Below are 57671 nucleotides of genomic sequence, written 5' to 3'. Positions count from 1 at the left end.
CTCACCGCTGCGTGATCCGATCGCCTCGATCTCGTCGAGCGCACCCTCCATGATGTCGCCGAGCGGAAGGTAGTCCTCGCTGGTGCGCTGCTCGGTGACGGCGTAGATCTCGGCCTGGGCGGAGTTGACGATCTCGTCGACGTCTCCGTCGGCGGCGTACCCCATCTGCGTGATCTTCGTGCCCGCCTCGACGAGACGCCGGAGCACGGCCCGCTCGTGGACGATCTCCGCGTAGTACGAGGCGTTGGCGGCCGTCGGCACGGACTGGACCAGGGTGTGCAGATACGGGGCTCCGCCGACCTTGGTGATCTCGCCGCGCTTGACCAGCTCGGCCGCCACGGTGATCGGGTCGGCCGGCTCGCCCTTGGCATAGAGGTCGAGGATCGCCGTGTAGACGGTTTCGTGGGCCGGGCGGTAGAAGTCGTGACCCTTGATGATCTCCACGACGTCAGCGATGGCGTCCTTGGACAGCAGCATGCCGCCGAGCACGGACTGTTCCGCGTCGAGGTCCTGCGGGGGCACGCGCTCGAACCCGGACGAGCCACCGTCCCAGCCGCTCTCTCGCCCCCGGTCATGCTGCTCGTCCCGCCCCTTGCCCTCACCGCGGCGCTGACGGGTAACGGGCAGACGGTCACTGGGACCGACGTCGGCCCAGGGATCGTCCAAAGGCTCGGGAATGCTCACCGGGCCACCTCCTCCCGTCCGCTTCGCGGACCTAACCGTGCCACTCTTTCTTACGGCACGGCACCGACAAACAAGACGCCCGACTCCGGTTCCGGCGCGTCAGGTTCTGCGGACTTTCAAGCCGGAACGGAGTGCGGGCGCCGCCCCACGGTAGGCCGGTCCGCACCGTCAGCCAATCCGGTTATCCACAGGGCATGTGGACGACGGACCAGATGCTGTGGAGAACTCCTCCGATCCTGTGCACGGACCGGGGGACAGCACTGTGGACAAACTCATATCGACGCCACAATGACCGCCCTGACCTGCACTTTCTCCATCCACCGGCTGTGGGGGAGAAAAACTTTTCCTCTCAGCCCAAGATCACTGCAAACCACGCGCGACGGAACCTGGAACTCGACCTAAAGTAAGGACTGCTATCCCATTGCATCTCTTACCTGTGGAAGATTAGATTGACCCCCATGACCCAGGCCTCCACGACCCGGCGATCCAGTCGCCGCCGGCATGACCGCGAGATCATCGCACTCGCTGTTCCGGCCTTCGGCGCGCTCGTTGCCGAGCCGCTCTTCGTCATCGTCGACAGCGCCGTCATCGGTCACCTCGGCACCTCCCAGCTGGCCGGCCTGGGGGTCGCTGCGGCCCTGCTGACGACCGCCGTGAGCGTCTTCGTTTTCCTCGCCTACGCCACCACGGCAGCAGTCGCCCGCCGGGTCGGTGCGGGAGATCTTCCTTCTGCGATCCGCCAGGGCATGGACGGCATCTGGCTCGCCCTGCTGCTCGGCGCCGTCGTCGTTGCCATTACGCTCCCTGCGGCCCCCTGGCTGGTCGAGGCTTTCGGCGCATCGGAAACCGCCGCTCCTTACGCCACCACATATCTGCGGATCTCCAGCCTCGGAATCCCGGCCATGCTCGTCGTGCTCGCCGCGACCGGCGTGCTGCGCGGCCTGCAGGACACCCGTACGCCCCTGTACGTCGCCATCGGCGGGTTCGCCGCCAACGGCGCGCTCAACGTGGCTCTCGTCTACGGAGCCGGCCTCGGGATCGCAGGATCTGCCTGGGGAACCGTGATCGCCCAGGTCGGTATGGCTCTCGCCTATCTGATCGTCGTGGTGCGCGGAGCCCGTCGGCATGGAGCCTCGCTGCGTCCCGACGCCGCGGGGATCAGGGCCGGCGCACAGGCAGGTGTTCCCTTGCTGGTCCGTACGCTCTCTCTGCGCTCGGTTCTGATGATCGCCACCGCTGTCGCCGCCCGGCTGGGCGACACGGACATAGCCGCGCACCAGATCGTCCTCTCGCTCTGGAGCCTCACAGCCTTCGCCCTCGATGCCATCGCCATCGCGGGCCAGGCCATCATCGGCCGCTACCTGGGGGCGAACGATGCCAAGGGTGCACGCGAGGCCTGCCGCCGGATGGTCCAGTGGGGTATCGCGTCGGGAGTGGTCCTGGGGGTACTGATCGTGCTGGCACGCCCCCTGTTCATCCCGCTCTTCACAGGCGACGAATCCGTGCAGGACACCCTGCTGCCGGCTCTGCTGGTCCTGGCGCTGTCCCAGCCGATCGCCGGCGTGGTATTCGTCCTGGACGGAGTGCTGATGGGGGCGGGCGACGGCCGCTATCTGGCCTGGGCCATGCTCCTGACCCTGGCTGTCTTCGCTCCGGTCGCCCTCCTCGTCCCCAGCTTCGGAGGGGGCCTCACGGCTCTCTGGTGGGCGATGACGCTGATGATGACGGTCCGGCTGGTGACACTTTGGCTCCGTACCCGCTCGGGCCGCTGGATCGTCACCGGAGCCACTCGCTGAGCGGCACCGGGCAGAGGGCGACAGCCGTACTCCGCCCGCGGCGGCCGACCGTCGCCGGTTGCCGTTTCACGTGAAACGACGAAGGGCCGCACCCTCAGGGTGCGGCCCTTCACCTAGCTCTGATGAGCTGTGCCCTTAGGCGGCAACGACCTCGATACCGAGCTTCGCGGCAACCTCGGGGTGCAGACGGACGGACACCTGGTATCCGCCGAGCGTCTTGATCGGCGAGCCGAGCTCGACGCGACGCTTGTCGACGTCCGGGCCACCGGCAGACTTGATCGCCGAAGCGATGTCGGCCGGGGTGACGGAGCCGAAGAGACGGCCGGCGTCGCCGGAGCGAACAGCCAGACGGACCTTCACGGCCTCGAGCTTGGCCTTGATCTCATTGGCCTGCTCGATCGTCGAGATCTCGTGGATCTTGCGGGCGCGGCGGATCTGCGCCACGTCCTTCTCGCCGCCCTTGGTCCAGCGGATGGCAAAGCCCCGCGGAACCAGGTAGTTACGGGCGTACCCGTCCTTGACGTCCACGACGTCGCCGGCGGCACCGAGGCCAGTGACCTCGTGGGTGAGGATGATCTTCATGATTCGGTCACCCTTCCCTTATCGCGCGGTGGACGTGTAGGGCAGCAGCGCCATCTCACGGCTGTTCTTGACTGCCGTGGCGACATCACGCTGGTGCTGCGTGCAGTTGCCGGTGACGCGGCGGGCACGGATCTTGCCACGGTCGGAAATGAACTTCCGCAGCATGTTCGTGTCCTTGTAGTCCACGTACTGGGTCTTGTCCTTGCAGAATGCGCAGACCTTTTTCTTAGGCTTGCGCACAGGCGGCTTCGCCATTGTGTTTCTCCTGTGTGATCAAGAAGTGGGGGTACGAGCAGCCCTAGAAGGGAGGCTCGTCCGAGTAGCCGCCGCCGGAACCACCGGAGCCGCCAGAACCACCGGAGCCGCCGGAGCTTCCGCCCCAGCCGCCCCCGCCGCCCTGCTGGCCCCCGGCCGGCTGACCGCCGGCCGGCGCGCTGGTGGCCCACGGGTCGTCGGCGGGAGCACCGCCGCCGCCCTGCTGGCCGCCGCCACCGGAACCGCCGCCCCAGTTGCCGCCGCCCTGCTGGCCACCGCCGTATCCACCCTGGCCGCCGCCCTGACCGCCGCGACCAGTGGTCTTGGTGACCTTGGCCGTGGCGCTCTTGAGACTGGGGCCGACTTCCTCGACGTCCAGCTCGTAGACCGTGCGCTTGACGCCCTCACGGTCCTCGTAGGACCGCTGCTTCAGCCGGCCCTGCACGACGACGCGCATGCCTCGCTGAAGCGACTCCGCGACGTTCTCCGCCGCCTGACGCCAGACCGAGCAGGTGAGGAACAGGCCTTCGCCGTCCTTCCACTCATTGGTCTGCCGGTCGAAGATGCGGGGAGTGGACGCGACACGGAACTTCGCGACCGCCGCACCGGACGGGGTGAAGCGCAGCTCGGGGTCGTCGACGAGATTGCCGACGACCGTGATGACGGTCTCGCCTGCCATGGGTGAACCTCTCGGCGGGGATTGCTTCTGGCTGCTTGCTGCTACTCGAACCCGATGACCACTGAGCTAGAAGCTCAGTGGTTCTCGGGACGGAGGACCTTGGTCCGGAGGACCGACTCGTTCAGGTTCATCTGTCGGTCGAGCTCCTTGACGACTGCAGGCTCGGCCTGCAGGTCGATGACCGAGTAGATGCCCTCGGGCTTCTTCTTGATCTCGTAAGAGAGACGACGACGGCCCCAGGTGTCGACCTTCTCGACCTTTCCGTTGCCCTCACGGACGACGGAGAGGAAGTTCTCGATCAACGGGGAGACTGCTCGCTCCTCGAGATCGGGGTCGAGGATGACCATCATTTCGTAGTGACGCATGTGAAACCCACCTCCTTTGGACTCAGCGGCCACGGTCGTTCCGTGGCAGGAGGGTCGTGATGCGTAAGCAACAGTGTCTCCGAGTAAAACAGCCGCCACTGACAACGCCCCTTCGTCGACTTCCGAGGGGGGCTGCTGTGCTGGCTCAGGGCAGACACTGGTGCAGACCGTACAGAGTACCCGCAGACCGGCTTCCGGTTGAAATCCGGAGCCCAAGAGACGCAATCTGTACACATCGGTTGTGAGCGGCGCTACAGTGCACCGCCTTCCGGCCAGGAGGTTCTCCATGGCACAGACAATGCGACCCCGTCCCCGCCCGTCCGTTTCCCTCTTCGCCACGGACGGCAGACCTCATCCGATCCAGGACGCTCTGGTGGCGGTGACTCTGGTCCTCGGCGCCCTCGCCTTCGTGACGGCGATGTTCCACAACCTGCATCTGATCAGCTCGTGGGCCGGGCTGATCGGAATCCTGACCGGCGCATACGGACAGTTCGTCTCGGTAACCACCCGTGAGCGGTTCCCGTTGATCCTGGGGCTGGGTGCATCCGCGGTCGGGTTCTTCCTCGGCATGGCCCACGGCGGCCTCTTCGGCGGCGTGATCAGCTGAGGGTCCCCCGGGCGCCGTTCCCGGTCGCCCGGGGTCCAGACGGGGCGCTCCTCGGTCACAGTAGGCTTCGGCGCGAGAGCCGGAGCCCCTGACCGATGGGGACACACCTGCCGAGGAGCACCCCGCATGAGCCTGACCCTGAGGACCATCAGCCGAGAGCAGCATCTGGCATACGTCCAGAACCTGCCTTCGGCCAGTCACTGCCAGGTCCCGGCGTGGGCGGATGTGAAAACCGAATGGCGCTCGGAGAACCTGGGATGGTTCGACAAGAACGGCGAGATGGTCGGCGCCGGTCTGGTGCTGTACCGCCAACTGCCCAAGATCAAGCGCTATCTCGCCTACCTTCCCGAGGGCCCGGTCATCAACTGGTATGCCCCGAACCTGGACGACTGGCTCCAGCCGATGCTCGCCCATCTGAAGCAGCAGGGTGCCTTCTCCGTGAAGATGGGCCCGCCCGTCGTCATTCGCCGCTGGGATTCGGCCGCCATCAAGTCCGGCATCCAGGATCCGGATGTGAAGCGCCTGCGCGACGTCGAGGCCACCCACATCGAGCCACGTGCCTTCGAGGTCTCGGACCGTCTGCGCAAGATGGGCTGGCAGCAGGGCGAGGACGGCGGCGCCGGCTTCGGTGATGTCCAGCCCCGCTACGTCTTCCAGGTGCCGCTCGCCAACCGCTCTCTCGAGGATGTTCTCAAGGGCTTCAACCAGCTCTGGCGGCGCAACATCAAGAAGGCCGACAAGGCAGGCGTCGAAGTCGTCCAGGGCGGCTACGAGGACCTTGCCGAGTGGCAGCGGCTGTACGAGATCACGGCGGTGCGTGACCACTTCCGGCCGCGCCCCCTGTCGTACTTCCAGCGCATGTGGACGGTACTCAACTCCGAGGACCCCAACCGCATGCGGCTGTACTTCGCCCGGCACAACGGCGTCAACCTTTCTGCGGCCACGATGCTCGTGGTCGGCGGGCACGTCTGGTACTCCTACGGCGCGTCCGACAACATCGGGCGGGAGGTCCGGCCCTCGAACGCGATGCAGTGGCGCATGCTGCGCGACTCCTACGCGATGGGCGCGACCGTCTACGACCTGCGCGGCATCAGCGATTCGCTGGACGAGACCGACCATCTCTTCGGCCTGATCCAGTTCAAGGTCGGCACCGGCGGCGAGGCCGTCGAGTACGTCGGCGAGTGGGACTTCCCCCTCAACAAGCTGCTGCACAAGGCGCTCGATATGTACATGTCGCGCCGCTGACACTGCCCGAAAGCACTTCACCAAGCTCCGCATACCTCTGATACACCGCAGCCACCAGAAAGGTTCCGGGCCGGCCATGGCGCTCTCCCTCTACGTCGACACCGCGCGCTGGCGGGCGCACCAGAAGTCCGTGCTCGACCAGTTCCCCGGTCTCGTCCCTGTCTGCAAGGGCAATGGATACGGCTTCGGCCACGAGCGGCTCGCCGACGAGGCGATCCGTTTCGGTTCCGACACGCTTGCTGTCGGAACCACGTACGAGGCCGCCCGTATCAAGGACTGGTTCAGCGGCGACCTGCTCGTCCTCACCCCCTTCAGGCGGGGTGAGGAGCCCGTGCCGCTGCCCGACCGTGTCATCCGTTCCGTCTCGTCGGTGGACGGTGTGCACGCCCTGGTGGGCGCGCGGGTCGTCATCGAGTGCATGAGCTCGATGAGGCGCCACGGTGTGAGGGAGGAAGAGCTGGGGCAGCTGCACGCGGCCATCGAGGATGTACGCCTCGAAGGTTTCGCCCTGCACCTGCCGCTGGACCGCACGGACGGCTCGGACGCGGTCGAGGAGGTCATCGGCTGGATGGACCGCCTGCGTGCGGCCCGGCTTCCCCTGCACACCATGTTCGTCAGCCACCTGCGGGCCGAGGAGCTGGCGCGGCTGCAGCAGCAGTTCCCGCAGACCCGCTTCCGCGCACGCATCGGCACGCGTCTCTGGCTCGGCGACCACGAGGCGACGGAGTACCGCGGTGCGGTGCTCGACGTCACGCGCGTCGTCAAGGGGGACCGGTTCGGCTACCGCCAGCAGAAGACCGCCTCGGACGGCTGGCTGGTGGTCGTTGCCGGCGGCACGTCCCACGGCGTCGGCCTGGAGGCTCCCAAAGCCCTGCACGGCGTGATGCCGCGCGCCAAGGGTGTTGCCCGGGCCGGGCTGGCCACGGTCAACCGCAATCTGTCGCCGTTCGTCTGGGCGGGCAAGCAGCGCTGGTTCGCCGAGCCGCCGCACATGCAGGTGTCCATCCTGTTCGTACCGTCGGACGCCCAGGAGCCGAGGGTCGGCGACGAACTGGTGGCCCACCTGCGCCACACCACCACCCAGTTCGACCGCCTCGTGGACCGGTAGGCCCGGCGCCCTCAGTCGGCGGCCGCTCCGCCCGCCGTGCCCCACTCCACCCGCGGTCCTTCGACCGCGGGTGCCGCATGCCGGGCGGGATGATGCACCTGCCCGAACGCGACCGCGTCCGGAGCCCCGTCGAGCACCCCGCCCGACGGGTCGTCCGATCCGTCGCGCCGCACGGTGTCCCGCTCCGGCAGCAGGATGTCCCGCACGACAACAGCGCACAGGTACAGCGTTCCGAGAAGATGCAGGGCGATCGCGACCTGGTAGCCCTCCTGCGGCAGCCCCTGGTGCTTGTCGCCGCTCGCCGTGTACGCGAGATACAGCCAGATCCCCAGGAAGTACATGACCTCGCAGGCCTGCCAGACGAGGAAGTCCCGCCAACGCGGTCTGGCCAGCGCGGCCAGCGGGATCAGCCAGAGGACGTACTGCGGTGAATAGACCTTGTTCGTCAGGATGAAGGCGGCGACCACCAGAAAGGCGAGCTGTGCGAACCGGGGCCTGCGCCCGGCCGTCAGCGCCAGCCCCGCAATACCCGCGCACATCACGAGCATCAGCAGCACCGAAGCCGTGTTCACGGTGTCCACATCGATGGGTCTGCCGGTGCGCTGGGTGATGATCAGCCAGAACGAGCCGTAGTCGATCTGTCGTTCCTGGCTGAACGTGTAGAACTTCTTCCACCCCTCGGGCGCGTACGCCATGACCGGAAGGTTCACCACCAGCCAGGCCGCCGCCGCGCCGAACATCGCTGCCCCGAACTCCCGCCATTTCCCGGCCCGCCAGCACAGCACGAGCAGCGGTCCGAGGAGCAGCACGGGATAGAGCTTTGCGGCCGTCGCCAGGCCGATGAGGATGCCGAAGGCGAGTGCCCGTCCGCGGGACCACATGAGCATGGCGGCGGCCGTCAGTGCGACGGCGAGCAGATCCCAGTTGATCGTCGCGGTGAGCGCGAGAGCCGGGGCGAGGGCGACCAGCAGGCCGTCCCACGGGCGGCGCCGGTGCGTCCGCGCCACACACACTGCGATGATCACGGCGCAGATCATCAGCATGCCCGCGTTGACCATCCAGTACATCTGTTCGCGCGGCTGCATGGGATCGCCGGTGGGCGTCAGCGTCAGCCAGGACGCGACCTGCATGAACAGGCCCGTGAGAACGGGGTACTCGAGGTACTCCATGTCGCCGCTGAGCCGGTCGAAGTACGGCACGCGGCCCTCGGCGAAGCCGCGTCCGAGGTAGAGATGCGGAATATCGGAGTAGCACGCGTGCGTGTACTGCGAGCTGGTTCCGCGGAACCAGGCCCAGTCGTAGCAGGGCATCTTCTGCACCATGCCGAGCGCGAACATTCCGATCGCCACGAGCACGATGACGCGGACCGGCGTGAGCGGGCCGGTGCCGAGCCGTGCCCAGCGTCCCACCGGTCCGCCGATCAGCTCGCTGCCTGCCGCGGCGATCTCGTCCTGTTGCGTGGGCCGTACGACGGGCCGCTCCTGGTGCACGCTCGTGTCTTCTGCGCTTGGCATGCCGCACATCCTGCCGTACGGCGCTGTGGGCAGGGCGTGTGCCGCCCCCGGGACGCGGAGAGGGCCGCCGGCACCTGGCAGGTGCGGCGGCCCTCGTCACGTTTGTCCGACGGTCACTCGTCGGGGTCCCGGCAAGCGGTGGCGCTATCCGCCGCCGCCGAAGAACCCGCCGGCAGCGTTGTTGCCGTTCCCGTTCCCGTTCCCGTTCGTGCCGTCCGTCGTTCCGTCGGTCGTCCCGGTGTCGGTACCGCCATTGGTCGTACCGGTGTTGGTACTGCCGTCGGTCGTGCCGGTGTCGGTACTGCCGTCGGTCGTGCCGGTGTCGGTACCACCGTTGTTGTTGCAGTCCCAGTCGAACGCTCCGCACGAATTGCTCGGCGAGGGGGACGGCAAGGACGGGGTGGGCGACGGGTCCGTCGGCGGTTCGCTGGACGGCGTCTGCGAAGGTGTCGGGCTGGGCGTCGGGGTGGGGCTGGCGGCGCCGCCGCCGTAGACCGTCTCGCCGTACGGCTGCGGTTCCGGGAAGTCCTTGACCTCCATGCCCTTCATCGCCACTGCCATGTAGTCGTGCCAGATCTGCGCGGGGAACGAGGCGCCGTGGATCTTCTCCTCACCTCCCGTGCCGAACATCTTCAGGAACTTGCGGTCCTTGTTCTTCTCGTCGTCGTCCATCCGGAACATGCTCACCGCGGTCGACAACTGCGGGGTGTAGCCGACGAACCAGGCCGACTTGTTGCCGTCCGTGGTACCCGTCTTCCCGGCCACATCCCGGTTGGGGAGCTGGGCAGGTGTTCCCGTCCCCTTCTCGACGACGTTCTTCAGGACGTCGGTGACGTTGTCCGCGACGATGCTGGGGAAGGCCGTCTTGGACACCGTCTCGTGCTGATAGATGACCTCACCCCTCTCCTTCACCTCCGTGACCGAGAAGGGCTCGCGCTGCTGGCCGCTGGTGGCGAAGGTGGCATACGCCCCGGCCATCCGGATGGCGCTCGGTGAGGACGTGCCGATGGAGTACGACGGGACGTTCGCGTTCGCCATGTAGTCGTCATCGCGCAGCCCGGCGGCGATCGCGGCCTCCTTCACCTTGTCCGTGCCGACATCCATGCCGAGCTGGACGTACGGGGAGTTGGCGGACTCCTGCATGGCGGTCCGCAGGTCGATGGGCCCGTAGCTGTGGTCTCCGTCGTTGGTCTGGAGCCACTCCCCGCCCTTGTCGCTCCGCCAGATCTCGCCGTTGTACTTCTTGATCTTCAGCTTGTTGTCGCCGTTGTAGACGCTCTTCGGCGAAACGAGTTTGCGGTCCGACGCGCTCTGGTCCGTACCGAGATCCGGGTTGCGCTTCCCGTACTGCATGGCTGCTGCCAGCACGAACGGCTTGAACGTCGAACCGACCTGCGCACCCGTCGCGTCGGCGTTGTTGGTGTAGTGCTGCGTGGCGTCCTGACCGCCGTAGGTGGCGAGGATCGCACCCGTCTTGGTGTCGACCGACGCACCGCCGAACTCGACGTGGGAGTCCAGTTCAGGACGCTTCTTCACGTTGATCTTGTCGGCGTACACCTTCTTGACGGCGGTCTCGAGCTGCCTGACCTTGTCCTTGTCGAAGGTCGTGTGGATCTCGTATCCACCCTGGGCGAGCTGCCGCTCGGTGATGTGCCGGTCGTTGTGCGCGAGGAAGTATTTCGTTGCGAGGTCCACCAGGTAGCCCGTCTGGCCACTCAGCTTCGCGTCTTTCTTCGGCTCTTCCGGCATGGGGAACGTCGTGTACGTGGCACGCTCCGCCTTGCTCATCTTGCCGTCCTTGACCTCCTCGTCGAGGATCCACTTCCAGCGCAGCTCCGCGCGCGCCCTGTTCTTCGCCGGGGTGGCCTGTTTTGAGTCGATCTCGGGGGCACCCGCCGGGTCGTAGTAGGTCGCCCCCTTGAGCAGGGTCGCCAGGAAGGCACACTCGCTCGGGTCCAGTTCTTCGGCGTCCTTGTTGTAGTACGTGCGCGCGGCCGCCTGGAGGCCCGAGGCGCCTCGGCCGTAGTAGGAGATGTTGAGGTAGCCCTCCATGACCTGCCTCTTGCTCACCGTCTCGCCGACCTTGAGCGTGATGAAGAGTTCCTTGAACTTCCGGCTCATCGTCTGGTCCTGGGAGAGCCTCGAGTTCTTCACGTACTGCTGCGTGATCGTCGATCCGCCCTGGGTTTCACCTCCCCGGGCCATGTTGTACACAGCGCGGGCGATACCCATGGGGTCGATGCCCCTGTCGCTCTCGAACGACTTGTTCTCCGCGGAGATGACGGCGTTGCGCATCGCTTTGGGGATCTGCGCGTAACCGATCTCCTGGCGGTTGACGGAACCGCCGGTGGCGACCATGGGAGTCTTGTCGGCCCAGTAGTAGACGTTGTTCTGCGCCTTGGCGATGGCCTTGACATCCGGCGGTACGACCAGCGCGTACGCGATGCCGGCCACGCCCATCATGAGGCCGAGGAAGCTCAGGCACAGACCGGAGACGAGCCTCCACGACGGCACCCAGCGGCGCGCACCGTACTTTCCGGCCCGCGGGTAGTCGATGAAGCGCTTCTTGCCGGAGCGGGCGTCGGCCCGGCCCCGGCCACGGACTTCGTGACCACCGGTGTCGCCACCTCCGCGCCGTCTGCCCCCGCCACCGCCGCGCTGGGCAGCGCGGCGGGCCTCGGCCCGGCCGCTGTAGGAGGTTTCCTCGCCGTAGGCGTCGGAAGGTGATGCTGAAGTTGCTCTGCGTGACGACTCGGTGCGACGTCCGGCAGGCTGTTGGGCGGCTCGTCTGGCCGCGGCACGCCCGCCGCCTTGCGGTTGCGGCGTTTTGCGACGGTGCTCGCTCATCGAACGACTACTCCTCGGGCAGGCAAGAGCGCCTGGAAGCGGCAGTTGAGATCCGGTCCCCCCGAATTACGGACGAGCCCTGCGGAAGGCTCACCCGCGGTACATCCGGCAGTCCGCGATAACTGACGCATGGCGGCGTCACACGGTTCCCGGTGGTCTGCATGCCGCACAGACTACGCAGGGTCAAAAACCCCCTAGAGCCGAACTTCACCCCAAATAACGCAAGTCGCTCCCTAGGAATTAGCGATGTGACGCCGCTCACGAATCCTCCCCTTGTCGAATATCGCGCGCCGATCTATCGTGCTGATGTATCGAGTCGATACATCAGCACGGCATAAGGTGGGCCCACGGGCTCCGCGGGAGCACTCGGAGAAGGAGGAGGCGAAGGTGAGCAGACGCTCAGGCATCCTCGAATTCGCCGTACTCGGTCTGCTCCGCGAGTCCCCGATGCACGGGTACGAACTGCGCAAACGTCTCAACACATCGTTGGGGATCTTCCGCGCCTTCAGTTACGGCACCCTCTACCCCTGCCTCAAGACGCTGGTTGCCAGCGGCTGGTTGATCGAGGAGCCGGGAAGTACTCCGGATCTTCCGCCCGCCGCCGGCCGTGGAGTCACTCCCACGTCCTCACTCGCCGGGCGCCGCGCCAAGATCGTCTACCGATTGACGGCAGAAGGTAAGGAGCACTTCGAGGAGCTGCTCTCGCACACCGGCCCGGACTCCTGGGAGGACGAGCACTTCGCCGCTCGCTTCGCCTTCTTCGGGCAGACGGAGCGCGAGGTGCGGATGCGCGTACTCGAAGGCCGCCGCAGCAGGCTCGAGGAGCGCCTCGAGAAGATGCGCGCCTCCCTTGCCCGCACCCGCGAACGACTCGACGACTACACACTGGAGCTGCAGCGACACGGCATGGAGTCCGTGGAGCGCGAAGTGCGCTGGCTGAACGAGCTCATCGAGAGCGAGCGGTCGGGACGGGATCAGCGACGATCCTCGCCCGAGAGCTCTGCTCAGCACGACACATCAGGAGAGACGGGCGGCCTGCCCCGGCACCGGGACCACACCCGGCCGGATCCGTCCGACGACACCAAGTGAAGTCCCCGCAGAACCGCAAGGTTTCATCGGGGAACACCGAGAACACACAGGGAGCAATCGGCATGGGTTCGGTTCGCGTAGCCATCGTTGGCGTAGGCAACTGCGCCGCCTCGCTGGTGCAGGGCGTCGAGTACTACAAGGACGCCGATCCGGCCGGCAAGGTGCCCGGTCTGATGCACGTTCAGTTCGGCGAGTACCACGTGAGCGACGTCGAGTTCGTCGCCGCCTTCGACGTCGACGCGAAGAAGGTCGGCCTCGACCTCTCGGACGCCATCGGCGCCAGCGAGAACAACACCATCAAGATCGCCGACGTGCCGAACACCGGCGTGACGGTTCAGCGCGGCCACACCCACGACGGTCTGGGCAAGTACTACCGCGAGACGATCGAGGAGTCCACCGAGGCCCCGGTCGACATCGTCCAGATCCTCAAGGACAAGCAGGTCGACGTCCTCGTCTGCTACCTGCCCGTCGGTTCCGAGGTGGCTGCCAAGTTCTACGCGCAGTGCGCCATCGACGCCAAGGTCGCGTTCGTCAACGCTCTCCCGGTGTTCATCGCCGGCACCAAGGAGTGGGCGGACAAGTTCACCGAGGCCGGTGTCCCGATCGTCGGCGACGACATCAAGTCCCAGGTCGGCGCCACCATCACGCACCGTGTGATGGCGAAGCTCTTCGAGGACCGGGGCGTCGTCCTGGACCGCACGATGCAGCTGAACGTCGGCGGCAACATGGACTTCAAGAACATGCTCGAGCGTGAGCGCCTTGAGTCCAAGAAGATCTCGAAGACGCAGGCCGTCACCTCGCAGATCCGCGACCGCGAGCTCGGTGCGGACAACGTCCACATCGGTCCCTCGGACTACGTGGCCTGGCTGGACGACCGCAAGTGGGCGTACGTGCGCCTCGAGGGCCGTGCCTTCGGTGACGTTCCGCTGAACCTGGAGTACAAGCTCGAGGTCTGGGACTCCCCGAACTCCGCCGGTGTCATCATCGACGCCGTGCGCGCAGCGAAGATCGCCTTGGACCGCGGCATCGGCGGCCCGATCCTCTCGGCTTCCTCGTACTTCATGAAGTCCCCGCCGGTCCAGTTCTTCGACGACGAGGCCCGCGAGAACGTCGAGAAGTTCATCAGCGGCGACATCGAGCGCTGATCCGGCCGATCACGGCTTCAGCTTCACCAGGGTGACGAGCGGAAACGCTCCGTCCCCTCCACGTGTTGGGGGTCCCCGGGCAATCCGCCCGGGGACCCCCGACGTGTGTGACCCTTGCCCACATGCCTGTCGTGCGTGATCTGCGCGTACTCCTGCGCCTTCGGAACTTCCGTCGCCTTCTCGCCGTGCGGCTTCTCTCCCAGTCGGCTGACGGCGTCTACCAGGTCGCGCTCGCCACGTACGTCGTCTTTTCCCCGGAGGGCCAGACAACGCCGGGTGCCATCGCGTCCGCCATGGCTGTGCTGCTGCTTCCGTACTCCTTGATCGGCCCGTTCGCCGGCGTCCTGCTGGACCGCTGGCCGCGCCGGCAGGTGTTCCTGTACGGAAACCTGCTGCGGGCCGCCCTCGCCTGCTGCACGGCCTTGCTGCTCCTGAGCTCCGTACCCGCGTGGTTGTTCTACGCTTCCGCCCTCTGTGTCACCGCGGTCAACCGCTTCGTCCTGGCCGGACTGTCAGCGGCCCTCCCACGCGTCGTCGACAACGACCGGCTCGTCGTCGCCAACTCACTCTCCCCGACGGCCGGCACGCTGGCCGCAACGGCGGGCGGAGGGCTCGCCCTGGCCATGCAACTACTGACAGACGGGTCCGACGCCGCCGTGGTCCTGCTGGGGGCGATCCTCTACCTTCTCTCGGCCCTGACCTCCCTGACGCTGCCCCGTGACCTCCTCGGGCCGGATGAGGACCTGCACCACGTGCGGCTGCGAGAGGCCCTGACCACTACCGCGCATGGCCTCGTCGCCGGGTTGCGCCATCTGGCCGAGCGGAAGGATGCCGCCCGCGCTCTGGCTGCCATAACTGTGATCCGCTTCTGTTACGGGGCCCTGACGGTGATGGTGCTGATGCTGTGCCGCTACGCATGGTCGGACAGCGAGTCCGACGGACTGGCACTGCTCGGCCTTGCGCTGGGAGCCTCCGCCGCGGGGTACTTCATGGCCGCGGCGGTGACCCCGTGGGCCGTGGGGCGTCTCGGCCGGTACGGCTGGATGGCCACGTGCGCGGGTGCGGCGTCCCTTCTGGAGCCGGCGCTGGGGCTGCCGTTCACCCCGACTCCCATGCTGGCGGCAGCGTTCGTCCTCGGGCTCGTGACACAGGGGTCAAAGATCGCGACGGACACCGAAGTGCAGACCTCGGTCGACGACTCCTTCCGCGGCAGGGTCTTCTCGCTCTACGACGTGCTGTTCAACGTCACCTTCGTCGCTGCCGCGGCACTGTCCGCCCTCGTACTTCCCGCTGACGGCCGGTCCGTTGTTGTGGTGATCGTCGTAGCCGCGCTCTACGCCCTGGTCTCGGTGGCGATGTTTCGCTGGAGGCACGTCAGCCTGATGCTCCAGCGCACCCACCTCAAGGAGTGAGGGCGCTGTTTCACGTGAAACAGCGCCCTCGATGCATACCGCTCCAGAATCGTGAGCCATGTTTCACGTGAAACATGGGACCCACGCCCGGCATCAGTCCTGAGCGGCCCACCACTCCTTGAGGGCCGCGACCGCGGCGTCGCGTTCCATCGGCCCGTTCTCCAGCCGTAGCTCCAGCAGGAAGGCGTAGGCCTTGCCGATCACCGGTCCGGGTTCGACCCCGAGGACCTGCATGATCTCGTTGCCGTCCAGGTCGGGCCGGATCGCGTCCAGCTCCTCCTGACTCTGCAGCTCCCCGATGCGCGCCTCGAGCCCGTCGTAGGTGCGGGACAGAGCATTGGCTTTGCGCTTGTTGCGCGTCGTGCAGTCCGAGCGGGTCAGCTTGTGCAACCGGTCCAGAAGCGGTCCCGCGTCCCGCACATACCTGCGCACGGCGGAATCGGTCCACTCACCGTCGCCGTAGCCGTGGAAGCGCAGATGCAGCTCCACAAGCTTCGACACGTCCTTGACCATGTCGTTGGAGTACTTGAGCTCGGTCATCCGCTTCTTCGCCATTTTGGCGCCCACCACCTCGTGGTGGTGGAAGGAGACACGGCCGTCCGTCTCGAAGCGCCGCGTCCTCGGCTTACCGACGTCGTGAAGCAGGGCCGCGAGCCGGAGCACGAGGTCCGGACCGTCCTCCTCCAGGTCGATGGCTTGCTCCAGGACGGTCAGAGAGTGCTCGTAGACGTCCTTATGACGGTGATGCTCGTCACTTTCCAGCCGCAGGGCCGGGAGCTCGGGCAGCACCCGGTCCGCCAGACCGGTATCCACCAGCAGCCCCAGCCCCTTGCGGGGGTGCCCGGACAGCAGCAGCTTGTTGAGCTCCTCGCGGACCCGCTCGGCCGAGACGATCTCAATCCGTCCGGCCATGTCGGTCATCGCCGTGACGACGTCAGGAGCGACCTCGAAGTCCAGCTGCGCGGCAAAGCGAGCGGCGCGCAGCATCCGCAGCGGATCATCGGAGAAAGAAGCCTCCGGGGTGCCCGGGGTACGCAGCACACGCTCAGCCAGGTCGTCGAGACCGCCGTGGGGGTCGATGAACTCCTTCTGCGGCAGAGCGACAGCCATGGCGTTGACCGTGAAGTCACGGCGTACGAGGTCTTCCTCGATGGAGTCTCCGTAGGAGACTTCCGGCTTGCGAGAGGTCCTGTCGTACGCCTCCGACCGGTAGGTCGTGACCTCGATCTGATAGCCGTCCTTCTGCGATCCGACGGTGCCGAACGCGATTCCGACCTCCCATACGGAGTCCGCCCACGGTCGGACAATTTTGAGTACGTCCTCCGGGCGGGCATCGGTCGTGAAGTCCAGGTCGTTCCCGAGCCTGCCGAGCAACGCATCGCGGACCGACCCTCCGACCAGGGCTAGGCCGAATCCGGCCTCCTGGAATCGGCGGGCGAGGTCGTCGGCGACCGGGGACACCCGCAGCAGTTCACTCACTGCGCGGTGCTGCACCTGGCTCAGTGCACTGGGGCTGTCTTCGTTGGCGTTCGGCACAACAGAAAAGGGTACGTGCACCGACCGGCCCCGGCGTCATCGTTTACGGCGGCCCTGCAAGACTCTCCCGATCATGTGGCGCAGTCCCCGGCACTCAGCTGTCGGGCACATCGTTACCATGCGGGGACGCAGAGACCGGCAAGACCGACACCAGCTGACGACTAAAGAGGGACGGGTACGCGTGGCCGAGGCGGCAGACATCCAGGGGAAGAGTCCCTCCCCTGCCCGCCGGTGGCTCCGGCGCACGGCCTCCTTGATCGTCGGGGCACCCCTGCTTGCCGGGCTCCTGACGGGTCCGGCAGCGCCAGCGCATGCCGAGGGGACCGCCAAGGCCCCGACCGGCTCCCGCACCATCGATGTGTCACTGGACACGCTCACCCCCAGTGCACCGGCCGAGGGGGACACCCTCACGGTTTCCGGCACCCTGACCAACAAGGGCAGGAAGACGGTCACCGAAGCCGAGGTCGATCTCCGTGTGGGGCCGACACTCTCCGGCAGGTCGGCAATCGACGACGCCGCCAAACGCACTGGATACCTGCCGGGCAGCGACCCGGCCAAGCTCGGCGGTACGTTCACGCTGAAGATCCCGAAGCTTCCTTCCGGCGTCAGCCAGGACTTCACCCTCGCTGTTCCCGTCGACAAGCTGGGCCTGGACACGGAGGGCGTCTATCAGCTCGGCGTCTCCGTCACCGGCCGGACTGCCGATGCACTCTACGACCAGGTGCTCGGCATTGAGCGGACCTTCCTGCCCTGGCAGCCCGAGGACACCGACAGCAAGACCGAACTGACCTTCCTCTGGCCACTGATCGCATCGGCCCACGTCACCGCAGAGACGGGCTCCGACGAACAGCAGACCCCAGTCTTCGCCAACGACAAACTCGCTCTTGAGCTTGCGCCCGGCGGCCGACTGGAGCAGTTGGTGTCGCTGGGCCGTCAGCTTCCTGTGACCTGGGTGATCGACCCGGACCTGCTGGCCTCCGTCGACGCGATGACGAGGAACTATCGCGTCACAGTCGGTGACACCACCGTCGCGGGGACGAACCAGGCCATCGCCAAACAGTGGCTCACCACGCTGGGGGCGGCAGTCAAGGACGGCAAGGTGGTGGCCCTGCCGTTCGCCGACCCCGACCTTGCCTCCATCGCCCATCGCGGCAAAAGCGTCTCGGGCACGCTCAGCCACCTGCAGACGGCCACCGAGGTCGCGGGACCCACGGTCGAGACCATCCTGCACGTGAAGCCCTCCACGGACTTCGCCTGGCCGGTGGACGGTGCGATCGATCCCTCGATCGTCGACGTTGCCACCTCGGCCGGCGCGCACAAGGTGATCGCCCGTAGCGACAGCCTCGAAGAAACCGGCGGCCTGCCGTACACGCCGACAGCCGCTCGTCCGATCGGGGGCGGCACAACCGCTGTCGTTGCGGACTACCGGCTGTCCACTGCCTTCAGGGGCGACATGGCCAGGGCCGGCGACTCGACGCTCGCCGTGCAGAAGTTCCTGGCCCACACGCTCGCCCTGACCGAGCAGGCCCCGAACAAGGCGCGCAGCATCGTCGTCGCCCCGCAGCGGACCCCTACGGCGACGCAGGCACAGGCAATGGCCCGCGCCCTGCACGCCCTCACCGACAACCACTGGACGCAGCCCATCGACCTGGTGGCGGCGGCCGGGGAGAAGCCCGACGCCCGGGCCACCACGAAGGTACCGGGGGCCTCCCAGTACCCGAAGAAGCTGCGCAGCCAGGAGCTGCCCACCCAGGCCTTCCAGGACATCCGGACGACTCAGGACTCGCTGAACAGCTTCGAGGTCATCCTCACCCAGCCCGACCGGGTGGTGACCCCCTTCGGCAATGCGATCAACCGCTCCGTGTCCACATCGTGGCGCGGCAGGCCGCTGGAGGCACAGCAGTACCGCGACGCAGTACGCACCTATCTGCAGAGCCTCACCAACGAGGTGCAGCTCATCGCGAAGTCCGATGTCACCCTGTCGGGCCGCAGCGCGACGATCCCTGTCACCGTGCAGAACAAACTGGTGCAGGGGGTGGATCACCTCGTGCTCCGCCTGACATCGGGCAACGCCACACGGCTCAAGCTGAATGACGGCGGATCCGTCGCCGAGAAGCCGATCAAGATCGCAGGCGGACACAGTCAGTCCGTGAAGTTCGACGCCTCGGCCAATGCCAACGGGCAGGCCCAGGTCACCGCACGGCTCTTCACCGCGGACGGAACGCCCTACGGCGAGGAGATGACCTTCACGGTGAAGGTCTCCGAAGTCACACCGACGGTGCTCCTCGTGATCGCCGGAGGACTGCTCCTGCTCGTCCTGGCAGGTATCAGGATGTACACACACCGAAAGCGCGCCGTCGCGAGCGGCGCAGCGGGGGACAACGGCGGCGAACCCGAGCAGCCGAGTGACCCGACCCCGGACACCGGTCCGGAAAGCGGGAACCCCTCGGGAACGGGTGAGAAAGTGGACCGTTGAGCGATGTCTGTCGGGGCCGGTCGGCCGGGGACGATGAGGTTGGGGTTTCGATGAACGCGCCGTACGACGGTGACCGCGCCCAGGGCGCGGGCGGAGCTGGATCTTCCGGCGGGCCGCCGGTGCCGTCGGACGCAGGTCAGGACGGGGGCACACCGGACCCGTACCTGCAGCATGCGTACGATCACGATCCCTACCGGGCTCAGGACCTCGCCGCCCAGGACCCCGTGGCCGAAGCCCTCTACGACCGCGCTTCCCACCCTCCGCCGCCTCCCGGCACCTACCAGGAGCCGCAGCCGCTCTACCAGCAGCCTCCTTCGGCCCAGTACGCCCCCGACCCCCGCATCTGGGCCCAGACTCCGCCACCGGAGCCTGCAGGTCCTTCGCGGCACCTGCCGTACGGAGACGATGCGGCGACCACCCAGTACGTAGGAGTGGACGACCTGGTGACTCAGGCATCGGACGGCCGCGAGGAACCGGACGCCTTCGCGCATCTCTTCCGCGACCAGGAGGGATCAGGACGGCCTCCCGGCCCCGCGCCCGAGCCGGAACCGGCTCCGGCGCCCGTCCCGCCGAAATCAGGCGGCCGTGCCTCCGGGATACTGAAGTCCAGCGCGCTGATGGCGGCCGGCACCCTGGTTTCCAGGCTCACGGGCTTCGTCCGCAGCCTGGTGATCACTGCCGCGCTCGGTGCGGCGATGCTCGGCGACAGCTTCACCATCGCGTACACCCTGCCGACGATGATCTACATCCTCACCGTCGGTGGGGGCCTCAACTCGGTCTTCGTGCCCCAGCTCGTCCGTTCCATGAAGGACGACGAGGACGGCGGGGAGGCCTACGCCAACCGCCTGCTGACACTCGTCATGGTCGCGCTGGGCGTGATTGTCCTTGTGGCGGTCTTCGCTGCACCGCAGCTGATCCATCTCATGTCACGCACCATCGCGAATGACCCAGCAGCGAACAACGTTGCCACCACCTTCGCCCGGTACTGCCTGCCGACCATCTTCTTCATGGGTGTCCATGTGGTGATGGGACAGATCCTCAACGCCCGCGGCAAGTTCGGCGCGATGATGTGGACACCGGTCCTCAACAACATCGTCATGATCTTCACCTTCGGCCTGTTCATCTGGGTCTACGGCACCTCCGGCGAATCCCTGATGAGCGTCGAGACGATCCCGCCGGAAGGCGTCCGCCTGCTGGGCATCGGAACGCTGCTCGGTCTGGTCGTCCAGGCCCTGGCCATGATTCCGTACCTCCGCGAGGCCGGCTTCCGCTTCCGCCCCCGCTTCGACTGGAAGGGCCACGGGCTCGGAAAAACGATCAAGCTCGCCAAGTGGACGGTCCTGTTCGTCCTGGCCAATCAGGCCGGCGTTCTGGTCGTCACGCAACTGGCAACCTCGGCGGGCAACCTCGCCGACAAGGACGGCACCGGATTCCTCGCCTACTCCAATGCCCAGCTGATCTGGGGCATGCCGCAGGCGATCATCACCGTCTCGGTCATGGCCGCTCTGCTGCCGCGCATCTCCCGCGCCGCCCATGACAACGACCCCGGGGCAGTCCGCGACGACATCTCTCAGGGGCTGCGCAACTCGGCCGTGGCGATCGTGCCGGTCGCCTTCACGTTCCTCGCACTCGGCCTGCCGATCTGCACCCTGCTGTACGCCTCCAGTGGCACCGAAGCCGCACGGTCCATGGGCTTCATCCTGATGGCGTTCGCCCTCGGCCTCATCCCGTACTCCGTGCAGTACGTCGTGCTGCGCGGCTTCTACGCGTACGAGGACACTCGCACGCCCTTCTACAACACGGTCATCGTCGCCGCGGTCAACGCTGCGGCTTCCGCTCTCTGCTACGTGGTTCTCCCGGCCCAGTGGGCCGTGGTCGGTATGGCCGCTTCCTACGGACTGGCCTACGCGGTCGGCGTCGGCATCGCCTGGCGCCGCCTGAGCAACCGGCTCGGAGGTGACCTCGACGGCGCTCGTGTGGTGCGCACCTACGCCCGTCTGTGCCTGGCCGCGATCCCTGCGGCCGTCGTGGGCGGAGGCGTGGGCATTGCCCTTCTCGGAGCTCTCGGGGACGGGGCCGGCGGCTCCGTGGTGGCCCTGGTCTGCGGCAGCATCGTCCTGCTGGGTATCTTCTTCGTCGCTGCCAAGAAAATGCGTATCGAAGAGCTCAACGGCATGGTCGGCATGGTCCGGGGACGGCTCGGGCGCTGAAGGGGCTCCGATCAGCACAACCATCGCCGGACACCGCGTGTCGTGCATAGCGCCGGAGTGTGGGCACAATTGGCAGGACTGTGCAGAGCTGGCTGGCATCGCGCAACGGATGGGGAGGCAGGAACGACGGTGGCGGAACGTAGCACGGCTGCCGTCGACGTGGCCGACAACGGCGGCGACGAGCCGCCGACCGCCAAGGCGGACGCGGCCACGACCGACGGGACGCAACAAGCCCAGGACACAGCGGGCGCCGGCCCGACGAGCGCGGACGGCGGGCAGGAGAGAGCGGATGCCGTCCAGGTGACACCCGATCTGCACAGCGGTCACAAGCTCGCCAACCGCTATCGGCTCGAAGAGTGCGTCACCCGTCTGGACGGATTCAGCAGCTGGCGCGCCGTCGACGAGAAGCTTCGCCGCGCGGTGGGCGTTCATCTGCTCCCCGCCGACCACCCCCGCGCGCGCTCGGTGCTGGCTGCCGCCCGCTCCTCCGCACTGCTGGGAGACCCACGCTTCGTACAGGTCCTGGACGCCGTCGAAGAGGATGACCTCGTCTATGTGGTCCATGAATGGCTCCCCGACGCCACCGAGCTCACGGCACTCCTCGCTTCGGGACCGCTGGAGGCCCACGACGCGTACCAACTCGTGAGCCAGGTCTCCCAGGCCATGGCCGCCGCCCACAGGGAGGGCCTCGCACATCTGCGGCTCACCCCGGGTGCGGTACTGCGCAGCTCGACCGGGCAGTACCGGATCCGTGGCCTCGCTGTGAACGCCGCCCTGCGAGGCATCACCGTCGACCATCCGCTGCGGACGGACACCGAAGCCATCGGCGCACTGCTCTACGCCGCGCTGACCCGCCGCTGGCCCTACGAAAGCGATGCCTACGGCCTCTCCGGGCTCCCCAAGGACGTAGGGCTGATCCCTCCGGACCAGGTACGGGCCGGCGTCCACCGCGGCCTCTCGGAGCTCGCCATGCGCGCGCTCGCGAACGACGGCGCCACGGCCTCGCGGCAGGAGCAGCCGTGCACGACTCCGGACGAACTGGCCAAGGCAGTGGCGGCCATGCCGCGCATCCTCCCTCCCGAACCTGTATTCGCCGGGCCACCCGAGTACCAGCGGACCACCTACCAGCAAGGCACCTACGGGCGGCCGTCGGCCCGACCCCACCAGGTCGCCCAGCCCGTCATCTCCGTGCCACCCCCGCCGCTGCAGAGCCGCACCGGCAAGGCTCTCAAATGGGCCGTGTCCGCGCTGCTCATCGCCGCACTGGGCCTCGGCAGCTGGCAGCTGGCCGAAACCGTCCTCGACCGGGGCAACGACTCCGGCGAGCCCTCCGACACGCAGACATCCGAGAACGAGGGCGACGACAACAACGCCGTCGAGCCCAGCAAGCCGGTCACCGTCGCCGGCGCCCAGGACTACGATCCGCTGGGCGGGGACGGCGCCGAAAAGCCCGCAACGATAAAGAACGTCCACGACAAGGACACCGGCTCGTACTGGTCCACGGACGGCTACTTCAGCTCCGACTTCGGGAAACTGAAGGAGGGTGTCGGAGTCGTTCTCGACCTCGGTAAGGTCCAGCAGGTCGGTACCGTCGATGTGTCCTTCCTCGGCGGCACCACCTCGGTCGAGCTGAGGACCACGGACGGCTCATCCGTTCCCCAGCTGCCCGCCGGCTTCACCGAGGTCGCACAGGGCTCCGGAACAAAGGTGTCCCTCAAGCCCGACAAGCCGGTGCAGGCGCGGTACGTTCTGGTCTGGCTGACCAAGCTGCCGCTGAGTGACGACGGGCACTACAGGGGCAAGGTCTCGGACATCAAGATCACCAGCTGACGGCATCAGGGGAGGGGGCTCACCGTTGGACGACGCCAGATTCGCCGACACCAGCGACCAGGATCTCCTGGCGCAGCACGTCGCAGGCGAACCGGACGCCTTCGGTGAGCTCGTGCGGCGGCACCGTGACCGGCTCTGGGCCGTGGCGCTCCGCACTCTCGGCGACCGCGAGGAAGCAGCCGACGCGGTGCAGGACGCCCTCGTTTCCGCATTCCGAGCCGCCCACACCTTCCGCGGCCAGTCCGCCGTCACGACCTGGCTGCACCGGATCACCGTCAACGCCTGCCTCGACCGCGCGCGCAAGGCGGCCTCACGCAAAACAGCGCCGGTCGATGACGCCGAGCGACTCGATCAGCTGCTGGAACCTCACGAATCCGCCGAAGCTCCCGCCGAAAGACAGGATCTCCACCGCGAACTCCTGGCAGCGCTGTCCACCCTCCCCGCAGAGCAACGGGCGGCGCTCGTGCTCGTCGATATGCAGGCCTACCCCGTCGCGGAGGCTGCTCGCATCCTCGACGTGCCGACCGGCACCGTGAAGAGCCGCTGCGCGCGGGGGCGGGCCAGACTGCTCCCCCTGCTCACCCATCTACGCAGCAACAGCGGGGACAGCGTCATGGAAAGGAACCGGACGCAGGGGACATCCGTCCCACCTGCGTCGGGACCAAGAGATGCAGGAGCAAGCGATCCTGCTGCCGTGAAGGGCGGAGGTGGGCACGCATGACATCCACGGCCGACACAGCTCAGCACCCGGACATCGAAGAGATTTCCGACCTCACCGAGGGGCTCCTCTCCCCCTCCCGCACAGCAGACGTCCGCCGTCACATCGACACATGCCCACAGTGCGGCGACACCCACGCCTCGCTGGAAGAGATCCGTTCGCTGCTCGGAACCCTGCCCGGGCACCAGCAGATGCCCGAAGACGTCGGCGCCCGGATCGACGCAGCGTTGGCCTCCGAAGTCCTCGCGAAAGCCGAGACATCCGCCGGAGACACCGATGCTGTTTCACGTGAAACATACGAGCAGCCCACGGAGCCCACTGCAGTGGATCGCCCCGCGGGTCGTCCCCGGGGTGCCACCGGTCCCGGCCGTCGACCGACCACGCGCCGTCGCCGCACGGTGATTCTCGGCACAGCCTTCGGTGCGGCGGTCGTCGGTATGGGCGTTTTCCTGCTGCAGTCGGCCCAACCGGCCCAGAACTCGGCCGACAGGGCATCCAGCGCCGCGGAGGACAGCAAGCGCGACTTCTCGGTGGACACGCTCGAAGGCCAGGTCCATCAGCTGCTCGACAGCGCGGCTGCATCGAAGACCGCAGAGGCCGACGAGACCAAGCCGTCCGTCGACACCAAATCATCCCCGCAGAACATGTCCCCCGACGGTTCGACGCCCAGAAATCCCCTGCGCACCCCCGTCGTCGACGTTCCCCCCTGCGTACAGCAGGGCACCGGCCGTGACGCCCCGGCCCTGGCGGTGAAGCAGGGAAGCTACCAAGGCACAGCGGCGTTCCTCGTCGTTCTGCCCCATGCGACCGATTCGAGCCGCGTGCAGGCCTATGTCGTCGACGCAGCGTGCGTGGGGACCGCTCCTGCGGCAAAGGGACAGCTGCTGCTCACCCACTCCTACACGCGCTCCTGAGCACCGTGCCGGGAGTTGCTCCGGCATAGCGGGAATGCACGCCCCGTAGGATCCGTTGGGTGGGGTGAGAGTCGTGGAACCGACCCCAGTAGGCAGTGGCAGTCCGCAGAGACGAGGAAGAAACCCGTGAGCGACGTCCGTAATGTGATCATCATCGGCTCCGGGCCGGCTGGTTACACCGCCGCCCTGTACACCGCTCGCGCGTCGCTGAAGCCGCTGGTGTTCGAGGGCGCCGTCACTGCGGGCGGTGCGCTCATGAACACCACAGACGTAGAGAACTTCCCGGGCTTCCAGGACGGGATCATGGGTCCCGAGCTCATGGACAACATGCGCGCCCAGGCCGAACGCTTCGGCGCCGAGCTGATCCCCGACGATGTGATCTCCGTCGACCTCTCCGGCGACATCAAGACGGTCACCGACACCGCCGGCACGGTCCACCGCGCCAAGGCGGTCATCGTCACCACGGGATCCCAGCACCGCAAGCTCGGTCTGCCCAACGAGGACGCGCTTTCCGGACGTGGCGTCTCCTGGTGTGCCACCTGCGACGGCTTCTTCTTCAAGGACCAGGACATCGTCGTGGTCGGCGGTGGCGACACGGCCATGGAAGAGGCGACCTTCCTCTCCCGGTTCGCGAAGTCCGTCACGATCGTGCACCGCCGCGACTCGCTGCGCGCCTCCAAGGCCATGCAGGAGCGCGCCTTCGCCGACCCGAAGATCAAGTTCGCCTGGGACAGTGAGGTCGCCACGGTTCACGGCGAACAGAAGCTCTCCGGTCTGACCCTGCGCAACACCAAGACCGGTGAAACGTCCGAGCTCCCCGTGACCGGCCTGTTCATCGCTGTCGGCCACGATCCGCGCACAGAGCTCTTCAAGGGACAGCTCGACCTCGACGACGAGGGCTACCTCAAGGTCGAGGCGCCCTCCACGCGCACCAACCTGTCTGGTGTCTTTGCCGCTGGAGATGTCGTCGACCACACCTACCGGCAGGCCATTACCGCCGCTGGGACCGGCTGCTCCGCCGCTCTCGACGCCGAGCGCTTCCTCTCCGCACTCGCCGACGGAAAGCTCGCCGAACCGGACAAGACCCCCGCGCTCTGACCCCCGCCCCACCTCACCCCCACACCCCGCGAAGTTAAGGAGGCCGCCGTGGCCGGCGCCCTGAAGAACGTGACCGACGACTCCTTCGACGAAGACGTCCTCAAGAACGACAAGCCCGTACTGGTGGACTTCTGGGCTGCCTGGTGCGGCCCGTGCCGCCAGATCGCTCCCTCTCTGGAGGCCATCGCGGCTGAGCACGGCGACCAGATCGAGATCGTCAAGCTCAACATCGACGAGAACCCCGCCACGGCAGCGAAGTACGGCGTGATGTCCATCCCGACCCTCAACGTCTACCAGGGCGGCGAGGTCGCCAAGACCATCGTCGGCGCGAAGCCGAAGGCCGCGATCCTCCGCGACCTCGAAGCCTTCATCGGCGAGTAGGACTGCGACCCGCACTGTTTCACGTGAAACGGGCCCACCCTTCGGGGTGGGCCCGTTCTGCATACGCCTCGATGCCTGGTCAGGATCATCGGCATTGGCCGCAAAGCTCGACCTCGGTCACAGAGGCCGCAGCGCAGGCTCCTTCTGGACCGCTCCCAGCAATCTGTCCAAGGCCAACTCGACGTCCTCCTTCCAGGAGAGCGTCGTACGCAGCTCCAGCCTCAGCCGCGGATGCGCCGGATGAGGGCGCACCGTCTTGAAGCCGACAGCAAGCAGGTGATCCGCCGGCAGCACACAAGCCGGCTCCTTCCAGCGGGCATCGCCAAAAGCCTCGATCGCCTTGAAGCCTCGACGCAACAGATCCTTGGCAACTGTCTGCACCATGACCCGGCCCAGGCCCTGGCCCTGGAAACCCGGCATGATCAACGCAGTCATGAGCTGTACGGCGTCGGGGGAGACAGGGCTGGTCGGAAACGCCATGGAACCCGGGGCATACGCAGGCGGCGCATAGAGAACGAAGCCGACCGGCACTTCGTCCACATAGACAACCCGCCCGCAGGAACCCCACTCCAGCAACACGGCGGAGATCCAGGCTTCCTTCTCCAGCTCAGGTCTTCCTGTCTTTACCGCGGCTTCCCCGTTGACCGGATCAAGTTCCCAGAAGACACACGAGCGGCAACGCCTGGGGAGATCCGGAAGGTTGTCGAGTGTGAGCGGTACAAGCCGACGCCCCATGAAGGCGGTTCCTCACTTCCTTCGCCCGCCGCATCACGTGCGGCTGCCAGCGCACTCCGTTCTCGGAACAGGCTGCCGACAAACCCCCCGACAGCACCAAGTCCCAATCCGACTGTCACCAGGTGGCTGCGATTCACTGATCGCACGACCCCGCCTCCTCTGAGGTGGATCACGGTGGATACGCCATACCAGAACGCATCGTATCCACCCAGAGGTGATGCGGATACCGAGAGCGAGCAAAGGGGCGGTCTGTGTTCCGATATCTTCCGGAACACAGACCGCCCCTCAAGCCCGCGGCAGACCTCAGTCCTCGTCGTGCTCTGCCGGCTCTTCGGAGAGACTCCGCTCCAGCACACGTCCCTCACCAGGAGCGAGGCTGCCAAGAATGCGGTCCAGATCCTCCATCGAAGCAAACTCGACGACGATCTTTCCCTTCTTCTGACCCAGGTCGACCTTCACCCGCGTCTCGAATCGGTCCGAGAGTCGCGACGCCAGATCGGTGAGAGCCGGCGAGAGCCGTGCTCCGGCCCGGGGCCCCTTCGGCTTGGCAGAACTCGTGGGCTCGGAACCCAGGAGGTTCACAATCTCCTCGACCGCACGAACGGACAGCCCCTCAGCCACGATCCGGTGAGCCAACCGGTCCTGCTCCGCGGAGTCATCCACCGACAGGAGCGCCCGCGCATGACCGGCCGAGATGACACCTGCGGCGACCCTGCGCTGCACCGGCGGCGAGAGACGGAGCAGACGCAGGGTGTTGGACACCTGCGGGCGTGACCGCCCGATCCGGTCCGCGAGCTGGTCATGCGTGCACTTGAAGTCCTTCAGCAGCTGGTCGTACGCCGCTGCCTCCTCCAATGGGTTCAGCTGAGCCCGGTGAAGGTTCTCCAGGAGCGCGTCGAGAAGCAGCTTCTCGTCGTCGGTGGCCCGGACAATGGCCGGGATCCGTTCCAGACCTGCCTCACTGCAGGCCCTCCAGCGACGCTCGCCCATGATGAGCTCGTAGCGGCCTTCCGCGACCGCGCGCACGACGACGGGCTGGAGGAGACCGACCTCCTTGATGGAGGTGACCAGTTCGGCCAGAGCGTCCTCGTCGAATACCTCACGAGGCTGCCTGGGGTTCGGTGTGATCGACTCAATAGGGACTTCGGCAAAGTACGCACCGGCAGAATCGGACCCTGCAACGGGCTCCCGCTCCGCTACGGGAGAACTTGGCTCCGGCACCATCGGGCCGGAAGGCAGCGCAGCTACCTTCGCCGCGGCCACCCCCCGCTCGGCCGTCATCACCGGGAGTACACCCCCCTGGCCCGCCCCAGCCCCAGGAGACGCCATCTGCCTCTCCTGTGGAGCTGCGGGAATCAGAGCACCGAGTCCACGCCCCAACCCTCTACGACGCTCACTCACCGCATGCCCTCCGAATTGCTCTGCTGGCTGTTCTGGCTGCCCGGATGGGCATGCTCGGCCTCGTAATGCATCCCCACGCCCCTCAGGGCGATCTCTCGGGCAGCCTCGAGATAGGACAGGGAACCGCTGGATCCCGGATCATAGGTCAGCACCGTCTGCCCGTAGCTCGGTGCTTCCGAGATGCGCACCGAGCGGGGGATGCTCGTCCGCAGCACCTCCTTGCCGAAGTGGGTACGGACCTCTTCCGCCACTTGCGAAGCAAGCCTGGTCCTGCCGTCGTACATGGTGAGCAGGATCGTCGACACATGAAGATCCGGGTTGAGATGCCCCCGTACCAGGTCAACGTTTCGCAGCAACTGCCCGAGACCTTCCAGCGCGTAGTACTCGCACTGAATGGGGATGAGTACCTCGGCTCCGGCAACGAGTGCGTTGACCGTCAGCAGACCGAGTGAAGGCGGGCAGTCGATGAGGATGTAATCCAGTGGCTGCTCGTACGCCTGGATCGCCCGCTGCAGTCGGCTCTCCCGCGCCACCAGCGACACCAGCTCGATCTCCGCACCGGCGAGATCGATGGTGGCCGGGGCACAGAAGAGACCTTCGACGTCCGGGACGGGTTGAACCACTTCGGAGAGCGGCATGCCCTCCACCAGGACGTCATAGATGGAGGGAACTTCGGCGTGATGGTCGATCCCCAGAGCCGTGGAGGCATTGCCCTGCGGGTCGAGGTCGACCACCAGGACACGCGCACCATGGAGCGCGAGCGAAGCAGCAAGATTGACCGTCGAGGTCGTCTTACCTACTCCGCCCTTCTGATTGGCAACCACCATGACGCGCGTTTGGTCAGGGCGGGGCAGACCCTCGCCGGCGCGGCCGAGGGCCTCAACCGCCAGCTGGGCCGCACGACCGATTGGTGTGTCGTCCATCGGCGGCGGTGTTTCACGTGAAACACCGTCCCCCACGGACTCGGTACGGGGACCGGGGACCGGGTCGGTCATCGGTCCCGCGATGTTGGCGTCGGACCGCAAGGATTCACTCTCCTCGACTTCAGGCTCGCAATGAACAGAGCCTGCCATGCTTTCGGGGTCGTGAACCAGCGAGGCCGACTGTTCTGTGGATGAATCCACTTCTGTGGACAACTCGGTAGCCCGTACGGGCTTGCGGTCGCGCGGTGTGGCAGCCGCACGACCACGGCCGATACTTCCCTGCAGCAGAGAGCGACGTTTCACGTGAAACACGATGCATGCGCAGCGCAGCAGCGGACTCCCGACACTCCGCAGGAGTCACATATCACTGCTTTAAGGCACATCGCTTACAAAAGACCCAAACACCGAAAAACCGTCGAAACAGAAAGCCTCGGCGTCGAGTCGGGGGCAGCTCAGCGGCGTCGACGCGCCCTGCCGGCCCTCGCCGCCTTGGCTCGCTTTGCGGCGAACCTCACACCGCCCGGGCTCTCCCCGACGACCACACGCACCACGGTGGACATCGGATCAACGATGCCCTCACCGGCATGCAGCACTTCGGTCTCCACCACGCCGAGCTTGCTCAGGGCGGCACGAGCCCCCTGGATCTCCTCCTCGGCCGTGCCTCCCTTGAGTGCCAGCATCTCCCCGTAGGGGCGCAGCAGGGGCACGCCCCAGCCCGCAAGCCGGTCCAGCGGAGCCACGGCCCGGGCCGTCACCACGTGAACGGGCTGCAGCGTCCCGAGCACCTCTTCGGCCCGCCCCCGGACGACCGTCACATGATCCAGCCCCAGCAGTTCGACGACCTCCTGAAGGAAGTTGGTCCGCCTCAGTAGCGGCTCGAGCAAGGTGATCTTCAGATCGGGGCGCACCAGCGCCAGCGGAATACCGGGAAGGCCCGCCCCCGACCCCACATCGCACACTGTGACGCCCTCCGGAACCACCTCGGAGAGCACCGCGCAGTTCAGCAGATGGCGCTCCCACAGACGTGGAACCTCGCGAGGACCGATCAGGCCCCGCTTGACTCCCGCATCCGCAAGCAGCTCCGCGTACCGGACAGCCTCTGGGAAGAACTCACCGAATACCGCCTGCGCCTCTTTGGGCGCCTGAGGGAGTTCTGCTGCCTCCGTCACGGGGACCGTCCTTCCGTACCGCACTAACGCACTGTGGGTGGCTGACTATCAGGCTGACAAAGATCGGCCCCGCCTGCGAACAGACGGGGCCGACAGTACAAGGAACGCTCAGGCCGGGAGTACGACGACGAAGCGCTGCGGCTCCTCGCCCTCGGACTCGCTGCGCAGACCTGCTGCCGCCACCGCGTCGTGCACGACCTTGCGCTCGAACGGCGTCATCGGTTCCAGCTTCACCGGCTCACCGGAGCTCTTGACCTCGTCTGCGGCCTTGGCACCCAGGGCGGCAAGGACTTCCCGCTTCTTGGCACGAAAGCCGCCGATGTCCAGCATCAGACGGCTGCGGTCACCGGTCTCCCGGTGAACAGCCAGGCGCGTCAGCTCCTGAAGCGCCTCCAGCACCTCACCGTCGCGGCCCACAAGCTTCTGCAGTTCACGCGCCGAGTCGCTGATGATCGAGACCGCGGCCCGGTCCGCCTCGACATCCATGTCGATGTCACCGTCGAGGTCGGCGATGTCGAGCAGGCCCTCGAGATAGTCGGCCGCGATCTCCCCTTCCTGCTCGAGGCGGGTCAGAGTGTCGCTGCCCTCAGCGGCCGTGGTGGTGGTGCCTTCCGTCACGGATGGACTCCTTCTTACTTCTTGGACGGGTGCTTGGGCCGCTGCGGGCCCTTGCGCTGTCCGGACTTGGCTTGGCGTGAGGAGCCGGCCGCGGGCTTGCCCGCCGGCTTCGGCTTGTCGTCCTGCTTCTCCAGCGAGGTCTTCGGTTCCGGCTCGGCGGAACCGGAGTCCTTGGCCGCACCCGGATGCGTCGCAGCAGTCTGGCGCTTCGCCTTCGTCTGACGCTTGGGCTGCTGCCGCTTCGCCGCAGCACCGCCCTCGGCTTCGGCGACGGCAGTGTCGCTCTTCGCTACCGTCCCGTCCTCCTGAGCCGCGAGACCCAGCTTGGCCAGACCGGTGATGAACTTGCGCTCGATGTCGTTGCGGTCAGGACCCTTGACGACGATCCGCTTCACGGTGTTGCGCCTCGTCCTGCCGCGCACCTGACCATGAGAGGTCACGCTCTTCAGCAGGCGGCCCAGGTACTGGTCCTGCGCCTTGCTGCCCGGCGTCGGGTTCTGGTTGATCACGAACATCTGCTGACCCATGGTCCAGACGTTGGTGGTCAGCCAGTACACGAGGACACCGACGGGGAAGTTGATGCCCATGACGGCGAAGATCAGCGGGAAGATGTACATCAGCATCTTCTGCTGCTGCATGTACGGGGTCTTCACCGTCAGGTCGACGTTCTTCGTCATCAGCTGGCGCTGCGTGAAGAATTGCGACGCGGACATCATCACGATCATGACCGCGGTGACGACACGGACGTCCATCAGCGAGGCACCGAGCGCCTGGACCTTCTCTTCGCTGTCCATGAACTTGGCGGCCAGCGGGGCGCCGAAGATATGGGCCTGGCGAGCGCTGTCCAGCAGCGGCTGGTCGATGACGCCGATCGTCTTGCCCGAGGCGATGGACGACAGCACGTGATACAGGGCGAAGAAGAACGGCGACTGCGCCAGGATGGGCAAGCACGAGGAGAGCGGGTTGGTACCCGTCTCCTTGTACAGCTTCATCATCTCTTCGGACTGACGCTGCTTGTCGTTCTTGTAGCGCTCCTGGATCGCCTTCATCTTCGGCTGGAGCACCTGCATGTTCCGGGTCGACTTGATCTGCTTAACAAAAAGCGGGATCAGACAGATCCGGATCAGAACCACCAGGGACACGATGGACAGGCCCCAGGCCCAGCCCGTGTCGTCGCCGAAGAGCGCCCCGTACAACTTGTGGAACTGGACGATGACCCACGAAACAGGTGTGGTGATAAAGCTGAACAGACTGGCAATCGTGTCCACTAATCAGGCTCCTTGAGCTTTGGGCGAGGTCTCTGTGGCCGGGCTCAGGGGTTCGGTGACCGAACCCCCGGAAGGCACATCGGCGGCGGAGTCCCCGCCCTTGCCGCCACGCACATAGCTGCGCAGCAGTTCATGCCAACGCGGACGTTTGCGTGGCGGTACGTGATCCACGCCGCCTGGTGACCACGGATTGCAACGGAGAATGCGCCATGCCGTCAGCGCAGTTCCCTTGATCGCACCGTGCCGGTCGATCGCCGTATATCCATAGTGGGAACACGACGGGTAGTAACGGCAGACAGGCCCGAGAAGTGGGCTGATCGTCCACTGATACAGCTTGATGAGAGCCAGCAGCGGGTACTTCATCGCGCGCCCCCTCCCAGCAACCGCTCCAAGGCGGCATCCAGGTCTCGGGCCAGCTGTGCATGGTCGGCGTCACCCGATCCGGGCAGCGCTCGTACGACAACAAGGCTACCGGGGGGCAGCTGAGCCAGCCGATCGCGGACCAGATGGCGAAGCCTTCGCTTCACCGCGGTGCGCACGACCGCTCCACCCACTGCTTTGCTGACAACGAAACCCGCACGTGGCGGGGAAGCACTCTCCCCAGTCACGTGCGGGTCCGTAGCACCGCTGCGTAGATGTACGACGAGTAGCGGGCGTCCGGCCCGACGTCCTCGGCGTACTGCGGTCGCGAAGTCCTCGCGCCGCCTCAGCCGATTCTCGGTAGGCAGCACGTCATGACCTGACCGCGATCAGGCGGACAGGTTGGTGCGACCCTTGCCACGGCGGTTCGCGAGAATCGCGCGGCCGGCACGGGTACGCATGCGAAGCCGGAAGCCGTGGGTCTTGGCGCGACGACGATTGTTCGGCTGGAAGGTGCGCTTGCTCACTCGGGGGCTCCAGAAATGATTCGTGTGTTGGCGGGACATCGCCTGGCTGTCACCGTGCGCCCACGAGGAACTCGCGTAAACGCCTTAGTGCACCGCTTCACAATCACAGATCGTGATCTTTGCCCATCGGAGGCAGGCGGCAGCAGCCATCGACAACTCGACCTGGTCACGGTACGCGCGGCTGCGCCATCCGGTCAAACCGGCCTCGCGCCACCCCCTGCTGTACACAGCCTGTGGACAACAACTTGAACCGTGCGGGTCGGCCTGACTACCGTGGTTGAACTCCGGTTCCTTTCCTTCCCACCTGCCGGGCCTCACCCGACCCGACCCATCCCGTCCCGAGAACCACACATTCGTGGGACATGCGAGAGAGCGTGCCTTGTGGCTGACGTACCTGCCGATCTTGCCGCAGTGTGGCCACGAGTGCTGGAACAACTCCTCGGGGAGGGCCAGCAGGGCATCGAGCCGAAGGACAAGCAGTGGATCGAGCGCTGCCAGCCGCTGGCACTCGTCGCCGACACCGCACTACTGGCCGTTCCCAACGAATGGGGCAAGCGCGTCCTGGAGGGCCGGCTCGCGCCGCTCATCAGCGAAACGCTCACCCGTGAGTGCGGCCGGCCGATCCGGATCGCCATCACCGTCGACGATTCCGCGGGCGAGCCCTCCGCCCCGCCCGCACCCCCGATGCACCAGTCGCACCCGCCCCACCAGGGACAGCAGTCCCACCGCTACCAAGGGCCGCAGCGCGACGACCCCTCGCACAACGACGCGTACGACGGCTACGGCCACCGTCCCTCCGACGACGGCATGCCGACAGCCCGTCCCGCCTACCCGGACTACCAGCAGCAGCGCCCGGAACCCGGCGCCTGGCCCCGTTCCCAGGAGGACCTCTCCTGGCAGCAGCCCCGGCACGGCGGGTACCAGGACCGCGATCCGTACGCGAGCCCCCGGCCTCAGCAGCCGCAGCACGACTACCGGCCGCAGCCGCCCGAGCGCCAGAGCTACGAGCAGCAGCGGGACGCGCGCGACCGCCATGATCTGCAGGATCAGCAGCCCCAGCACCGTCAGGGCGGACCGGGCCCCGGACGCAACGGCGGCGGACCCGGCCCGATGGGTGCACAGCCCGCGCCCGCACCCGGTCCCGGTGAGCCGCACGCCCGGCTGAACCCCAAGTACCTCTTCGACACCTTCGTCATCGGCGCTTCCAACCGCTTCGCGCACGCGGCAGCGGTTGCCGTGGCCGAGGCCCCCGCGAAGGCGTACAACCCCCTCTTCATCTACGGGGAGTCGGGGCTCGGCAAGACCCACCTGCTGCACGCCATCGGGCACTACGCGCGCAGCCTCTACCCCGGTACCCGCGTGCGGTACGTGAGCTCCGAGGAGTTCACCAACGAGTTCATCAACTCGATCCGTGACGGCAAGGGCGACACCTTCCGCAAGCGGTACCGCGATGTGGACATCCTCCTGGTCGACGACATCCAGTTCCTGGCGAGCAAGGAGTCGACGCAGGAGGAGTTCTTCCACACCTTCAATACGCTCCACAACGCCAACAAGCAGATCGTGCTGTCCTCGGACCGGCCGCCGAAACAGCTGGTGACGCTCGAGGACCGGCTGCGCAACCGCTTCGAGTGGGGACTCACCACCGACGTGCAGCCGCCCGAGCTGGAGACGCGTATCGCGATCCTCCGCAAGAAGGCGGTACAGGAGCAGCTCAACGCACCTCCGGAGGTCCTCGAGTTCATCGCCTCCCGCATCTCGCGCAACATTCGCGAGCTGGAGGGTGCGCTGATCCGCGTGACCGCATTCGCCAGCCTCAACCGGCAGCCGGTGGACCTCGGCCTGACCGAGATCGTCCTCAAGGACCTCATCCCCGGCGGCGAGGACTCGGCCCCCGAGATCACCGCGCCGGCCATCATGGCGGCTACGGCCGACTATTTCGGGCTCACCGTGGAGGATCTCTGCGGATCCTCCCGCAGCCGCGTGCTGGTGACGGCGCGCCAGATCGCCATGTACCTGTGCCGCGAACTGACCGACCTCTCGCTGCCCAAGATCGGTGCCCAGTTCGGCGGGCGTGACCACACGACGGTGATGCACGCCGACCGGAAGATCCGTGCGCTCATGGCCGAGCGGCGTTCCATCTACAACCAGGTCACCGAGCTCACCAACCGCATCAAGAACGGCTGACGGGCCGGACCAGCAGCCTCCGCAGCGAACCCCGGGGCGCCCCGCAAGGACCACAAGGAGTCCTCGCGGGGCGCCCTTTCGTCATCAGGAAGCTGGACCACGGCTGCCGGACCGGGGTGCCGGCCCAACGAGCCGGTGCAGAAAGCCGGACCGCCGGACCGGGGCAAGGAACTGACTGCACGGCTGCGCCAGGAGCCCTCGAGAAGCCGCCCGGGGGCCTCCGGAACCGACAGGAATGCCTCCGCGGACGCCCTCTCGGACGTCCGCCCGCCCCGCACGCACCCCGTTCCGAACCATGCCGCCCCCTCACGAGACACGCCGGGTGTTCGAATACGGGCCGAGAACATGCCCTTCTCCACAGGTCTACGAGGAATTGGGCGTCCACAGCCTGGGGACTGTGAAGTTGTCCAGATTGCATCCACAGGCCCCGCTGCCGATACTCCATCAGGCCAGGTCACATGCCTGGGGATTTGTGGTCAACGATGATCCACAGCCTGTGGACAGATTTTTCCTCCACAGGGGCTCGACGATGTTGTCCACCGTCGGCCCACAGGCTGGACCATGTTGTCCCCAGCTTCTCCACACCCCTGTCCACTGTTCGGCAACTCAACACCCGCTTTCACTGCCGAGAGTGAAAGGCGTCACACCAGGGCCCTCGGTTGGGCTGTGGGGAACCTGGGTAAAGCTGGGGACAGCCCTGGGGAGAAGTCACCCCCGCCTGTGCATCGGGTGTGCAGAACTTTCGTGTGTCCACAGAAACACCAAGTTGTCCACCGGCGTCACCCACAGGGCCGGTGGACAAAAAACAGGCACTGACCTGCGCAAACGACGTTATCCACGGTTTCCACAGGCCCTACTACTACTACCAATCAGAGTTAGCTAGGAATCCGCTTCGAAGTGGGGCCTGTGCACAACTTGGGCCGGGAGCTTCGCGGACCGCTTGCCGCGACTTGACCCCGAGCAGCAACGAGTGTCGGTGCCGTACGTCAGACTGGACCCCGGCGTCCTCCCCTCAGCCCTTCGGCAGGGAGACCCCGACCAGACGACGAAGGCCAGCAGGGCGAGCGAGCAACAGCAGGAGGCGGTTCCGGTGAAGATCCGGGTGGAGCGCGATGTACTCGCGGAGGCGGTGGCCTGGGTGGCCCGCAGCCTCCCGGCCCGTCCGCCGGCGCCCGTTCTTGCGGGCCTTCTGCTGAAGGCTGGGGACGGGGCTCTCAGCTTCTCGAGCTTCGACTACGAGGTCTCGGCCAGGGTTTCGGTGGACGCCGAGATCGAGGAGGAAGGCACGGTGCTCGTCTCCGGCCGGCTCCTCGCCGACATCTGCCGCGCCCTTCCGAACCGGCCGGTGGAGATTTCCACCGACGGTGTGCGGGCCACCGTGGTGTGCGGCTCCTCGCGATTCACACTCCACACCCTTCCTGTGGAGGAGTACCCGGCACTGCCGCAGATGCCGACAGCGACCGGCACCGTCCCGGGTGAGGTCTTCGCCTCGGCCGCGGCTCAGGTCGCCATCGCCGCAGGCCGTGACGACACGCTGCCCGTCCTCACGGGTGTCCGGATCGAGATCGAGGGCGACACCGTCACCCTCGCCTCGACCGACCGTTACCGCTTCGCGGTCCGTGAGTTCCGCTGGAAGCCGGAGAACCCGGACGCCTCGGCCGTCGCCCTGGTGCCCGCAAAGACGCTCCTGGATACCGCCAAGGCGCTGACCAGCGGCGACACGGTGACTCTGGCGCTGTCGGGCTCGGGTGCAGGTGAAGGCCTCATCGGTTTCGAGGGCGCCGGCCGTCGCACGACCACGCGGCTGCTCGAGGGCGACCTGCCGAAGTACCGGACCCTCTTCCCCACGGAGTTCAACTCGGTCGCGGTCATCGAGACCGCCCCGTTCGTGGAGGCCGTCAAGCGTGTGGCCCTCGTCGCCGAGCGGAACACTCCGGTGCGTCTCAGCTTCGAGCAGGGTGTGCTGATCCTGGAGGCCGGTTCCAGTGACGACGCACAGGCTGTGGAGCGCGTCGATGCGGTGCTCGAGGGTGACGACATCTCGATCGCCTTCAACCCGACCTTCCTGCTGGACGGGCTCAGCGCGATCGACTCCCCGGTCGCCCAGCTCTCCTTCACGACGTCCACCAAGCCCGCCCTGCTCAGCGGCCGTCCCGCCGTCGACGCGGAAGCGGACGACGCCTACAAGTACCTGATCATGCCGGTTCGCCTCTCGGGCTGATCCGGTGTTCGTTCCTGTCACGGCAGCTTCCGGCGGGCACGCTCAGCGCTGAGCAGGCCCGCCGCGCTGTCCCCGGCCGGGCGTAGGCTCGGTCCCGGGTACGAATCGGCACAACGCTTAAGGAATCTCTGATGGAGCTCGGTCTCGTCGGCCTCGGCAAGATGGGCGGCAACATGCGCGAGCGCATCCGCCGCGCAGGCCACACCGTCATCGGTTACGACCGCAACCCGGACGTCGCCGATGTCCACAGCCTCGAGGAGCTTGTGGGCAAGCTCAAGGGTCCGCGGGTCGTATGGGTGATGGTCCCGGCAGGTGCCGCGACCCAGTCCACCATCGACGAGCTGGCCGAGCTGCTCTCCCCGGGCGACATCGTCGTGGACGGCGGAAACTCCCGCTGGACCGACGACGAGAAGCACGCAGTGGAGCTGGGCATCAAGGGCATCGGCTTCGTGGACTGCGGTGTCTCCGGTGGCGTCTGGGGCCTGGAGAACGGCTACGCCCTGATGTACGGCGGTGACGCCGAGAGCGTTGCGAAGGTCCAGCCGGTCTTCGACGCCCTCAAGCCCGAGGGTGACTTCGGCTCCGTCCACGCGGGCAAGGTCGGCGCCGGCCACTTCGCGAAGATGGTCCACAACGGCATCGAGTACGCCATGATGCAGGCCTACGCCGAGGGCTGGGAGCTGCTGGAGAAGGTCGACTCCGTCACGGACGTCCGTGAGGTCTTCCGTTCCTGGCAGGAGGGCACGGTCATCCGTTCCTGGCTGCTCGACCTGGCGGTCAACGCACTGGACGACGACGAGCACCTCGACCAGCTCCGTGGTTTCGCCGCGGACTCCGGTGAGGGCCGGTGGACGGTCGAGGCCGCCATCGACAACTCGGTGCCGCTGCCCGCGATCACGGCCTCCCTGTTCGCGCGTTTCGCCTCGCGGCAGGACGATTCCCCGCAGATGAAGATGATCGCCGCGCTGCGCAACCAGTTCGGCGGGCACGCGGTCGAGAGCAAGAAGTAGTACGCAGCACACGCAATGCACGAGGTCGGAAAGGTCGGCGAACATGCACGTCACGCATCTCTCGCTGGCCGACTTCCGCTCGTACGCCCGGGTCGAGGTTCCTCTCGATCCGGGCGTCACCGCGTTCGTGGGGGCCAACGGTCAGGGCAAGACCAATCTGGTGGAGGCCGTCGGCTATCTCTCGACGCTCGGCAGCCATCGGGTGTCGTCCGATGCCCCCCTGGTGCGGATGGGCGCGGAGCGTGCCGTTGTCCGGGCCTCGGTCACTCAGGGCGAGCGCTCGCAGCTGATTGAGCTCGAGCTGAATCCGGGCCGTGCCAATCGAGCCCGCATCAATCGATCGTCGCAGGTCAAACCGCGTGACGTGCTGGGCATAGTACGGACCGTGCTGTTCGCTCCGGAGGATCTGGCCCTGGTGAAGGGCGACCCGGGTGAGCGTCGGCGCTTCCTGGACGAGCTGATCACAGCGCGTTCGCCGCGGATGGCAGGTGTCCGGTCCGATTACGAACGGGTGCTGAAGCAGCGCAACACCCTGCTGAAGTCCGCGGCGATGGCCCGCCGGCACGGTGGCCGGTCGATGGATCTGTCCACGCTGGATGTGTGGGACCAGCATCTGGGACAGGTGGGGGCGGAGCTGCTGGCCCAGCGGCTGGACCTGATCGCGACGCTGCACCCGCTGGCGGACAAGGCGTACGCGGACGTGGCTCCGGGCGGCGGTCCGGTGACGCTGGAGTACCGCAGCTCGGTCGGTGCCGATGTGGAGCACGCGCGCACCCGCGAGGAGCTGTACGAGCAGGTGATGGCGGCGCTCGTCCAGGCCCGTAAGCAGGAGATCGAGCGAGGCGTGACGCTGGTCGGTCCGCATCGTGACGATCTGGTGCTGGGACTGCGCGGGATGCCGGCGAAGGGGTACGCGAGCCACGGGGAGTCCTGGTCGTACGCGTTGGCGCTGCGGCTGGCCTCGTACGACCTGTTGCGCACCGAGGGCAACGAGCCGGTGCTCGTGCTGGACGACGTGTTCGCCGAGCTCGACGCGCGGCGTCGTGAGCGGCTGGCGGAGCTGGTGGCCCCGGGTGAGCAGGTGCTGGTCACGGCGGCGGTGGACGACGATGTTCCGGGTGTGCTGGCCGGTGCGCGGTACGCGGTGTCCGCGGGTGAGGTGGAGCGGCTGTGAGCGGCCGGGGAGAGAACCATGAGCGGGCGGTGCCGGATCCGGTGAGCGGTGCGGCGAAGCAGCCCGAGGTGTCGGGCGTCGATCTGGCGCGGGTGGCCCTGCGTGCGGCTAAGGAGCAGGCCCGTGCCCGCGGTGATGCGGCGCAGCAGAAGAAACAGGCCAGGCGTGGTGGTGGGCTGAGGTCGGGTGCGCGGTCCGACGGCCGTGATCCGCTGGCTCTGGGGTCGGCGATCAACCGGCTGATCACTGAGCGGGGCTGGGAGACTCCGGCGGCTGTGGGCGGCGTGATGGGGCGGTGGCCGCAGATCGTGGGGGACGATCTGGCCAATCACTGTGTGCCGTTGCGGTACGACGAGGATCCGGCCGAGCGGGTTTTGACGGTGCAGTGCGATTCGACGGCGTGGGCGACACAGCTGCGGCTGCTCGCGCCGCAGTTGGTGGCCAGGCTGAACACGGATCTGGGTCATGGCACGGTGAGAATGATCAAGGTGTTGGGGCCCCATGGTCCGCAGCGCAGATTCGGTCCGCTGCGGGCGCCCGGAAGTACGGGCCCCGGAGACACATACGGCTGAGCAGGCATTTCCCTGTTCAGCGTCCCTGCGACCCCGGCCCGCGCCGGGGTTTCGTGATGAGCGGACCGCCCTCTTCGGCGCCGTTGTGCGGGTTGTCCTTGTCTACCTGAATGCACGGTTGTGCGGTGATTTATGCCGTGCGATGAGCGTGAGGCGTCCCTCACCGTAGTGGGAGGTTGACAGGCCGAAGCGCTCAATGCCCGCGTGAGCCTCTCAGAGCCCCTTCCTGAATATGGGGAGTCGGCAGGCGCTCATTCAGGGCGGCACATGCGGACTCAGGTACCGGCAAACCCCCATTCATGTCGGCGCTACCGGTAGACTGATGGACAATCCCGCTTCCGTGCGGGAGTCGTCGATACAAGCCGAACGACGCAGCCGCTCCCGCCTGCCCGGAGACGGCCTGTGCTGTGCCAGAAAGGGCGCTTCGTGGCCGATTCCGGCAACCCCAACGAGAACAACCCGTCCACAGCCGGTGCGCACGGCGAGGTCACCGCCTCGTACGACGCCAGCGCGATCACGGTCCTCGAGGGCCTGGACGCGGTCCGCAAGCGACCTGGTATGTACATCGGCTCGACCGGTGAGCGCGGTCTCCACCACCTCGTCCAAGAGGTCGTCGACAACTCGGTCGACGAGGCGATGGCCGGCCACGCGGACACCATCGACGTCACGATCCTCGCCGACGGCGGGGTGCGCGTGATCGACAACGGCCGAGGCATCCCGGTCGGCATCGTGCCGTCCGAAGGAAAGCCGGCCGTCGAGGTCGTGCTGACCGTCCTGCATGCGGGCGGCAAGTTCGGCGGCGGCGGCTACGCCGTCTCCGGCGGTCTGCACGGCGTCGGCGTCTCCGTCGTCAACGCCCTGTCCACACGGGTCGCCGTCGAGGTCAAGACGGACGGCTACCGCTGGACCCAGGACTACAAGCTCGGTGTCCCGACCGCCCCGCTGGCCCAGCACGAGGCCACCGAGGACTCCGGTACGTCGGTCACCTTCTGGGCCGACGGGGACATCTTCGAGACCACCGAGTACAGCTTCGAGACCCTTTCGCGCCGTTTCCAGGAGATGGCGTTCCTCAACAAGGGCCTCACCCTCAAGCTCACCGACGAGCGGGAGTCGGCGAAGGCGACGGCGGGCGCGGACAGCGCGGACGCGGTCGAGCCCGCCGAGGAGGAAGCCGCCCGCACGGTCACGTACCACTACGAAAACGGCATCGTCGATTTCGTGAAGTACCTGAACTCCCGCAAGGGCGACGTCATTCACCAGTCGGTGATCGACATCGAGGCCGAGGACAAGGAGCGTCTCCTCTCGGCCGAGATCGCCATGCAGTGGAACACGCAGTACACCGAGGGTGTCTACTCCTTCGCCAACGCGATCCACACGCATGAGGGCGGTACGCACGAGGAGGGCTTCCGTGCGGCGCTGACCTCCTTGGTCAACCGGTACGGGCGCGACAAGAAGCTGCTGCGCGAGAAGGACGACAACCTCACGGGTGAGGACGTCCGCGAGGGTCTGACGGCGATCATCTCGGTGAAGCTGGGCGAGCCGCAGTTCGAGGGCCAGACGAAGACCAAGCTGGGCAACACGGAGGCCAAGACCTTCGTGCAGAAGGTCGTGCACGAGCAGCTGACGGACTGGTTCGACCGGAATCCCAACGAGGCCGCGGACATCATCCGCAAGGGCATCGCGGCGTCCACGGCGCGTGTCGCGGCTCGCAAGGCGCGTGACCTGACCCGGCGCAAGGGGCTGCTGGAGAGTGCCTCGCTGCCCGGCAAGCTGAGTGACTGCCAGTCGAACGACCCCACCAAGTGCGAGATCTTCATCGTCGAGGGTGACTCCGCCGGTGGTTCGGCGAAGTCCGGCCGTAACCCGATGTACCAGGCGATCCTGCCCATCCGAGGCAAGATCCTGAACGTCGAGAAGGCCAGGATCGACAAGATCCTGCAGAACACCGAGGTCCAGGCGCTGATCTCGGCCTTCGGTACCGGGGTCCACGAGGACTTCGACATCGAGAAGCTCCGCTATCACAAGATCATTCTGATGGCGGACGCCGACGTCGACGGTCAGCACATCAACACCCTGCTGCTGACGTTCCTGTTCCGGTTCATGCGGCCGCTGGTCGAGTCCGGGCACGTGTACCTCTCCCGCCCGCCGCTGTACAAGATCAAGTGGGGCCGGGACGACTTCGAGTACGCGTACTCGGACCGTGAGCGTGACGCGCTTGTCGAGCTCGGCAAGCAGAACGGCAAGCGGATCAAGGAAGACTCGATCCAGCGCTTCAAGGGTCTCGGTGAGATGAACGCCGAGGAACTGCGCATCACGACGATGGACCAGGACCACCGGGTGCTCGGCCAGGTCACGCTGGACGACGCGGCGCAGGCCGACGATCTGTTCTCGGTGCTGATGGGTGAGGACGTCGAGGCACGGCGCTCGTTCATCCAGCGCAACGCCAAGGACGTCCGCTTCCTCGACATCTGAGTCGGCCGTACAAGCAAGCCGCAGCTCGAAAGGACTTTGACCAGCAATGGCCGACGAGAACACCCCTGTGACACCTGAAGAGGAACCCGCTGTCGCGAGTGTGGGCATGCGTGTCGAGCCCGTGGGGCTCGAGACGGAGATGCAGCGCTCCTACCTCGACTACGCGATGTCCGTCATCGTCTCGCGTGCGCTCCCGGATGTGCGGGACGGCCTCAAGCCCGTCCACCGCCGGGTGCTGTACGCGATGTACGACGGCGGCTACCGGCCCGAGAAGGGCTTCTACAAGTGCGCCCGTGTCGTCGGTGACGTCATGGGTACGTACCACCCGCACGGCGACTCCTCGATCTACGACGCGTTGGTTCGTCTGGCGCAGCACTGGTCGATGCGCATGCCGCTGGTGGACTCCAACGGCAACTTCGGTTCTCCGGGCAACGACCCGGCCGCGGCGATGCGGTACACCGAGTGCAAGATGATGCCGCTGTCCATGGAGATGGTCCGGGACATCGACGAGGAGACCGTCGATTTCAAGGACAACTACGACGGCCGCAACCAGGAGCCGGTGGTTCTGCCGGCGCGCTTCCCGAACCTGCTGATCAATGGTTCGGCGGGCATCGCGGTCGGTATGGCCACGAACATTCCGCCGCACAACCTGCGCGAGGTCGCGGCCGGTGCGCAGTGGTATCTGGAGCACCCGGAGGCCTCGCACGAGGAGCTCCTGGACGCGCTGCTCGAGCGGATCAAGGGCCCCGACTTCCCCACGGGTGCGCTCGTCGTGGGCCGTAGGGGCATCGAGGAGGCGTACCGCACGGGCCGTGGCTCGATCACGATGCGCGCGGTCGTCGCGGTCGAGGAGATCCAGGGCCGTCAGTGCCTGGTGGTCACGGAGCTTCCGTACCAGACCAACCCCGACAACCTCGCGCAGAAGATCGCGGACCTGGTGAAGGACGGCAAGGTCGGCGGTATCGCGGACGTCCGTGACGAGACGTCCTCGCGCACGGGTCAGCGTCTGGTCGTCGTGCTGAAGCGTGACGCGGTCGCCAAGGTCGTGCTGAACAACCTGTACAAGCACACCGATCTGCAGACGAACTTCGGCGCGAACATGCTGGCGCTCGTCGACGGGGTGCCGCGCACGCTGTCGATCGACGCGTTCATCCGGCACTGGGTGACGCACCAGATCGAGGTCATCGTCCGGCGTACGAAGTTCCGGCTGCGCAAGGCCGAGGAGCGGGCGCACATCCTGCGTGGCCTGCTCAAGGCCCTGGACGCGATCGACGAGGTCATCGCACTCATCCGGCGCAGCAACACCGTGGAGATCGCGCGCGAGGGCCTGATGGGCCTGCTGGAGATCGATGAGATCCAGGCGAACGCGATCCTGGAGATGCAGCTGCGCCGGCTGGCCGCGCTGGAGCACCAGAAGATCACCGCCGAGCACGACGAGCTCCAGGCGAAGATCAACGAGTACAACGCGATCCTGGCGTCGCCCGAGCGGCAGCGGCAGATCGTCAGCGAGGAGCTGGCGGCGATCGTCGAGAAGTTCGGCGACGACCGGCGTTCCAAGCTGGTGCCTTTCGACGGTGACATGTCCATCGAGGACCTGATCGCCGAGGAGGACATCGTCGTCACGATTTCCCGCGGCGGCTATGTGAAGCGCACGAAGACGGACGACTACCGCTCGCAGAAGCGCGGCGGCAAGGGCGTGCGCGGGACGAAGCTCAAGGAAGACGACATCGTCGACCACTTCTTCGTGTCGACGACGCACCACTGGCTGCTGTTCTTCACGAACAAGGGCCGGGTGTACCGGGCGAAGGCCTACGAGCTGCCGGATGCCGGCCGGGATGCGCGTGGTCAGCACGTGGCGAACCTGCTGGCGTTCCAGCCGGACGAGCAGATCGCGCAGATCCTGGCGATCCGTGACTACGAGGCGGCGCCCTACCTGATCCTGGCCACCAAGGGCGGCCTGGTGAAGAAGACGTCGCTGAAGGACTATGACTCGCCGCGTTCCGGTGGTGTCATCGCCATCAACCTCCGTGAGACGGAGAGCGGCGCGGACGACGAGCTGATCGGTGCGGAGCTGGTGTCGGCCGAGGACGATCTGCTGCTCATCAGCAGGAAGGCCCAGTCGATCAGGTTCACTGCGACGGACGATGCGCTGCGCCCGATGGGCCGTGCGACTTCGGGTGTCAAGGGCATGAGTTTCCGCGAAGGCGATGAACTGCTCTCGATGAATGTTGTCCGGCCCGGTACGTTCGTGTTCACTGCGACCGATGGTGGTTACGCGAAGCGGACCGCTGTCGATGAGTACCGCGTCCAGGGTCGTGGTGGTCTGGGTATCAAGGCCGCCAAGATCGTGGAGGACCGGGGTTCTCTCGTCGGCGCACTGGTGGTGGAGGAGACGGACGAGATCCTCGCCATCACGCTCGGCGGTGGTGTGATTCGTACGCGAGTCAATGAAGTCAGGGAGACGGGCCGTGACACCATGGGCGTCCAACTGATCAATCTGGGAAAGCGCGATGCCGTCGTCGGTATTGCGCGCAACGCCGAGGCCGGTCGTGAGGCCGAAGAGGTCGACGGTACCGATGAGGCCGAAGGCAACACGGTCGAGGCCCATGCCGAGAGCGTGGTCGAGGGCACGGAGCCTTCGGCCGGGGAGCACGAGGAGTAGAGCGTGAGTGGAGCCACGGGCGCCGATTCGGCCTCTTCCGGAGCTGGAGCGAGCGGTGCCCGTGGCCCTGCCACGGACTCCCAAGGGGGAACTGTGACGGACACTCGGGGACCTCAGCCCCAGTACGAGGGGTACGCGACCGGGCCGTTGCCCGGTGAGCGCGAGCCCGCACCGGGCCAGGCGGGGCCCTATCACCCGCCGCAGGCGTATCCGTCCCCCGCGGGCGGTACGCAGGGTGGCGGCACACAGGGCGGAGCGCAGGGCGTGGGCGGCGTACAGGCGACGCGCCGGCCCCGGACCGGGGCACGGACCACTCCGCGCACCCGTAAGGCGCGCCTGCGGGTGGCCAAGGCCGATCCGTGGTCGGTGATGAAGGTCAGCTTCCTGCTGTCCATCGCGCTGGGGATCTGCACGGTGGTGGCAGCCGCGGTCCTGTGGATGGTGATGGACGCCATGGGTGTCTTTTCCACCGTGGGCGGCACGATCAGCGAGGCCACCGGCTCGAACGAGAGCAACGGCTTCGATCTGCAGTCGTTCCTGTCGCTGCCGCGCGTCCTCATCTTCACCTCGGTCATCGCGGTGATCGATGTGGTGCTGGCCACTGCGCTGGCGACGCTGGGTGCCTTCATCTACAACTTGTCGGCCGGCTTCGTGGGTGGCGTGGAGCTCACTCTGGCCGAGGACGAGTAGGGCACCGGGTATCGATTTTGGGACTGGCCCCGACGTGCGCTAATCTTCAGAAGTCAGCGCACAGCGCGGCGGGGCTATAGCTCAGTTGGTTAGAGCGCATCCCTGATAAGGATGAGGCCACAGGTTCAAATCCTGTTAGCCCCACAGGCTCGAAGGCCCCCAGTCTTTACGGACTGGGGGCCTTCTGCTTTTGGGGTGTCCGGCCGGATCGGGTGTCTTCTGGATCCGGGGCGCTGCTCTCGGATCCGGCCTCCCGCTCGATGGTGCGTGCCGCTCGGCGGCTTCCAGGACCGGGGTCGTCCCCGGGGGTGTGTTTTCCCGGGCTTGCGGACGTTGCTCCGGTGTGCGGTTCCTGGTGGGCCGTTGTCGTGCGGGTTGGGCCTTTCCCGTGCGTGCACCCTGAGCGCCGGGCCTTTCGTGCGAACAAGGGTGAGCGCCACTCGGGGACGCACGCACGGGAAAGGCCCCCGTCCGGTGTGAACCGGACCAGGGGCCCTGTGTGTGTCGGCTGAGGCGCTCTCAGGGCGGTAGCGGGGACGAGTCCCCGGCCGGTGTGCCGCCGTGGGTGGAGCGGGTGCTGTTCGTCGCGTGCGCGGCGTCCGTGGTGTCTGTGATCCGTTGGCGGCCGGCCGGTGAGGAACCGTGGGCCTCGGCGCGGATGCGCTGCTTCATCGTCGGTGGCAGCGCCCTGTCACGCGGAAGGGTCCATCGCACCGACGGGGTGGTCGCGGTTGCCGCGGTCGCACCCGTGTGCTCCTGGGTCGTGGTCGTCGACTCCGCGGCCGTGGCCTGGGCTGTGGCGAGGCCCAGCGAGGCGAGGAGTGCGAAGAAGGCGGTGATGAAGGCGGTCCAGATGCTCTTGACCCTGAAGGTGCTCATGGCCCCTCGCTTTCAGGTGGTCCGGTTTGCTTACCTTTCCGATGATGTGGATGAGGCGGGCGAATTCCGGGACCGACGCCCCCGCTGCGCCGTTCTTCCGATGAACACCACTCGCATGGTTCAACCGGTCCGGAAAAGCTGGTTCCGGGGGTGGTGAGCGGTCCGGAAGATGCCGGGCCGGGGGTCTGGAACGGTGCGGCAGTTGGGTTCCAGGCAGGTCACCGATCGGTATCGGCCGGTGTGTATAGTCGGGCGGCAGAAGTCCCTTACGTCAAGGAAAGACGAGGTCGCGCGGTGAAGAAGCTTCTCCTGGTCGCACTGGCTGCCATCGGCGGGCTCCTCGTGTACCGCCAGATCCAGGCGGATCGCGCCGAGCAGGATCTGTGGACGGAGGCGACCGACTCCGTGCCCGCAGGTTCGGGTGTGTGAGACGGAACAGCCTGCTGTGGGCCCCGGTCGCTGAGCGGCCGGGGCTCCGTGCTGTCCGGGTTCCTGTTGCGGGGCCGTGAGACCCGTGCTGTCCGGATTCCTGTTGCGGGACCGTGACACCCGTGCCCTTGAGTTCACCTACGCAAATCATTAGGTTGCGAGAGCAAAGCGACTGGGACTTGAGGTCGAGGGGGCTTCCGTGAGGGCACGGGCAAGGGCGGGAAACCGTCGCAGCACAGCAAGGGCAGGGGTACTGGCCGGCGGGGCACTGCTCGCACTCGTGGCGGGGGGAATGCCCGCCGTGGCGTCCGGGCCCGCAGGGCCGCGCGCCGCGGGTGCGCAGGACGGCTCGAGCAGTCTTGTGATGGTGCTCGACTCCTCCGGTTCCATGGGCGGCGACGACGGTACGGGCAGGACCCGGATGGAGAGTGCCCGTACGGCCGTGGGCGCAGTGGTGGACGCGCTGCCCGACAACTATCCGACCGGTCTTCGGGTGTACGGCGCCGACATGCCCAGGGGCTGCACCGACACCCGCCTCGTGCAGCCGGTACAGAAGCTCGACAGGGCCGCCATGAAGAGCGCCGTCGCAGGTGTGCAGCCCAAGGGGGACACCCCTGTCGGACTCTCCCTGCAGAAGGCCGCGAAGGATCTGCCCGAGCCCCGGAACGGTGCCATCGGGACGCGCACGATCCTCCTGGTCTCCGACGGTGAGGACAACTGCGGAACGCCGCAGCCGTGCGAGGTCGCCGAACAGCTCGGCAAGGAGGGGGTCGGGCTGCGGATCGACACCGTGGGCTTCCAGGTGAAGGGCCCGGCCCGCAAGCAGCTCGAGTGCATCGCGGAGGCGGGCAACGGGCGCTACTACGACGCACCGGATGCCGAGGCGCTCGCCAGGCAGCTGCAGCGGTCTGCGCAACTCTCCGCGGACGGCTACCGGTTGAAGGGTGAGCGGGTCGAGGGAGCGGCAACCGCGGACAAGGCTCCCGCGATTGCTCCCGGGCAGTATCTGGACACCATCGGCCCCGGAGAGAAGCGGTACTACGCCGTCGACCTCGACGCGGTGTCCACGGCCGACTTCTCGGCGACCGCGGTTCCGCAGCCCGGTGCGGCCGTCGACAGCCTCGACGCTCTGAGTACCGGCCTCGCCCACGGCACCGGTGACTCCCTCTGCGAGACGAACACCGAGCACTTCTTCCAGAAGGAGGGAGCGACCCCGCTGACCTCGGCCGTCTCCCGGATCCGTTCCGAGGGCGGCAGCCGCAGCTGCGACGACGCGGGCCGCTACTGGCTGGTGGTCGAACGGCAGAGCAAGAAGGGTTCCGATTCCGCCCGGTGGCCCCTGGAGCTGGTGTACGGGGTGGAGGCGCCGCTGGTCGAAGGGGTCACGCCCGCCCAGTCGCAGCCGGAGTACGGGGACGGCGGCAGGAAGGCCGCGCTGCCGTCGGGGGATCCGCGTGAGGTCCGGGGCGGAAGCGGATTCAACGATGCCAGGGCGCTCGGTCAGGGGGTGTGGCGGGACCGGATCCTGCCTTCGCAGACCCTTTGGTACAAGGTTCCGGCCGGCTGGGGCCAGCAGGTGCGCTACGACGTGGAGTTCGCGAACGAGCCGACCGTTCGGCGCGCTTCGTCCACGTACTCCTACGGCGGGACGCAGCTGTTCACTCCGGCCAGGTTCCCGGTCGACAGCGGTGGTGAGTTCAGCTCGACAGCGATGTACAACGGGCGGCCCGCCGCGATCAGGATGGGATCGGTCCCGGTCGCCTGGACCAACCGTTACGAGTACCGGTCCGCGGTCCGGCCGGTGCACGCCGAGGGCAGCTTCTACATCGCGGTGACCCTGGGGGCGAAGGCGGCCGAGATCGCCGAGAACCCCCGGATCGGCGTGGTGCTGCGTGTGGCGGTCCTCGGTGACGTGCTGGCGGGCCCCCAGCACGGAGCCCCCGTTCTGGCGAGGAAGTCCGGTGACACGAAGGTGGACGATGACGGCAAATCACCTGTGGCCGCAGACAGCAGTGGTACGGGCGGGGCAGGATGGACCGGCATCGCGACCGCTGCAGCAGCGGGCGCCGTGGTCGCTCTGATCGCGGGGCTCGTGTTCGTCCGCAGCCGTCGCAGGCCGGGCGGGCGGACGACAAGGGGAAGTGCGTGAACAGGCAGCGCAACAGGGGCCGGGTGATACTGGCATCGCTCGCGGCTGTGTGCGCGGTGGCGGCGCTGCCGGGACAGGCGCATGCGGCCGACGGTCCCGCGTCGTACGCCTTCGATCGCGAGGCGACAGCGGTCCAGGGTACGGAGACGAACGCCGACGCTGCGGAACTGAAGCCGGGGTCGGTCTACAGGAGTTCGATTCAGCGGGACCAGAAGCTCTACTACCGCCTGGAACTCGACAGCAGGACCAATGCGTACGTCTCCGCGGTGGTCGTGCCGAGGAAGGCCGGCAAGGTCGCCTACGGGGACGGCATCACGGTCAGCATCAGGGACCTCGACGACACCCGGTGCAGTTCCGAGGATGCGATCTTCGCATCGGCGGAATTCCCGCGCCCGATCGCCGCGTACGCCCACCGGACCGTGGAGGACAGCGAGGCCACGTGCAGCGCGGCCGGCACGTACAACGTGCTGATCGAGCGGGAGAGCAAGGCCACGTCGGCCTCGGACGAGTGGGACCTGGAGCTGCGGTACGAAGCGGAGCCCGCGCTGAAGGACGCCGGTGCGGTGCCGACCGAGGCACCGGAGAACTGGTCGTCCGCCTCGCCCGCTCCGCCCGCCGGGAAGCAGAAACGGACCGGTGGCAGCAGCTACTACGACGCCACCGGTGTGGATTCCGGCGAGTGGGTGGACAGCATCGCGCCCGGACAGACGCGCTTCTACCGTGTGCCGGTGGACTGGGGCCAGCGGATCTTTGCCGCGGCTTCGCTCAGCAACAACAACTCCTCCACCGAGTACCTCGGCAACGCGCTGTCGCTGTCGCTGGACAATCCGGCCCGAGGCCATGTCGACGACACGACGCTGTCCTACTCCGGGAAGCCCGTCTCAGGCGCCCTGGAACCGCTGCCGGCGGTCGCGTACGAGAACCGCTACGCCTCGAGTTCGAAGGCTGCGGCCATGCGGTTCGCGGGTTGGTACTACCTGTCGGTGACGCTCTCCCCGAAGGCCGCCAAGTACTACGGGGACACGGGTATCGGGCTGACGCTCAGGATCAATGTCCGTGATGAGGCCGGTCCGTCGCCCTACAAGGGGGACGCCGGAATCTTCGGTGTCACCGATGACGACAAGGACATGGCCGAGACCGGGCAGAGTGCGCTCCAGGCGCGCGAGAGCGACACGATGAAGACGGTGGCCGCGGCGGGGATCGGCGCGGGTGCCGTGCTGGTGCTCGGGCTCGGGGCGTGGACGCTGATGGCCCGGCGCCGTGCCGTTCCGGCTGCTGTGCCGCCGGGCGTGGGCGGGCAGCCGCCGTTCGGGGGACCGCCCCAGGCCTGGTAGGCCCGTACCGGGGCCGGCCGGACCGGGCAGGTCCGGGCAGTGCCCAGAGGAACCGGTCAGGTCTGGGTCAGTGCCCAGATGCCCACCGCAAAACAGATCAGGGCCACCAGCAGGACCGGGACCGCCACCTTCGGGGGCGGTCCCGGCCGCGTTCGGGGAGTGTGCGGGGCGTTCCCGGAGACAGGGTGCCCGGTGGCGGGAACGGGCGGGACAACTGTTGTGCCTGGGTGGGGAACCTGAGGGTGCTGGGCGGTGTATGCACGAGTAGGAAATGCATCGTGCTGCACCGCCGCCGTGGGGGCCTGGGCGAGGTCCGCTGCGGAGGCGGGGGAAGGGGAGGCCGCGTGTGCCGGGAGTGGGGCGGGGGGCGTGTTCGGCTGCGCCTGCTGGGGGGGCGGGGCGAGGTGGAAGCTGCCCGTCTCCGACATCGAGCCGTGCGGCTGGGCGTAGGGCTGCTGCACGGGGTGCTGCGTCTGTTGTGGTGCGTGCGGTGCCTGAGGTGTCTGCTGCGCGCCCGTGGGGGCCTGCGCGGGCGCCTGGAGGCCGTTTGCCGGTCCCTGGGGGCTGTTCACGGGCCCGTCGGGGCCGAATCCGGCCGGCAGGGGTCCGATCTGGTCGAAGACCTCCACCGGCTCGTTGTCCGCGTCGGTCTCCGGCAGCATCTCGACCGCCGCCGTCAGGGCCTTGCGGGCACCCGTGGCGGTCCGGAAGCGGGCTTGGGGGTCGGGCTGCAGCAGTCCGGCCAGGACCTGCCACAAGGGTTCCGGGATGCCCTGGGGTGCGCCCGGAGTGCCGTGTGCGGCGAAGTGTTCGATGAGGGCCTGGGAGTCGGGCTTTTGGCCCTGCAACAGGTAGAGCGCGACCAGACCGACGGCGAACAGGTCCGCGGGGAAGTCGGGTTCGGCTCCCATCATCTGCTCGGGTGCGAAGTAACCGGGCGTACCGACCACATAGTTGGTCTCGGTCAGTCGCGGCTCGCCCTTGCGCATGGAGATACCGAAGTCGGAGAGCCGCAGATGCGGCCGGCCGGTTCCGGTGGCCTCCATCAGGATGTTGGCCGGCTTGATGTCCCGGTGCACGACCCCCTCGGCATGCACCGTCGACAGCCCGGACAGCAGCTGGTCGAGCAGGAGGCAGACGAAGCGCGGGGGCAGCGGGCCGTAGTCACCGATGACATGGGCCAGCGATCCACCGCTGACCAGGTTCATGGTGAACAGGACCTTGTCGTCGTCGGCGGCCCAGCTCGCGGGAGCGAGGACATGCGGGTGCTCGATCCGCAGTGCCTGCTCGCGGACGAAGCGCAGCAGCGTGTGCGCATCGCTCTGCTGCAGGACCTTGGCTGCCACATACCTGCGGCGCCGGTGGTCCCAGGCGCGCCAGACGGCGCCGACCCCACCGCGTCCGATCGGATCGATCAGTTCGTACCGACCAGCGAAGACCTCACCCATTGCGCTGCGCCCGCTCCCCGTTCCGGTTTTGGCTGTCCCGGCCGTCGGGATGATGCCAGGGTCCCGTCGAACGGGACCCTGCTCCCGGGCCTGAGGGTCTGTCTAGCTCTGGTGACCTTCGTAGTGCGCGACTGCGTCAGCGGTGCGCCCTGCTCCGTACACCCTGAGGAACTCTGCCAGTTCGGGGTGGGTCGGGGCGAGGGAGTCCGCGGCATCGATGATGTCGCCGGCCGCGGCGACCGACCGGAGCAGCGACTGGATCTCGCGGACCACGCGGCGGACGGTGGGCCCGCCGCCGGTGGTGGTGGTCTGGCCGGTGCTGGTCAGAACCGAGCCGCCCTGGGACTTCTTGATCTCTTCCATGCGGTCGGTGGCCTCTCCCGCGCTGACGCTGCCGTCCGCGACCTGGCTGGCGAGTTCCTGAAGGGCCTGGACGCGCTGGACGACCGCAGGGTTACCGATCTTGGCCCGCTGGCCGCTCATCAGTTGGGAGAGCATGGGTGCGGACAGTCCGAGAACCGCGGCAAGCCGGGCCTGGTTCAGGCCGAGATCGTCGATCAGCCTGCGGAAGAGCGCCCCCAGCGGCTCTCCGTACCAGCTGCGCTGGAGCTCCCGGGCTCTAGCCGTTGCCTCTTGCTGCGCGGCGTCCATTGCGTCTCCCCTTCGCTGCGGCTTCGCTGCTGCGAACCTCGTCGTGCATCTTACGGAGAGCGGTTGCGGACCGGGAGTCCAATCCTTTTGCAAGATTCAGGGGGTCACCCGGTACTCTGTTCTGCGGCGGACGTCGTGACACGCATGTGTCCGGTGCTGTCCCCTTTTTAGGGGCCTTAGCTCAGTTGGTAGAGCGCTGCCTTTGCAAGGCAGATGTCAGGAGTTCGAATCTCCTAGGCTCCACATCCTCAGAGGTCCCCTGACCTGCGGCAACGCAGGTCAGGGGACCTCTTTGTGTTGATGACGTCAGCATCTTGTCGGCACGCCTCCGGTTCACGGTCCCCGCATGGCGTACTTCAGGAAATGTGACAAAAGCGATGAAGCGGGCGATGTCTGCTGCAGATCTGATCGCGGCGGCCGTTCACGCCGTGCCCGTCTGCCCGAGTGGGGCGCGGACGCACCGATCGGGACGGTGGAGCCGAAGGCGTACAGCCGGAGTCCGGCATTGCGCAGAACCTCGGCGTGCGGCCGGCGGTGGTCGGTCCCGGCGGCGGACCACCGGGACCGACCAGGACTACGCCCCGGGGCTCCGACGAACGGTGCCCGGGGCTCGTGCTTCTGCTGGTGTCGGCTTCTGCTGGTGCCGGACGGCATCGGCCGACTCCTGCTCGTCTGCTGAACCGGCCGGGCCGGCGGTCGCCGCCGTCGGGGCCACCTTCACCAGGGCACCGGGCCGCCCTCGCTGAAGAACCCACCGGTCGGCCCGTCCGTGCCGAGCGTGGCCAGGCGAACCAGGACCGCAGCGCCCTGCGCGACCGTGAGGTACCCGCTGTGGTTGTTGATCTCCGTGTCGACGTAGCCGGGGTCGGCGGCGTTGACGAGGATGCCGTTCTTCCGCAGTTCATTGGCGTATTGCACGGTCAGCGCGTTCAGTGCGGTCTTGGAGGGCGTGTACGCGGCAGACGCCGGCAGACCCGCCAGCGGGCCGTCGGGGTCGCCGGCGATGGCCAGTGACCCGGCGGCGCTGCTGACGTTGACGATGCGCGGCGCCGGTGACCGCCGCAGCAGCGGGAGCATGGCGTTGGTCACCGCGATCACCCCGAAGACGTTGGTCTCGAACACCGCCCGGACCATGTCCAGGTCGACGGAGCTGGGGACCTGATCGTGGGCGTCCTCGGGTGAGACCTGCCCGGAGCCGCTGATGCCGGCGTTGTTGATCAGCACGTCAAGGTGGCCGAAGCGCTCCTCGACCTGCTCGGCGGCCACCCGGGCGGTGGCCCGGTCGGTGACGTCCAGGGTGACCGCGTGCGCGTTGCCGCCTGCCGCGCGCAACGCCGCAGCGGCCTCCTCGCCCCGCCGTGGGTCTCTGGCGCCGATCAGGACCGTCATGCCCAGCGCAGCGAGTTGCTCGGCGGCCGCACGGCCGATCCCCTTGTTCGCCCCGGTAATCAGCACGGTCTTCTGGTGTGTGGCGTGCTCGCTCATGACCAACTCCTTGTTCTGGGATGGTGCGTTCTTCCATGGGCCTGTCCTTTCACCCGGGACGAGACAGCCCGGTCGTCTGTGACATGCGGACAAGGAACCGCTGGAAGAAGTTCGTTGGCCGGCCGGCTCGCCCCCAAGGGGCGCCGTCAGGAGTCACGGAATGGTTGTCGGGCGGGCGGTGGCGCCGGCTGCGGTCCGGTCGTGCCGGAGGAGTCCTGACTCATGAGCAGGCCGAGTAGCAGGCACGTTCACCGAGGACCCATGCGTCCGAAGCCGGTGCGGTTGCAGATCAGCCCCGGCGAGCGCCGGGCCTCGGGCCGGGAACGGCCGGCGATGCTGCCGCATCCGGAGAGGACTGACAGCACCTGGCGGCCCTACGCCGCAACGCCGTGTCCCCCTTCCTGCCCCTGCCGGACGAGTCCGCCGCGCCGGCCGCTGTCGCGGCAGGGCGCCGCATCCTCGAGGCGGTGCGCGGGCCGCCGCGCTGTCGAGCAGCCGGGCCAAGGACCGTCCGCTGCCGGAGCAGGTGCACCGCTCCTTGAACCGGCGGGAGGTAAGCGTCGCCCCGTCCAACCGGTGCTCGGATGTCACAGACGGCGGGGCTGTCTCGTCTCAGGTCTCGGAGACGGACTGTCGGAGCAGGAAGGTGATGGGCATGCGGGTTTTCGTGGCGGGCGGGGCCGGGGTTCTGGGGCGGCGACTGGTGCCGCAGCTGGTGGCGCGGGGGCACCGGGTGACGGCGACGACGACGAGCGCGGCCAAGCTGGGCCTGGTGGAACAGCTGGGTGCCGAGGCGGTCGTGATGGACGGACTGGACGCGGTGTCCGTCGGTGAAGCGGTGGCGGCCGCCCGGCCGGACGTGATCGTGCACCAGATGACCGGGATCAGTGTCGCTCACGCCGGAAAGCCCGATCTGAAGCACTTCGACCGGTGGTCCGTCCCCACCATCCGGCTGCGCACCGAGGGGACGGACCACCTGCTGGCTGCGGCCGAGGCAACCGGCGTGTCCCACGTCGTCGCGCAGGGCTACGCCAACTGGAACGGAATCCGCGAGGGCGGATGGGTGAAGACCGAGGAGGACCCGCTGGACCTGCACGAGGGGACGGCTGCGCACACGGCGATGGCGGCGCTCCGCCATGTCGAGGACGTGGTTCTCAAGGCCGACGGCGCGGTGATGCGGTACGGCGCGTTCTACGGGCCGGGAGCCACCGACGATCAGCTCGTGCTCGTGCGTAAGCGGCAGTTCCCGCTGGTCGGGGACGGTACCGGCTATGCCTCGTGGGTGCATCTGGACGACGCGGCCGCTGCGACCGTCCTGGCCGTGGAGCAGAGGGCGAGGGGGGTGTTCAACATCGTGGATGACGAACCCGCCCCGGAGAGCGAGTGGCTGCCCTGTCTGGCGGCGTGCGCGGGGGCGAAGCGGCCGATGAAGGTTCCCACGTGGCTGGCCCGGCTGCTGGCCGGGGAGGTGGTGGTGACGATGATGACCGAGGGGCGTGGCTTCTCCAACGCCAAGGCCAAGCGGGAGCTCGGCTGGGAGCTGCGCTATCCGTCGTGGCGGCAGGGCTTCAAGGAAGGGCTGGCGTGACCCGGGTCCAGGAGTTCGAGGAGCTGCGGCCGCTGCTGTTCTCGATCGCCTACCGGATCCTCGGCAGCGTGAGCGAGGCCGAGGACGCGGTCCAGGAGACCTGGCTGCGCTACGAGCTCTCCCCGACCCGGCCCACGTCGGCCAAGGCGTTCCTCTCGGCGGTGGTCACCCGGGTCTCCATCGACGCGTTGCGCTCGGCCAGGGTCCGGCGGGAGGAGTACGTGGGGCAGTGGTTCCCCGAACCACTGCTCACCGACCCGTACGAGGACCCGGAGCAGTCGGCGGAGCTGGCCGACTCGCTGTCGATGGCATCGCTGTTGCTGCTGGAGCGGCTCAGCCCGCTCGAGCGTGCGGCCTTCGTGCTGCGGGAGGTGTTCGCCTTCGACTTCCCGGAGATCGCCTCGGCGGTGGGCAGGTCGGAGGCGGCATGCCGCCAGCTCGCGGTGCGGGCGCGCCGCCACATGAACGAGGGCCGGCCCCGGTTCGAGGCCGACCGGACGGAACGCGAGGAACTTGCCGGGCGATTCTTCGACGCCTTCCGGAACGGGAACGTCGACGGGCTGCGGGAACTTCTCGCCGCCGACGTGTCGATGCTCGGGGACAGCGGCGGCAAGGCCCCGCAGTGGGCCAGGGGCTTCTTCGGCGCCGACCATGTGTCCCAGGTGCTCGCCGCTCTCCTCCCGCCGTTCTCCCGGATCGGCGGAGTCGTGGAACCGCACCAGGTGAACGGTCAGCCGGGCGCGATCTTCCGCGACCGGGACGGCAGGGTCCTCAACACCTGGACACTCGACATTCTCGACGGGCGGGTCCAGACGATCCGTACGGTGAGCAACCCCGACAAGCTCGGGCACGTGGGCCCGGTGGCAGACGCATGGGCGGTCCTGCGTGAGACTCAGCAGGCTCGTCGGGACGCGGACTGACCCGAGGAGTTCACCGCGCTGCGACCTGTGGTGCCGGGCGCGGGGGGCGGGCCGGGGTTCTGCGGCATTTCTCAGGTCGCTCGTCGAGCCGTGCCTGTTCCACGCGCTGTGTCACCCGCCACACCGCCGCACCCTCCCCGGAGCCGGCTCGCTCGGCGGAGACGGTCGTGGACTCGACACCCCGAAGCCCTGCCCAGGCCTGTCCGGGTGCCTTGGGAGCGAAGGCGGGCTACCGCCAGGCCGCAGCACCGAGTCCGGCCGGCTCCCACGCAGCACGGGAGGGGCGCCGGAAGACCTCGCGGTCTTCCGGC

At 67.3% G+C, this 57671-nt stretch carries 48 protein-coding genes and 2 tRNA genes (1 of these 50 running past the window's edge); 29 read left to right on the top strand and 21 right to left on the bottom strand.

Going from position 1 to position 57671, the window contains the following annotated elements; genetic code table 11:
* On the bottom strand, positions 1 to 684 hold the 5' end (the start) of the coding sequence (gene dnaB, locus ACFWBQ_RS16425; protein ID WP_385488700.1) for a replicative DNA helicase. 792 nt of this gene lie to the left of the window's left edge; only the first 684 of its 1476 coding nucleotides appear in the window; the start codon lies at positions 682 to 684; the stop codon falls past the left edge of the window.
* 458 nt (positions 685 to 1142) lie between these two features.
* On the opposite strand from dnaB, the gene ACFWBQ_RS16420 reads away from it, so the two are divergent.
* Positions 1143 to 2480 carry an MATE family efflux transporter gene (locus ACFWBQ_RS16420; RefSeq protein ID WP_385488698.1) on the top strand — a complete coding sequence of 446 codons (1338 nt, stop codon included), beginning with the start codon at positions 1143 to 1145 and terminating at the stop codon, positions 2478 to 2480.
* A gap of 135 nt (positions 2481 to 2615) precedes the next feature.
* Here the strand turns inward: ACFWBQ_RS16420 and rplI are convergent, their stop codons facing one another.
* From rplI to rpsF, 4 genes are all read right to left on the bottom strand, one after another.
* Positions 2616 to 3062 carry a 50S ribosomal protein L9 gene (gene rplI / locus ACFWBQ_RS16415; protein ID WP_383568137.1) on the bottom strand — a complete coding sequence of 149 codons (447 nt, stop codon included), beginning with the start codon at positions 3060 to 3062 and terminating at the stop codon, positions 2616 to 2618.
* An 18-nt stretch (positions 3063 to 3080) separates the two neighbouring features.
* Positions 3081 to 3317, bottom strand: coding sequence for a 30S ribosomal protein S18 (gene rpsR, locus ACFWBQ_RS16410; protein ID WP_003967857.1), 237 nt, complete (start codon positions 3315 to 3317; stop codon positions 3081 to 3083).
* Between the two features lie 43 nt (positions 3318 to 3360).
* Positions 3361 to 3996, bottom strand: a complete 636-nt coding sequence (locus ACFWBQ_RS16405; protein WP_385488695.1) for a single-stranded DNA-binding protein — start codon at positions 3994 to 3996, stop codon at positions 3361 to 3363.
* Between the two features lie 74 nt (positions 3997 to 4070).
* The gene (gene rpsF / locus ACFWBQ_RS16400; protein ID WP_385488693.1) at positions 4071 to 4361 is read right to left on the bottom strand and encodes a 30S ribosomal protein S6; all 291 of its coding nucleotides are present in this window, start codon (positions 4359 to 4361) and stop codon (positions 4071 to 4073) included.
* Positions 4362 to 4647: 286 nt separating this feature from the next.
* Between rpsF and ACFWBQ_RS16395 the strand changes: the two genes are divergently transcribed.
* The 3 genes from ACFWBQ_RS16395 to ACFWBQ_RS16385 all read left to right on the top strand — a co-directional run bounded on the left by ACFWBQ_RS16395 (position 4648) and on the right by ACFWBQ_RS16385 (position 7321).
* Positions 4648 to 4968, top strand: coding sequence for a hypothetical protein (locus ACFWBQ_RS16395; protein ID WP_385488690.1), 321 nt, complete (start codon positions 4648 to 4650; stop codon positions 4966 to 4968).
* Positions 4969 to 5094: 126 nt separating this feature from the next.
* Positions 5095 to 6213, top strand: coding sequence for a peptidoglycan bridge formation glycyltransferase FemA/FemB family protein (locus ACFWBQ_RS16390; protein WP_356423141.1), 1119 nt, complete (start codon positions 5095 to 5097; stop codon positions 6211 to 6213).
* A gap of 76 nt (positions 6214 to 6289) precedes the next feature.
* Positions 6290 to 7321 carry an alanine racemase gene (locus ACFWBQ_RS16385; protein WP_385488686.1) on the top strand — a complete coding sequence of 344 codons (1032 nt, stop codon included), beginning with the start codon at positions 6290 to 6292 and terminating at the stop codon, positions 7319 to 7321.
* Positions 7322 to 7332: 11 nt separating this feature from the next.
* Here ACFWBQ_RS16385 and ACFWBQ_RS16380 read toward each other — a convergent pair whose 3' ends face one another.
* Positions 7333 to 8835 (bottom strand): glycosyltransferase family 87 protein, encoded by a 1503-nt coding sequence (locus ACFWBQ_RS16380; protein WP_385488684.1) that lies wholly within the window; start codon positions 8833 to 8835, stop codon positions 7333 to 7335.
* Positions 8836 to 8979: 144 nt separating this feature from the next.
* Complete coding sequence (locus ACFWBQ_RS16375) at positions 8980 to 11682, bottom strand: transglycosylase domain-containing protein (protein WP_385488681.1); 2703 nt, start codon at positions 11680 to 11682, stop codon at positions 8980 to 8982.
* Between the two features lie 387 nt (positions 11683 to 12069).
* Between ACFWBQ_RS16375 and ACFWBQ_RS16370 the strand changes: the two genes are divergently transcribed.
* The 3 genes from ACFWBQ_RS16370 (at position 12070) to ACFWBQ_RS16360 (ending at position 15328) form a co-directional block, all read left to right on the top strand.
* The gene (locus ACFWBQ_RS16370) at positions 12070 to 12771 is read left to right on the top strand and encodes a helix-turn-helix transcriptional regulator (RefSeq protein WP_385488679.1); all 702 of its coding nucleotides are present in this window, start codon (positions 12070 to 12072) and stop codon (positions 12769 to 12771) included.
* Positions 12772 to 12833: 62 nt separating this feature from the next.
* Positions 12834 to 13916, top strand: coding sequence for an inositol-3-phosphate synthase (locus ACFWBQ_RS16365; protein ID WP_385488676.1), 1083 nt, complete (start codon positions 12834 to 12836; stop codon positions 13914 to 13916).
* Positions 13917 to 14038: 122 nt separating this feature from the next.
* Positions 14039 to 15328, top strand: a complete 1290-nt coding sequence (locus tag ACFWBQ_RS16360) for an MFS transporter (protein ID WP_385488674.1) — start codon at positions 14039 to 14041, stop codon at positions 15326 to 15328.
* 93 nt (positions 15329 to 15421) lie between these two features.
* Here the strand turns inward: ACFWBQ_RS16360 and ACFWBQ_RS16355 are convergent, their stop codons facing one another.
* Complete coding sequence (locus ACFWBQ_RS16355) at positions 15422 to 16864, bottom strand: CCA tRNA nucleotidyltransferase (RefSeq protein WP_385488672.1); 1443 nt, start codon at positions 16862 to 16864, stop codon at positions 15422 to 15424.
* Positions 16865 to 17045: 181 nt separating this feature from the next.
* Between ACFWBQ_RS16355 and ACFWBQ_RS16350 the strand changes: the two genes are divergently transcribed.
* The 7 genes from ACFWBQ_RS16350 (at position 17046) to trxA (ending at position 26491) form a co-directional block, all read left to right on the top strand.
* Positions 17046 to 19340 carry a DUF6049 family protein gene (locus tag ACFWBQ_RS16350; RefSeq protein ID WP_385488670.1) on the top strand — a complete coding sequence of 765 codons (2295 nt, stop codon included), beginning with the start codon at positions 17046 to 17048 and terminating at the stop codon, positions 19338 to 19340.
* 50 nt (positions 19341 to 19390) lie between these two features.
* Complete coding sequence (gene murJ, locus ACFWBQ_RS16345; RefSeq protein ID WP_385488667.1) at positions 19391 to 21550, top strand: murein biosynthesis integral membrane protein MurJ; 2160 nt, start codon at positions 19391 to 19393, stop codon at positions 21548 to 21550.
* A 129-nt stretch (positions 21551 to 21679) separates the two neighbouring features.
* Positions 21680 to 23380, top strand: coding sequence for a serine/threonine protein kinase (locus ACFWBQ_RS16340; RefSeq protein ID WP_385488664.1), 1701 nt, complete (start codon positions 21680 to 21682; stop codon positions 23378 to 23380).
* A 25-nt stretch (positions 23381 to 23405) separates the two neighbouring features.
* The gene (gene sigM / locus ACFWBQ_RS16335; protein WP_385488662.1) at positions 23406 to 24101 is read left to right on the top strand and encodes an RNA polymerase sigma factor SigM; all 696 of its coding nucleotides are present in this window, start codon (positions 23406 to 23408) and stop codon (positions 24099 to 24101) included.
* Positions 24098 to 25012, top strand: a complete 915-nt coding sequence (locus ACFWBQ_RS16330; RefSeq protein WP_385488660.1) for a zf-HC2 domain-containing protein — start codon at positions 24098 to 24100, stop codon at positions 25010 to 25012. The genes sigM and ACFWBQ_RS16330 overlap by 4 nt, the downstream gene beginning before the upstream one ends.
* Before the next feature lie 126 nt (positions 25013 to 25138).
* A complete protein-coding gene (trxB, locus tag ACFWBQ_RS16325) occupies positions 25139 to 26110 on the top strand; it encodes a thioredoxin-disulfide reductase (protein WP_385488657.1) in 972 nt (323 codons plus the stop codon).
* 48 nt (positions 26111 to 26158) lie between these two features.
* Positions 26159 to 26491: a thioredoxin gene (gene trxA, locus ACFWBQ_RS16320; RefSeq protein ID WP_385488654.1), complete on the top strand. Its 333-nt coding sequence runs from the start codon at positions 26159 to 26161 to the stop codon at positions 26489 to 26491.
* 117 nt (positions 26492 to 26608) lie between these two features.
* Here trxA and ACFWBQ_RS16315 read toward each other — a convergent pair whose 3' ends face one another.
* The 9 genes from ACFWBQ_RS16315 to rpmH form a co-directional block, all read right to left on the bottom strand.
* Positions 26609 to 27226: a GNAT family N-acetyltransferase gene (locus ACFWBQ_RS16315; protein ID WP_385488651.1), complete on the bottom strand. Its 618-nt coding sequence runs from the start codon at positions 27224 to 27226 to the stop codon at positions 26609 to 26611.
* 303 nt (positions 27227 to 27529) lie between these two features.
* The gene (locus ACFWBQ_RS16310; RefSeq protein ID WP_385488648.1) at positions 27530 to 28627 is read right to left on the bottom strand and encodes a ParB/RepB/Spo0J family partition protein; all 1098 of its coding nucleotides are present in this window, start codon (positions 28625 to 28627) and stop codon (positions 27530 to 27532) included.
* Complete coding sequence (locus ACFWBQ_RS16305) at positions 28624 to 29700, bottom strand: ParA family protein (RefSeq protein WP_385489157.1); 1077 nt, start codon at positions 29698 to 29700, stop codon at positions 28624 to 28626. The genes ACFWBQ_RS16310 and ACFWBQ_RS16305 overlap by 4 nt, the downstream gene beginning before the upstream one ends.
* A 302-nt stretch (positions 29701 to 30002) precedes the next feature.
* Positions 30003 to 30719: a 16S rRNA (guanine(527)-N(7))-methyltransferase RsmG gene (rsmG, locus tag ACFWBQ_RS16300; protein WP_385488645.1), complete on the bottom strand. Its 717-nt coding sequence runs from the start codon at positions 30717 to 30719 to the stop codon at positions 30003 to 30005.
* Between the two features lie 108 nt (positions 30720 to 30827).
* Positions 30828 to 31337 (bottom strand): protein jag, encoded by a 510-nt coding sequence (locus ACFWBQ_RS16295; RefSeq protein WP_385488642.1) that lies wholly within the window; start codon positions 31335 to 31337, stop codon positions 30828 to 30830.
* Between the two features lie 14 nt (positions 31338 to 31351).
* Positions 31352 to 32605: a membrane protein insertase YidC gene (gene yidC, locus ACFWBQ_RS16290; RefSeq protein ID WP_385488640.1), complete on the bottom strand. Its 1254-nt coding sequence runs from the start codon at positions 32603 to 32605 to the stop codon at positions 31352 to 31354.
* Between the two features lie 3 nt (positions 32606 to 32608).
* Positions 32609 to 32968, bottom strand: a complete 360-nt coding sequence (gene yidD / locus ACFWBQ_RS16285) for a membrane protein insertion efficiency factor YidD (protein WP_385488638.1) — start codon at positions 32966 to 32968, stop codon at positions 32609 to 32611.
* Positions 32965 to 33336 (bottom strand): ribonuclease P protein component, encoded by a 372-nt coding sequence (gene rnpA / locus ACFWBQ_RS16280; RefSeq protein ID WP_356430094.1) that lies wholly within the window; start codon positions 33334 to 33336, stop codon positions 32965 to 32967. Before rnpA ends, yidD begins: the two co-directional genes overlap by 4 nt.
* Before the next feature lie 18 nt (positions 33337 to 33354).
* Complete coding sequence (gene rpmH, locus ACFWBQ_RS16275; RefSeq protein WP_078850492.1) at positions 33355 to 33492, bottom strand: 50S ribosomal protein L34; 138 nt, start codon at positions 33490 to 33492, stop codon at positions 33355 to 33357.
* Positions 33493 to 33873: 381 nt separating this feature from the next.
* Here rpmH and dnaA point away from each other — a divergent pair, with 381 nt between their 5' ends.
* The 9 genes from dnaA to ACFWBQ_RS16230 all read left to right on the top strand — a co-directional run bounded on the left by dnaA (position 33874) and on the right by ACFWBQ_RS16230 (position 46621).
* Complete coding sequence (gene dnaA, locus ACFWBQ_RS16270; protein ID WP_385488635.1) at positions 33874 to 35676, top strand: chromosomal replication initiator protein DnaA; 1803 nt, start codon at positions 33874 to 33876, stop codon at positions 35674 to 35676.
* A 1090-nt stretch (positions 35677 to 36766) separates the two neighbouring features.
* Positions 36767 to 37897 (top strand): DNA polymerase III subunit beta, encoded by a 1131-nt coding sequence (dnaN, locus tag ACFWBQ_RS16265; RefSeq protein ID WP_385489154.1) that lies wholly within the window; start codon positions 36767 to 36769, stop codon positions 37895 to 37897.
* A gap of 131 nt (positions 37898 to 38028) precedes the next feature.
* On the top strand, positions 38029 to 38907 hold the full coding sequence (gnd, locus tag ACFWBQ_RS16260; RefSeq protein WP_385488632.1) for a phosphogluconate dehydrogenase (NAD(+)-dependent, decarboxylating): 879 nt from the start codon (positions 38029 to 38031) through the stop codon (positions 38905 to 38907).
* Between the two features lie 43 nt (positions 38908 to 38950).
* Positions 38951 to 40081 carry a DNA replication/repair protein RecF gene (gene recF, locus ACFWBQ_RS16255; protein ID WP_385488629.1) on the top strand — a complete coding sequence of 377 codons (1131 nt, stop codon included), beginning with the start codon at positions 38951 to 38953 and terminating at the stop codon, positions 40079 to 40081.
* Positions 40078 to 40653 (top strand): DUF721 domain-containing protein, encoded by a 576-nt coding sequence (locus ACFWBQ_RS16250; protein ID WP_385488627.1) that lies wholly within the window; start codon positions 40078 to 40080, stop codon positions 40651 to 40653. Before recF ends, ACFWBQ_RS16250 begins: the two co-directional genes overlap by 4 nt.
* Before the next feature lie 402 nt (positions 40654 to 41055).
* On the top strand, positions 41056 to 43125 hold the full coding sequence (gene gyrB, locus ACFWBQ_RS16245; protein WP_385488625.1) for a DNA topoisomerase (ATP-hydrolyzing) subunit B: 2070 nt from the start codon (positions 41056 to 41058) through the stop codon (positions 43123 to 43125).
* Between the two features lie 46 nt (positions 43126 to 43171).
* The gene (gene gyrA, locus ACFWBQ_RS16240; RefSeq protein ID WP_385488622.1) at positions 43172 to 45787 is read left to right on the top strand and encodes a DNA gyrase subunit A; all 2616 of its coding nucleotides are present in this window, start codon (positions 43172 to 43174) and stop codon (positions 45785 to 45787) included.
* 93 nt (positions 45788 to 45880) lie between these two features.
* Positions 45881 to 46477, top strand: a complete 597-nt coding sequence (locus ACFWBQ_RS16235) for a DUF3566 domain-containing protein (protein ID WP_329209125.1) — start codon at positions 45881 to 45883, stop codon at positions 46475 to 46477.
* Between the two features lie 70 nt (positions 46478 to 46547).
* A tRNA-Ile gene (locus ACFWBQ_RS16230) sits at positions 46548 to 46621 on the top strand.
* A 375-nt stretch (positions 46622 to 46996) separates the two neighbouring features.
* Here the strand turns inward: ACFWBQ_RS16230 and ACFWBQ_RS16225 are convergent.
* The gene (locus tag ACFWBQ_RS16225; RefSeq protein WP_385488617.1) at positions 46997 to 47356 is read right to left on the bottom strand and encodes a DUF6344 domain-containing protein; all 360 of its coding nucleotides are present in this window, start codon (positions 47354 to 47356) and stop codon (positions 46997 to 46999) included.
* A gap of 294 nt (positions 47357 to 47650) precedes the next feature.
* Here ACFWBQ_RS16225 and ACFWBQ_RS16220 point away from each other — a divergent pair, with 294 nt between their 5' ends.
* The 3 genes from ACFWBQ_RS16220 (at position 47651) to ACFWBQ_RS16210 (ending at position 51268) form a co-directional block, all read left to right on the top strand.
* Positions 47651 to 47785 (top strand): DLW-39 family protein, encoded by a 135-nt coding sequence (locus tag ACFWBQ_RS16220; RefSeq protein ID WP_003958712.1) that lies wholly within the window; start codon positions 47651 to 47653, stop codon positions 47783 to 47785.
* A gap of 292 nt (positions 47786 to 48077) precedes the next feature.
* Positions 48078 to 49934, top strand: coding sequence for a VWA domain-containing protein (locus ACFWBQ_RS16215; protein ID WP_385488613.1), 1857 nt, complete (start codon positions 48078 to 48080; stop codon positions 49932 to 49934).
* Positions 49931 to 51268, top strand: coding sequence for a hypothetical protein (locus tag ACFWBQ_RS16210; RefSeq protein WP_385488609.1), 1338 nt, complete (start codon positions 49931 to 49933; stop codon positions 51266 to 51268). The genes ACFWBQ_RS16215 and ACFWBQ_RS16210 overlap by 4 nt, the downstream gene beginning before the upstream one ends.
* Positions 51269 to 51324: 56 nt before the next feature.
* Here the strand turns inward: ACFWBQ_RS16210 and ACFWBQ_RS16205 are convergent, their stop codons facing one another.
* Positions 51325 to 52716 (bottom strand): serine/threonine protein kinase, encoded by a 1392-nt coding sequence (locus tag ACFWBQ_RS16205; protein ID WP_385488605.1) that lies wholly within the window; start codon positions 52714 to 52716, stop codon positions 51325 to 51327.
* Positions 52717 to 52818: 102 nt separating this feature from the next.
* On the bottom strand, positions 52819 to 53367 hold the full coding sequence (locus tag ACFWBQ_RS16200) for a helix-turn-helix domain-containing protein (RefSeq protein ID WP_385488602.1): 549 nt from the start codon (positions 53365 to 53367) through the stop codon (positions 52819 to 52821).
* A 170-nt stretch (positions 53368 to 53537) separates the two neighbouring features.
* Here ACFWBQ_RS16200 and ACFWBQ_RS16195 point away from each other — a divergent pair.
* Positions 53538 to 53610, top strand: a tRNA-Ala gene (locus ACFWBQ_RS16195).
* A gap of 474 nt (positions 53611 to 54084) precedes the next feature.
* Here the strand turns inward: ACFWBQ_RS16195 and ACFWBQ_RS16190 are convergent.
* A complete protein-coding gene (locus ACFWBQ_RS16190) occupies positions 54085 to 54852 on the bottom strand; it encodes an SDR family NAD(P)-dependent oxidoreductase (protein ID WP_385488598.1) in 768 nt (255 codons plus the stop codon).
* A gap of 649 nt (positions 54853 to 55501) precedes the next feature.
* On the opposite strand from ACFWBQ_RS16190, the gene ACFWBQ_RS16185 reads away from it, so the two are divergent.
* The gene (locus ACFWBQ_RS16185; protein WP_385488593.1) at positions 55502 to 56440 is read left to right on the top strand and encodes an NAD-dependent epimerase/dehydratase family protein; all 939 of its coding nucleotides are present in this window, start codon (positions 55502 to 55504) and stop codon (positions 56438 to 56440) included.
* Positions 56437 to 57360, top strand: a complete 924-nt coding sequence (locus tag ACFWBQ_RS16180; protein WP_385488589.1) for an RNA polymerase sigma-70 factor — start codon at positions 56437 to 56439, stop codon at positions 57358 to 57360. The genes ACFWBQ_RS16185 and ACFWBQ_RS16180 overlap by 4 nt, the downstream gene beginning before the upstream one ends.
* Positions 57361 to 57671 lie beyond the last annotated feature (311 nt).

The organism is Streptomyces sp. NPDC060035 (assembly GCF_042736635.1).
GTDB lineage: Bacteria > Actinomycetota > Actinomycetes > Streptomycetales > Streptomycetaceae > Streptomyces.
Note: the sequence above shows the minus strand (reverse complement) of the source record. Positions and strands in the feature narration are given on the sequence as shown.

Excerpts from the sequence above, each read along its gene's own strand:
- ACFWBQ_RS16420 (WP_385488698.1), top strand. The coding sequence starts at position 1,143 with ATGACCCAGGCCTCCACGACCCGGCGATCCAGTCGCCGCCGGCATGAC.
- ACFWBQ_RS16315 (WP_385488651.1), bottom strand. The coding sequence starts at position 27,226 with ATGGGGCGTCGGCTTGTACCGCTCACACTCGACAACCTTCCGGATCTC.
- ACFWBQ_RS16200 (WP_385488602.1), bottom strand. The coding sequence starts at position 53,367 with ATGGACGCCGCGCAGCAAGAGGCAACGGCTAGAGCCCGGGAGCTCCAG.
- ACFWBQ_RS16395 (WP_385488690.1), top strand. The coding sequence starts at position 4,648 with ATGGCACAGACAATGCGACCCCGTCCCCGCCCGTCCGTTTCCCTCTTC.
- ACFWBQ_RS16185 (WP_385488593.1), top strand. The coding sequence starts at position 55,502 with ATGGGCATGCGGGTTTTCGTGGCGGGCGGGGCCGGGGTTCTGGGGCGG.
- gyrA (WP_385488622.1), top strand. The coding sequence starts at position 43,172 with ATGGCCGACGAGAACACCCCTGTGACACCTGAAGAGGAACCCGCTGTC.
- ACFWBQ_RS16305 (WP_385489157.1), bottom strand. The coding sequence starts at position 29,700 with ATGGCAGGCTCTGTTCATTGCGAGCCTGAAGTCGAGGAGAGTGAATCC.
- ACFWBQ_RS16375 (WP_385488681.1), bottom strand. The coding sequence starts at position 11,682 with ATGAGCGAGCACCGTCGCAAAACGCCGCAACCGCAAGGCGGCGGGCGT.
- rplI (WP_383568137.1), bottom strand. The coding sequence starts at position 3,062 with ATGAAGATCATCCTCACCCACGAGGTCACTGGCCTCGGTGCCGCCGGC.
- ACFWBQ_RS16205 (WP_385488605.1), bottom strand. The coding sequence starts at position 52,716 with ATGGGTGAGGTCTTCGCTGGTCGGTACGAACTGATCGATCCGATCGGA.
- ACFWBQ_RS16390 (WP_356423141.1), top strand. The coding sequence starts at position 5,095 with ATGAGCCTGACCCTGAGGACCATCAGCCGAGAGCAGCATCTGGCATAC.
- ACFWBQ_RS16225 (WP_385488617.1), bottom strand. The coding sequence starts at position 47,356 with ATGAGCACCTTCAGGGTCAAGAGCATCTGGACCGCCTTCATCACCGCC.
- gnd (WP_385488632.1), top strand. The coding sequence starts at position 38,029 with ATGGAGCTCGGTCTCGTCGGCCTCGGCAAGATGGGCGGCAACATGCGC.
- murJ (WP_385488667.1), top strand. The coding sequence starts at position 19,391 with ATGAACGCGCCGTACGACGGTGACCGCGCCCAGGGCGCGGGCGGAGCT.
- recF (WP_385488629.1), top strand. The coding sequence starts at position 38,951 with ATGCACGTCACGCATCTCTCGCTGGCCGACTTCCGCTCGTACGCCCGG.
- ACFWBQ_RS16330 (WP_385488660.1), top strand. The coding sequence starts at position 24,098 with ATGACATCCACGGCCGACACAGCTCAGCACCCGGACATCGAAGAGATT.
- ACFWBQ_RS16360 (WP_385488674.1), top strand. The coding sequence starts at position 14,039 with ATGCCTGTCGTGCGTGATCTGCGCGTACTCCTGCGCCTTCGGAACTTC.
- ACFWBQ_RS16190 (WP_385488598.1), bottom strand. The coding sequence starts at position 54,852 with ATGAGCGAGCACGCCACACACCAGAAGACCGTGCTGATTACCGGGGCG.
- rpsR (WP_003967857.1), bottom strand. The coding sequence starts at position 3,317 with ATGGCGAAGCCGCCTGTGCGCAAGCCTAAGAAAAAGGTCTGCGCATTC.
- yidD (WP_385488638.1), bottom strand. The coding sequence starts at position 32,968 with ATGAAGTACCCGCTGCTGGCTCTCATCAAGCTGTATCAGTGGACGATC.
- ACFWBQ_RS16380 (WP_385488684.1), bottom strand. The coding sequence starts at position 8,835 with ATGCCAAGCGCAGAAGACACGAGCGTGCACCAGGAGCGGCCCGTCGTA.
- rpsF (WP_385488693.1), bottom strand. The coding sequence starts at position 4,361 with ATGCGTCACTACGAAATGATGGTCATCCTCGACCCCGATCTCGAGGAG.
- ACFWBQ_RS16385 (WP_385488686.1), top strand. The coding sequence starts at position 6,290 with ATGGCGCTCTCCCTCTACGTCGACACCGCGCGCTGGCGGGCGCACCAG.
- ACFWBQ_RS16215 (WP_385488613.1), top strand. The coding sequence starts at position 48,078 with ATGCCCGCCGTGGCGTCCGGGCCCGCAGGGCCGCGCGCCGCGGGTGCG.
- ACFWBQ_RS16365 (WP_385488676.1), top strand. The coding sequence starts at position 12,834 with ATGGGTTCGGTTCGCGTAGCCATCGTTGGCGTAGGCAACTGCGCCGCC.
- ACFWBQ_RS16405 (WP_385488695.1), bottom strand. The coding sequence starts at position 3,996 with ATGGCAGGCGAGACCGTCATCACGGTCGTCGGCAATCTCGTCGACGAC.